Source organism: Streptomyces sp. NPDC005706 (genome assembly GCF_040631045.1).
Lineage (GTDB): Bacteria > Actinomycetota > Actinomycetes > Streptomycetales > Streptomycetaceae > Streptomyces.
Genome location: NZ_JBEXYS010000008.1, coordinates 1 through 55,663 on the forward strand (window position 1 = coordinate 1; position 55,663 = coordinate 55,663).

At 74.1% G+C, this 55,663-nt stretch carries 53 protein-coding genes (1 of these 53 cut by a window edge); 31 read left to right on the forward strand and 22 right to left on the reverse strand.

All coding sequences use genetic code 11. From position 1 onward, the window contains the following. A partial coding sequence (locus tag ABZ478_RS16310) for a cbb3-type cytochrome c oxidase subunit I (RefSeq protein ID WP_359549596.1) occupies positions 1–209 on the reverse strand: 209 nt, incomplete at its 3' end. A gap of 106 nt (positions 210–315) precedes the next feature. On the opposite strand from ABZ478_RS16310, the gene ABZ478_RS16315 reads away from it, so the two are divergent. After that, positions 316–879, forward strand: coding sequence for an RNA polymerase sigma factor (locus ABZ478_RS16315; protein ID WP_359549599.1), 564 nt, complete (start codon positions 316–318; stop codon positions 877–879). After that, the gene (locus ABZ478_RS16320; protein WP_359549602.1) at positions 872–1,894 is read left to right on the forward strand and encodes a CU044_5270 family protein; all 1,023 of its coding nucleotides are present in this window, start codon (positions 872–874) and stop codon (positions 1,892–1,894) included. The genes ABZ478_RS16315 and ABZ478_RS16320 overlap by 8 nt, the downstream gene beginning before the upstream one ends. 300 nt (positions 1,895–2,194) lie before the next feature. On the opposite strand, the gene ABZ478_RS16325 is transcribed toward ABZ478_RS16320, so the two are convergent. Next, complete coding sequence (locus ABZ478_RS16325; protein WP_359549604.1) at positions 2,195–2,560, reverse strand: nuclear transport factor 2 family protein; 366 nt, start codon at positions 2,558–2,560, stop codon at positions 2,195–2,197. Positions 2,561–2,733: 173 nt separating this feature from the next. On the opposite strand from ABZ478_RS16325, the gene ABZ478_RS16330 reads away from it, so the two are divergent. The 6 genes from ABZ478_RS16330 (at position 2,734) to ABZ478_RS16355 (ending at position 7,216) form a co-directional block, all read left to right on the forward strand. Continuing rightward, entirely contained in the window at positions 2,734–3,033 is a 300-nt protein-coding gene (locus ABZ478_RS16330; RefSeq protein WP_359549606.1) for a hypothetical protein, read from the forward strand. Between the two features lie 169 nt (positions 3,034–3,202). Then, positions 3,203–4,291: an S-(hydroxymethyl)mycothiol dehydrogenase gene (locus ABZ478_RS16335; protein WP_359549608.1), complete on the forward strand. Its 1,089-nt coding sequence runs from the start codon at positions 3,203–3,205 to the stop codon at positions 4,289–4,291. Next, entirely contained in the window at positions 4,291–4,920 is a 630-nt protein-coding gene (locus ABZ478_RS16340; RefSeq protein WP_358938689.1) for an MBL fold metallo-hydrolase, read from the forward strand. The genes ABZ478_RS16335 and ABZ478_RS16340 overlap by 1 nt, the downstream gene beginning before the upstream one ends. 100 nt (positions 4,921–5,020) lie before the next feature. Further along, the gene (locus ABZ478_RS16345) at positions 5,021–5,935 is read left to right on the forward strand and encodes an SDR family oxidoreductase (RefSeq protein WP_359549610.1); all 915 of its coding nucleotides are present in this window, start codon (positions 5,021–5,023) and stop codon (positions 5,933–5,935) included. Between the two features lie 215 nt (positions 5,936–6,150). Beyond that, positions 6,151–6,846 carry a L,D-transpeptidase gene (locus ABZ478_RS16350; protein WP_359549612.1) on the forward strand — a complete coding sequence of 232 codons (696 nt, stop codon included), beginning with the start codon at positions 6,151–6,153 and terminating at the stop codon, positions 6,844–6,846. A gap of 184 nt (positions 6,847–7,030) precedes the next feature. Beyond that, a complete protein-coding gene (locus ABZ478_RS16355) occupies positions 7,031–7,216 on the forward strand; it encodes a hypothetical protein (RefSeq protein WP_358938695.1) in 186 nt (61 codons plus the stop codon). Between the two features lie 108 nt (positions 7,217–7,324). Here the strand turns inward: ABZ478_RS16355 and ABZ478_RS16360 are convergent, their stop codons facing one another. Next, on the reverse strand, positions 7,325–8,707 hold the full coding sequence (locus ABZ478_RS16360) for a S1 family peptidase (RefSeq protein WP_359549615.1): 1,383 nt from the start codon (positions 8,705–8,707) through the stop codon (positions 7,325–7,327). A 149-nt stretch (positions 8,708–8,856) separates the two neighbouring features. Continuing rightward, complete coding sequence (locus tag ABZ478_RS16365) at positions 8,857–9,687, reverse strand: SAM-dependent methyltransferase (protein ID WP_359549617.1); 831 nt, start codon at positions 9,685–9,687, stop codon at positions 8,857–8,859. A 199-nt stretch (positions 9,688–9,886) separates the two neighbouring features. On the opposite strand from ABZ478_RS16365, the gene ABZ478_RS16370 reads away from it, so the two are divergent. Both ABZ478_RS16370 and ABZ478_RS16375 read left to right on the forward strand, forming a co-directional pair. After that, the gene (locus tag ABZ478_RS16370; RefSeq protein ID WP_359549619.1) at positions 9,887–11,113 is read left to right on the forward strand and encodes an aminotransferase class I/II-fold pyridoxal phosphate-dependent enzyme; all 1,227 of its coding nucleotides are present in this window, start codon (positions 9,887–9,889) and stop codon (positions 11,111–11,113) included. 10 nt (positions 11,114–11,123) lie between these two features. Continuing rightward, positions 11,124–11,510 carry a PPOX class F420-dependent oxidoreductase gene (locus ABZ478_RS16375; RefSeq protein WP_359549622.1) on the forward strand — a complete coding sequence of 129 codons (387 nt, stop codon included), beginning with the start codon at positions 11,124–11,126 and terminating at the stop codon, positions 11,508–11,510. Between the two features lie 61 nt (positions 11,511–11,571). On the opposite strand, the gene ABZ478_RS16380 is transcribed toward ABZ478_RS16375, so the two are convergent. Together ABZ478_RS16380 and ABZ478_RS16385 are read right to left on the reverse strand one after the other, a co-directional pair. Then, positions 11,572–11,988: a zinc ribbon domain-containing protein gene (locus ABZ478_RS16380; RefSeq protein WP_359549624.1), complete on the reverse strand. Its 417-nt coding sequence runs from the start codon at positions 11,986–11,988 to the stop codon at positions 11,572–11,574. Between the two features lie 184 nt (positions 11,989–12,172). Continuing rightward, positions 12,173–12,895, reverse strand: a complete 723-nt coding sequence (locus tag ABZ478_RS16385; protein WP_359549627.1) for a TetR family transcriptional regulator — start codon at positions 12,893–12,895, stop codon at positions 12,173–12,175. Between the two features lie 167 nt (positions 12,896–13,062). Between ABZ478_RS16385 and ABZ478_RS16390 the strand changes: the two genes are divergently transcribed. The 3 genes from ABZ478_RS16390 (at position 13,063) to ABZ478_RS16400 (ending at position 15,426) form a co-directional block, all read left to right on the forward strand. After that, complete coding sequence (locus tag ABZ478_RS16390) at positions 13,063–13,905, forward strand: hypothetical protein (protein WP_359549629.1); 843 nt, start codon at positions 13,063–13,065, stop codon at positions 13,903–13,905. A gap of 76 nt (positions 13,906–13,981) precedes the next feature. Then, on the forward strand, positions 13,982–14,803 hold the full coding sequence (locus tag ABZ478_RS16395) for a peptidoglycan-binding domain-containing protein (RefSeq protein ID WP_359549631.1): 822 nt from the start codon (positions 13,982–13,984) through the stop codon (positions 14,801–14,803). A 140-nt stretch (positions 14,804–14,943) separates the two neighbouring features. Continuing rightward, positions 14,944–15,426: a flavin reductase family protein gene (locus ABZ478_RS16400; RefSeq protein WP_359549634.1), complete on the forward strand. Its 483-nt coding sequence runs from the start codon at positions 14,944–14,946 to the stop codon at positions 15,424–15,426. Between the two features lie 40 nt (positions 15,427–15,466). Here the strand turns inward: ABZ478_RS16400 and ABZ478_RS16405 are convergent, their stop codons facing one another. The 5 genes from ABZ478_RS16405 to ABZ478_RS16425 form a co-directional block, all read right to left on the reverse strand. Further along, the gene (locus ABZ478_RS16405; protein ID WP_359549636.1) at positions 15,467–17,860 is read right to left on the reverse strand and encodes a SpoIIE family protein phosphatase; all 2,394 of its coding nucleotides are present in this window, start codon (positions 17,858–17,860) and stop codon (positions 15,467–15,469) included. 117 nt (positions 17,861–17,977) lie between these two features. Next, positions 17,978–18,352 carry a hypothetical protein gene (locus ABZ478_RS16410; RefSeq protein ID WP_359549639.1) on the reverse strand — a complete coding sequence of 125 codons (375 nt, stop codon included), beginning with the start codon at positions 18,350–18,352 and terminating at the stop codon, positions 17,978–17,980. A gap of 452 nt (positions 18,353–18,804) precedes the next feature. Further along, a complete protein-coding gene (locus ABZ478_RS16415) occupies positions 18,805–19,722 on the reverse strand; it encodes a MurR/RpiR family transcriptional regulator (protein ID WP_358938781.1) in 918 nt (305 codons plus the stop codon). An 81-nt stretch (positions 19,723–19,803) separates the two neighbouring features. Beyond that, on the reverse strand, positions 19,804–21,339 hold the full coding sequence (locus tag ABZ478_RS16420; RefSeq protein WP_359550005.1) for a phospholipid carrier-dependent glycosyltransferase: 1,536 nt from the start codon (positions 21,337–21,339) through the stop codon (positions 19,804–19,806). A 287-nt stretch (positions 21,340–21,626) separates the two neighbouring features. Next, positions 21,627–22,274, reverse strand: coding sequence for a nucleoside/nucleotide kinase family protein (locus ABZ478_RS16425; protein ID WP_359549642.1), 648 nt, complete (start codon positions 22,272–22,274; stop codon positions 21,627–21,629). A gap of 118 nt (positions 22,275–22,392) precedes the next feature. On the opposite strand from ABZ478_RS16425, the gene ABZ478_RS16430 reads away from it, so the two are divergent. Together ABZ478_RS16430 and ABZ478_RS16435 are read left to right on the forward strand one after the other, a co-directional pair. Next, entirely contained in the window at positions 22,393–23,133 is a 741-nt protein-coding gene (locus ABZ478_RS16430) for a beta-phosphoglucomutase family hydrolase (RefSeq protein WP_359549645.1), read from the forward strand. After that, a complete protein-coding gene (locus tag ABZ478_RS16435) occupies positions 23,130–25,472 on the forward strand; it encodes a glycosyl hydrolase family 65 protein (RefSeq protein WP_359549647.1) in 2,343 nt (780 codons plus the stop codon). Before ABZ478_RS16430 ends, ABZ478_RS16435 begins: the two co-directional genes overlap by 4 nt. A gap of 32 nt (positions 25,473–25,504) precedes the next feature. Here ABZ478_RS16435 and ABZ478_RS16440 read toward each other — a convergent pair whose 3' ends face one another. Continuing rightward, on the reverse strand, positions 25,505–25,888 hold the full coding sequence (locus ABZ478_RS16440; RefSeq protein WP_359549650.1) for a BlaI/MecI/CopY family transcriptional regulator: 384 nt from the start codon (positions 25,886–25,888) through the stop codon (positions 25,505–25,507). A gap of 280 nt (positions 25,889–26,168) precedes the next feature. Here ABZ478_RS16440 and ABZ478_RS16445 point away from each other — a divergent pair, with 280 nt between their 5' ends. Both ABZ478_RS16445 and ABZ478_RS16450 read left to right on the forward strand, forming a co-directional pair. Next, entirely contained in the window at positions 26,169–27,503 is a 1,335-nt protein-coding gene (locus ABZ478_RS16445; RefSeq protein WP_359550008.1) for a hypothetical protein, read from the forward strand. Positions 27,504–27,616: 113 nt separating this feature from the next. Further along, positions 27,617–28,105 (forward strand): DUF5709 domain-containing protein, encoded by a 489-nt coding sequence (locus tag ABZ478_RS16450; protein WP_359549653.1) that lies wholly within the window; start codon positions 27,617–27,619, stop codon positions 28,103–28,105. 165 nt (positions 28,106–28,270) lie between these two features. On the opposite strand, the gene ABZ478_RS16455 is transcribed toward ABZ478_RS16450, so the two are convergent. Next, the gene (locus ABZ478_RS16455; protein WP_359549655.1) at positions 28,271–28,477 is read right to left on the reverse strand and encodes a hypothetical protein; all 207 of its coding nucleotides are present in this window, start codon (positions 28,475–28,477) and stop codon (positions 28,271–28,273) included. A gap of 219 nt (positions 28,478–28,696) precedes the next feature. Between ABZ478_RS16455 and ABZ478_RS16460 the strand changes: the two genes are divergently transcribed. Then, entirely contained in the window at positions 28,697–30,538 is a 1,842-nt protein-coding gene (locus ABZ478_RS16460; protein ID WP_359549657.1) for a glycoside hydrolase family 15 protein, read from the forward strand. 120 nt (positions 30,539–30,658) lie between these two features. Beyond that, entirely contained in the window at positions 30,659–30,892 is a 234-nt protein-coding gene (locus ABZ478_RS16465) for a hypothetical protein (protein WP_358938735.1), read from the forward strand. 70 nt (positions 30,893–30,962) lie between these two features. On the opposite strand, the gene ABZ478_RS16470 is transcribed toward ABZ478_RS16465, so the two are convergent. The 6 genes from ABZ478_RS16470 to ABZ478_RS16495 all read right to left on the reverse strand — a co-directional run bounded on the left by ABZ478_RS16470 (position 30,963) and on the right by ABZ478_RS16495 (position 41,517). Beyond that, entirely contained in the window at positions 30,963–33,689 is a 2,727-nt protein-coding gene (locus ABZ478_RS16470) for a SpoIIE family protein phosphatase (RefSeq protein ID WP_359549659.1), read from the reverse strand. A 76-nt stretch (positions 33,690–33,765) separates the two neighbouring features. After that, complete coding sequence (locus ABZ478_RS16475; protein ID WP_359549662.1) at positions 33,766–36,282, reverse strand: SpoIIE family protein phosphatase; 2,517 nt, start codon at positions 36,280–36,282, stop codon at positions 33,766–33,768. Between the two features lie 188 nt (positions 36,283–36,470). Further along, positions 36,471–36,794, reverse strand: coding sequence for a YkvA family protein (locus ABZ478_RS16480; RefSeq protein WP_358938741.1), 324 nt, complete (start codon positions 36,792–36,794; stop codon positions 36,471–36,473). A gap of 112 nt (positions 36,795–36,906) precedes the next feature. Then, positions 36,907–38,145, reverse strand: coding sequence for a hypothetical protein (locus tag ABZ478_RS16485; RefSeq protein WP_359549665.1), 1,239 nt, complete (start codon positions 38,143–38,145; stop codon positions 36,907–36,909). 388 nt (positions 38,146–38,533) lie between these two features. After that, the gene (locus ABZ478_RS16490; RefSeq protein WP_359549668.1) at positions 38,534–39,898 is read right to left on the reverse strand and encodes an FAD-dependent oxidoreductase; all 1,365 of its coding nucleotides are present in this window, start codon (positions 39,896–39,898) and stop codon (positions 38,534–38,536) included. A 188-nt stretch (positions 39,899–40,086) separates the two neighbouring features. After that, complete coding sequence (locus ABZ478_RS16495) at positions 40,087–41,517, reverse strand: NlpC/P60 family protein (protein ID WP_359549670.1); 1,431 nt, start codon at positions 41,515–41,517, stop codon at positions 40,087–40,089. 463 nt (positions 41,518–41,980) lie between these two features. On the opposite strand from ABZ478_RS16495, the gene ABZ478_RS16500 reads away from it, so the two are divergent. Beyond that, positions 41,981–44,008, forward strand: coding sequence for a DUF1996 domain-containing protein (locus ABZ478_RS16500; protein ID WP_359550010.1), 2,028 nt, complete (start codon positions 41,981–41,983; stop codon positions 44,006–44,008). Between the two features lie 141 nt (positions 44,009–44,149). Next, positions 44,150–44,782, forward strand: coding sequence for a GNAT family N-acetyltransferase (locus tag ABZ478_RS16505; RefSeq protein WP_359549673.1), 633 nt, complete (start codon positions 44,150–44,152; stop codon positions 44,780–44,782). Positions 44,783–44,808: 26 nt separating this feature from the next. On the opposite strand, the gene ABZ478_RS16510 is transcribed toward ABZ478_RS16505, so the two are convergent. Then, positions 44,809–45,510, reverse strand: coding sequence for a lipoprotein (locus ABZ478_RS16510; RefSeq protein WP_359550012.1), 702 nt, complete (start codon positions 45,508–45,510; stop codon positions 44,809–44,811). 216 nt (positions 45,511–45,726) lie between these two features. Between ABZ478_RS16510 and ABZ478_RS16515 the strand changes: the two genes are divergently transcribed. Continuing rightward, positions 45,727–47,052 (forward strand): lipase family protein, encoded by a 1,326-nt coding sequence (locus ABZ478_RS16515; RefSeq protein ID WP_359549676.1) that lies wholly within the window; start codon positions 45,727–45,729, stop codon positions 47,050–47,052. A 16-nt stretch (positions 47,053–47,068) separates the two neighbouring features. Here the strand turns inward: ABZ478_RS16515 and ABZ478_RS16520 are convergent, their stop codons facing one another. Then, positions 47,069–47,710: a class I SAM-dependent methyltransferase gene (locus tag ABZ478_RS16520; protein ID WP_359549678.1), complete on the reverse strand. Its 642-nt coding sequence runs from the start codon at positions 47,708–47,710 to the stop codon at positions 47,069–47,071. A gap of 123 nt (positions 47,711–47,833) precedes the next feature. On the opposite strand from ABZ478_RS16520, the gene ABZ478_RS16525 reads away from it, so the two are divergent. The 8 genes from ABZ478_RS16525 (at position 47,834) to ABZ478_RS16560 (ending at position 53,787) form a co-directional block, all read left to right on the forward strand. Next, positions 47,834–48,292, forward strand: coding sequence for an NAD(P)H-dependent oxidoreductase (locus tag ABZ478_RS16525; protein ID WP_358938756.1), 459 nt, complete (start codon positions 47,834–47,836; stop codon positions 48,290–48,292). Between the two features lie 211 nt (positions 48,293–48,503). Further along, positions 48,504–50,630, forward strand: a complete 2,127-nt coding sequence (locus tag ABZ478_RS16530; protein WP_359549680.1) for an acetoacetate decarboxylase family protein — start codon at positions 48,504–48,506, stop codon at positions 50,628–50,630. A 34-nt stretch (positions 50,631–50,664) separates the two neighbouring features. Continuing rightward, the gene (locus ABZ478_RS16535; RefSeq protein WP_359549682.1) at positions 50,665–51,006 is read left to right on the forward strand and encodes a hypothetical protein; all 342 of its coding nucleotides are present in this window, start codon (positions 50,665–50,667) and stop codon (positions 51,004–51,006) included. After that, positions 51,003–51,305, forward strand: a complete 303-nt coding sequence (locus ABZ478_RS16540; RefSeq protein ID WP_359549685.1) for an acylphosphatase — start codon at positions 51,003–51,005, stop codon at positions 51,303–51,305. The genes ABZ478_RS16535 and ABZ478_RS16540 overlap by 4 nt, the downstream gene beginning before the upstream one ends. Before the next feature lie 105 nt (positions 51,306–51,410). Then, a complete protein-coding gene (locus tag ABZ478_RS16545; protein ID WP_359549687.1) occupies positions 51,411–51,917 on the forward strand; it encodes a hypothetical protein in 507 nt (168 codons plus the stop codon). Positions 51,918–52,079: 162 nt separating this feature from the next. Beyond that, complete coding sequence (locus tag ABZ478_RS16550) at positions 52,080–52,766, forward strand: hypothetical protein (protein ID WP_359549690.1); 687 nt, start codon at positions 52,080–52,082, stop codon at positions 52,764–52,766. Further along, entirely contained in the window at positions 52,763–53,050 is a 288-nt protein-coding gene (locus tag ABZ478_RS16555) for a BON domain-containing protein (RefSeq protein ID WP_359549692.1), read from the forward strand. The genes ABZ478_RS16550 and ABZ478_RS16555 overlap by 4 nt, the downstream gene beginning before the upstream one ends. Further along, the gene (locus ABZ478_RS16560) at positions 53,047–53,787 is read left to right on the forward strand and encodes a metallophosphoesterase (protein ID WP_359549694.1); all 741 of its coding nucleotides are present in this window, start codon (positions 53,047–53,049) and stop codon (positions 53,785–53,787) included. The genes ABZ478_RS16555 and ABZ478_RS16560 overlap by 4 nt, the downstream gene beginning before the upstream one ends. Positions 53,788–53,809: 22 nt before the next feature. On the opposite strand, the gene ABZ478_RS16565 is transcribed toward ABZ478_RS16560, so the two are convergent. Continuing rightward, on the reverse strand, positions 53,810–55,057 hold the full coding sequence (locus ABZ478_RS16565) for an MFS transporter (RefSeq protein ID WP_359550015.1): 1,248 nt from the start codon (positions 55,055–55,057) through the stop codon (positions 53,810–53,812). A gap of 410 nt (positions 55,058–55,467) precedes the next feature. Here ABZ478_RS16565 and ABZ478_RS16570 point away from each other — a divergent pair, with 410 nt between their 5' ends. Further along, on the forward strand, positions 55,468–55,663 hold the beginning of the coding sequence (locus tag ABZ478_RS16570; protein ID WP_359549697.1) for a DUF6343 family protein. It continues 206 nt past the right edge of the window; only the first 196 of its 402 coding nucleotides appear in the window; its start codon is at positions 55,468–55,470; the stop codon falls past the right edge of the window.

Consider the following 55,663-nt stretch of genomic DNA (forward strand, 5'->3'; position numbering starts at 1 on the left):
ATCGTGCCGTGCATCGTGAACGCCTGGTTGAACTGCTCGTTCGACATGATCTGCAGGCCCGGACGGGCCAGCTCGGCGCGCATCAGCAGCGCCATCACGCCACCGATCAGGAAGAACGCGAACGCGGTGACCAGGTACAGCGTCCCGATCGTCTTGTGATCGGTGGTCGTCAGCCACCGCACGGCCCTGATGTCTCTGATCCTCTTCACGTCCCGCCTGTGTCGGCACCCGGCCCGTCGGTCACACTCGGACGGCGCGAGAAGGATCACGGAAGAAGGGTGTGACGATCCGGTCGGTGCCGGACACGAACCGAACATGAGCAACGACGAGATCTTCGCCGCTGCCTATCGCGAGCACTACTGGGCGGTCAGCCGCTATGTCGCGAGGCGGCTGCGGGGACGGGCCGACGAGGTGGAGGAAGTGGTGGCGGAGGTGTTCACGGTCGCCTGGCGCCGCCGGTCCGACCTGCCCGCGACGCCGCTGCCCTGGCTGTACGGGGTGGCCCGCAACTGCCTGGCGAACGCGGTACGCGGTCAGGGGCGCCGGCGCCGGCTGGTGGACCGGCTCGGCAACGACGAGGCCGCGCACGCCCGGCACATCGCGGCCGGCCCCGGCACGGAGGCCCCCGGCGCCTGGGTGCACGAGGCCCTGGACCGGCTGTCCCCGGCGGACCAGGAGGTGCTGCGCCTGGCGGCCTGGGAGGAACTCGGCGCCGACGAGATCGCGGTCGCCCTCGGCTGCGGCGGCCGGGCCGCTGCCATGCGGCTGCACCGCGCCAGGAACCGGCTCAGGGCCGAGATCGACCGGCTGCGGCCCCCGGTCGCGGCCGCGACCGCCCCCGCCGACGCGACCCCCCGCGAGGACGACCGACATGGCTGACGAACTCGAACTCCTGCGCCGCGCCGACCCGGTGCCGGACGACGGCCCCCCTTTCGCCGACGGCCCGCTGGACGCGCGCGCGGAGCAACGGCTCCAGCGGCTGCTGAGCGAACCCCGCCCGCCGCGCCGGGCCCGGCCGTTCCCGGCGCCTCCCGGCCGTACCGGGCGCGCCCGGCTGGTCTGGGGGCTCGCCGCCTCCGCCGTCGTCCTGGTGTTCGCCGTCAACGCCGTGCTCGGCGATCCGGGCACCTCGCGGGCCGTGGCCGCACCTCGACCGCTGACGGTTCGCTCCGGCTCCGCCCCCGTACCCCTGCGGGACATGGTCGCCCTGGCCGACGCGGCCGCGGCAGCGGGCTCCCCGGGTCTGCGCAGGGGCACGCACGTGCAGTCGTGGAGCCTCGGCATGAGCGACGACAAGCCCCCGGTCACCCTCCCCGAGGAGCGGGTGGTGCGCTGGCGGGCCGACTCGAGCCACACCGAAGTGGTCGTGGCGACCGATCCGCGCCGGCCCGGCCGCCCCGTCCTCACCGACGAGGGCGGCGAGCCGCACCCGGTGGCGGACGGCCATGTGATCAGCCGGACCACGTACCCGCCGATGTGGAGCGACGCCCCGCCCGAGGCGCTCCCACCGCACACCGCGGCGCGCCTGCGCGCCTACCTCACCGAGATCGCCCGTCCCCGGGCCGACCGGGGCACGGCCGCGCTGAGCACCGCCGAACTGCTCGACGCGGTCGCGGAACTGCTGGATCACTGGACCCTCGGCACGCGGGAGTCGGCGGCCGTCGTCCGGCTGTTCGCCGGGAGCCGGGGACTCACACCGGCCGGCGAGGTGACCGACCGCCTGGGGCGCCCGGGACACGCATACGTGTTCGAGACCAAGGGCGTGCGGCACATGCTGATCCTGCAACCGCGCACCGGCGCCGTCCTCGGTATGGAGGAGACCTTCACCGAGGACGCCCCCGAATACGGCGTGAAGGCCGGGGCCGTCATGAGCTACAGCGCCTGGATGCGCTGATCACGCCCCGGCCCGGCGGGCCGGGGCCGGGGGAGTGCCCGCAGCCGGGCCCGTGTCCCGTGCGCCCCGGCGCCGGACCTCACCGGGGCCGGATCCGCCGGATCCGGGACGGGCGCGGCAGCGCGGGGCGCGGACGCGGGCGCACGGCCCGCAGGACGGACCGGACAACGGCGGCGGACAGGTGCACACCCGCTGCGGACACCGGCGCGGACCGTCGCGGGCGGGCCCGCCCCAGTCCCGCCCGGGCCGAGAAGGTCCAGGTCATTCGCGTGCTGACCTGGACCCTCGCGGTCTTCCTCCCTACTCGTCCCATGCCTGGATCAGAATCTGCTCGGCGATCTTTCCATCCCGCAGGGTGATCATCGACTCGGCGAGGACCCGGGTGCCGTCTCCGTACTCGCAGGACTCGCAGTAGGCGGCGTGGTCGCCCTGGACGACGCACCCGTCCAGCTTGTGCGTCATGTCGCGGCTGTAGACGTCGTCGAGCATCGCGGCGATCTCGCCCCGGCCGCGCAGGACCTTGGGATGGCTCGGCTGGGTGTTGCGGTCGATGATGCGGATCTGCGCGTCGTCGGCGTAGAGGGACAGCAGGGTGTTCCCCGTGGTCCCCTCTATGCCCCGGCGCAGTGTCTCGGTGTCGAAGCTGGAGCCTGTCGCGGTGCCCATGATGTGACCTCCTTCAGGCGCCCGCGGCCCGGCGGGAAAGGGCGGCGCGAGCCCCATCTCCGAGGCTCCTCCGCCCCGGCGGGCTCGGCAAGCGCAGAAGGACCGGTCCGCCTGACGGGTGAGCACCGCCCGGTGCCCGTGTCCGGCCGGGGTCCCGCGCCGTTGCTGAGGGCATGATCTCAACACGACGCATCGTCGCCGCCGTCGGTCTCGCCGCCGGGTTCGCGGGCCTCGCCGCCCCCATGGCGAGCGCGGCCGACACCGGCGCGGCGGACACCGGGCGGGTCAGCCCGATGACCGCCCTGGACTCGCTCGCCACCACCGGGCTCCCCGCCGACGAGCAGGGCCAGATCCCCAAGGTCTCCGAGCAGCTGGGCGGACTGAACCAGATCGACTCGGCCGACGGACTGGGGCACCTGAGCCAACTCACCGATCTGGTCGACCCCGCGACCGGTCTGCTTCCCGGCCTCTAGGCCTGACCTCCGCGGTCCGGGGCGTCCCCGCTCGGGGACGGCCCCCGGACCGGTCCGGCGGTCCGCCGCGCCGAAACGAAAGATCCACTTTTCCGGTCGTGGCCCGTGCCGCCACCCGTGGTTCGCGCGTAGGGTCGCACCGAACGCACTACGAGGAAAGGGCCGGACCATGGCGCAGGAAGTACGCGGCGTGATCGCACCGGGGAAGGACGAGCCCGTACGGATCGAGACGATCGTGGTCCCGGACCCCGGGCCCGGTGAAGCCGTCGTACGCGTCCAGGCCTGCGGTGTCTGCCACACCGATCTGCACTACAAACAGGGTGGCATTTCGGACGACTTCCCCTTCCTGCTCGGTCATGAGGCCGCCGGTGTCGTGGAGTCGGTCGGCGAGAGCGTCACGGACGTGGCCCCCGGCGACTTCGTGATCCTCAACTGGCGTGCCGTGTGCGGGAACTGCCGGGCCTGTCTGCGCGGCCGGCCCTGGTACTGCTTCAACACCCACAACGCCGAGCAGAAGATGACCCTGGCCGGCACCGGGCAGGAGCTGTCCCCGGCGCTGGGCATCGGCGCGTTCGCCGAGAAGACGCTGGTCGCGGCCGGACAGTGCACCAAGGTGGACCCGGCCGTCTCGCCGGCCGTCGCCGGACTGCTCGGCTGCGGTGTCATGGCCGGCATCGGCGCCGCGATCAACACCGGCAACGTGGGCCGCGGCGACTCCGTCGCCGTCATCGGCTGCGGCGGCGTCGGGGACGCGGCGATCGCCGGGGCCAACCTCGCCGGGGCGGTGAAGGTCATCGCCGTCGACATCGACGACCGCAAGCTGGAGAAGGCCCGCACGCTGGGCGCCACCCACACCGTCAACTCCAAGGAGAACGACCCGGTCGAGGCGATCCGTGAGCTGACCGGGGGCTTCGGCGCCGACGTCGTCATCGAGGCGGTCGGCCGTCCGGAGACCTACCGGCAGGCCTTCTACGCCCGTGACCTGGCCGGCACCGTCGTCCTCGTCGGCGTGCCCACCCCGGAGATGAAGCTCGAACTGCCCCTGCTGGACGTCTTCGGCCGCGGTGGCTCCCTGAAGTCCTCCTGGTACGGCGACTGCCTGCCCTCCCGGGACTTCCCCATGCTGATCGACCTGCATCTGCAGGGCCGGCTGCCGCTGGACGCGTTCGTCACCGAGACCATCCAACTCGACCAGGTGGAGCAGGCGTTCGAGCGAATGCACCACGGCGACGTGCTGCGCTCGGTGGTGGTCCTCTGATGACCGTACGCATCGAACGCCTGGTGACCTCGGGCCAGTTCAGCCTCGACGGCGGCACCTGGGACGTCGAGAACAACGTGTGGATCGTCGGCGACGAACGGGAGGTGATCGTCATCGACGCCGCCCACGACGCCGAGGCGATCGCCCGCGCCGTCGACGACCGACGCCTGACCGCCATCGTGTGCACCCACGCCCACAACGACCACATCGACGCCGCTCCCGCGCTAGCCGAGCTCACCGGCGCCACCATCTGGCTGCACGCCGACGACATGCCGCTGTGGCGGCTCACCCACCCCGACCGCGAGCCCGACCGGCACCTCGTCGACGGCCAGGTCATCGAGACCGCCGGCGCCGACCTGACCGTGCTGCACACCCCCGGCCACGCGCCCGGTGCCGTCTGCCTGTACGACCCTGGACTGGGCGCGGTGTTCACCGGCGACACCCTCTTCCAGGGCGGCCCCGGCGCCACCGGGCGCTCGTACTCCCACTTCCCGACGATCATCGACTCCATCCGGGACCGACTCCTCACTCTCCCGCCGGAGACCAAGGTCCTCACCGGACACGGCGAGTCCACCACCATCGGGGCCGAGGCACCCCACCTCGAGGAGTGGATCAAGCGCGGGCACTGACCCCGGCACCGCCGAGGGGCGGTAAAAGGTGACAGGAGATGTCCGGCTTCCCCGTGAGAGTGGGCGACGACAGCAGTCGTACACGTACAGGAGGCCGGACATGTCAGGTCCGCTGCGGGGCAGGGTCGCGCTGGTGGCAGGGGCGACCCGGGGCGCGGGGCGAGGTATCGCCAGGGAACTCGGGGCGGCCGGCGCGACCGTCTACGTCACCGGACGCAGCACCCGCGCCCGCCGCTCCGAGTACGACCGCCCCGAGACCATCGAGGACACCGCCGACCTGGTCACCGAGGCCGGCGGCCACGGTGTCGCCGTGCCCGTCGACCACCTCGACCCGGCCGCGGTACGGGACCTGGTGGACCGGGTCGCCCGCGAGCAGGGCCGCCTGGACCTGCTGGTGAACGACATCTGGGGCGGCGAGAAGCTCTTCGAGTGGGACACGCCGGTGTGGGAGCACGACCTGGACAACGGGCTCCGGCTGCTCCGCCTCGCCGTCGAGACGCACGCGATCACCAGCCACTTCGCGCTCCCGCTGTTGCTGCGCCACCCCGGCGGCCTGGTGGTCGAGGTCACCGACGGCACCGCCGACTACAACCGCGACACCTACCGCGTGAACCTCTTCTACGACCTCGCCAAGACCTCCGTACTGCGCATGGCCTTCGCCCTGGGGCACGAACTGGGTCCCCGCGGTGCGAGCGCGGTGGCGCTCACCCCCGGCTGGATGCGCTCGGAGATCATGCTGGAGGCCTTCGGCGTGCGTGAGGACAACTGGCGCGACGCGCTCGACCGCGAACCGCACTTCGCCATCTCCGAGACCCCGCGCTACACCGGCCGCGCCGTCGCCGCCCTGGCCGCCGACCCCGAGGTCTCCCGTTTCAACGGGCAGTCCCTGTCCAGCGGCGGGCTCGCCCGGGTGTACGGCTTCACCGACCTGGACGGCAGCCGCCCCGACGCCTGGCGGTACCTGGCCGAGGTACAGGACCCGGGGCGGCCGGCCGACACCACCGGATACCGCTGAGCCCGGCGTCCGCACCGCCCCGGCCGGGCACGCGGCCCCCGGATCCCCGACGCCCCTGAGCCCCGGAGCCCCCGAGTTCACCGTTTCGTCACAGCCTGGCCGGAACCACAACCCTCCGGCGCCCGGGCAGGTCTAGTAGTCCGGAACCGCGGGAATCGCGATGGGAACCACCCGGGGACACCCCGGGCGCAAGGGGACAAGGGGAAGAGGCCGACATGGGGGACATACGCAGACGCGGTGTCGTCGCACTGGGCGTCACCGGACTGGTGGCGCCGCTCACACTCGCCTTCACCGCGGCGCCGGCCCAGGCCGCGAGCTGCACCACACAGGCGGGCCCGTACCAGAAGCAGGTGGAGAAGTTCCTCGGCCGGCCGGTCGACGGCAGGCAGTCCACCACCGACTGCAAGGCCATCCAGGCCTTCCAGAACAAGCACGGCATCACGCCCAACATCGGCTACGCCGGCCCCGTCACCTGGGGCGTGATGGATCTCATGAACAAGCAGAAGGCCGTCGGGAGCAACCCGAACAGGGACGGCAAGTGCCCGGTGAACAAGGGCCGGATCGCCTGCGTGAACCTCACGCTCCAGCTCAGCTGGATCCAGGACGGCAGCAGGCTCGTCTACGGACCCGTGCCGGTGCGTACCGGCCGCAACGGCTACGAGACCCGCACCGGTCTGAAGAAGATCTACTGGCGGGACATCGACCACGTCTCCACCATCTACAACGTGGCGATGCCCTACAGCCAGTTCTTCGACGGCGGTCAGGCCTTCCACTCGGTGGGCCTGAGCATGTGGAACCCGCCCGGTTCCCACGGCTGCGTGAACATGACCACGACCACCGCCAAGAAGTACTGGTCGCTGCTGAAGAACGGCGACGACGTCTACGTGTACGGCCGCAAGCCGGGCACCTGAGCCACGAACGGCGCGGCGGTGCTGTGATCCCGGTCACGGCGCCGCCGGCTGCGGGGCCGTCGCGCCCCCGTGGTCCGAAAGGTCAACTCGCCGGTTCGCCCGGCTCGTTGACGTGATGAGCAACACGGTCCGTTATGTCCGCATCGAGTGTACTTACTCACAGCGCCTTCACGTCGACCGGCATATGCTTCACAACATGTCCACCACTGTTGCAGCCGCCTCCGAGCGATCGGCCGCGGAGGTCAACGAGGAGATCAGGGCCCTGTGGCGCCGGTCGGGCGGGACACTGACCACCGAGCAGCGCGCGGAATACCAGCGCCTCGTGCTGGAGTGGGCCCTGGCGGCCCCGCAGTCCGACCGGGCCGCCTGATCCGACCGGCGGCCTTCCCGGCCGTACCGCCAAGGGCACCCGTGAGCGCACGGGTGCCCTTCTCGTCGTACCTCCCGGAGCCGGCCGGCTCCCGTCCACCGCCTCCGCTCAGCCCCACGTCGCCGAGTAGTGCCGCTGGTACGCCCTGCGGTCCTGCTCGGACCGGATGTACCGGGTCGCGACGAGGGCGATCAGGCTGCCCGCGAAGACCAGCAGCCCGGGGCCCACGTTCCGGGTGTCCGTCAGCCGCGCCAGCAGCGTCCGGCCCGCGGCGCCGGTGACCGGCGCCGCGGAACCGGGCGAGGCGGCGCTCGGCGCGACGGCGCCCCGCGAGGCCGGGGCGGACGGCGCGGGGGAGGACGCCGCGCCCTGTCCGCCGGCGGCGTTGCCCGCCGCGACCAGGAGCTTGACGTTCAGCGCGGTCAGCGCCTTGGTCACCGGCTGGAAGAACGTCGTACCGCCCGTGGTGCAGTCGCCGCTGCCGCCCGAGGTGACGCCCAGCGCGACACCCTCGGAGAACATCGGGCCGCCGCTGTCGCCGGGCTCGGCGCACACATTGGTCTCGATGAGCCCGGTGACGGTGCCCTCCGGGTAGTTCACGGTCGCGTTCAGGGCGGTCACCTGGCCGTCGTGCAGCCCGCTGGTACTGCCGCTGCGGAACACCCGCTGGCCCACCGACGGATCGGCGGCCCCGGTGATCCGCACGCCCTTACCGCCGCCGACCGCGACCACGTCGGCGCCGGGACCGGCCCGGCCCGAGTCGTACTGCACGAGCGAGAAGTCGCTGCCGGGGAAGTCGCTGCTCACCGTGCTGCCCAGCTGCCGGTCGCCCTGGTTGTCGGCGAACCAGGTGGACCCGGAGGGACCGCAGTGACCGGCGGTCAGGATGAAGTCGCGCTGCCCGTCGGTGACGTTGAACCCCGCCGAGCAGCGGCCCCCCGTGGACAGGATCGGCTGCGCCCCGTTCAGCCGCGCCGTGAAGGCGCCCTTCGCGCGCTCCATGTGCACGAAGCCCCCGATCCCGGAGGCCACCCGGCTCATCCGGGACCAGTCACCCGCCGACACCGTACGGTCGGCCCGCACCACGACCCGGTTGGTGCGGTAGTCCACCGCCCACGCGGTGCCGCTGACCCGGGGCGCCGAACGCAGCGTGCCGGTCGCCGACTTGAGCTCGTCCATGCTGTGCGGCACGACCTTCGCCTCGATCCCCGCCCGGCGTACCGTCCGCGCCGCCTCCGGGTCGGTCACCGCCACGACCGGACGGCCGTCGGCGCCGATCCAGTTCCCCGCCGTCCGCGCCGTACCGAGCCGGGCCACGAGCGCGGCACCGGGGTCACCGGCCGTGCCCGCCGAACCGAGCGGCCGGGCGGACGCGGGGGGTGTCTCGCTCGCCATGGCGGCCTGTCCGACCATCGCTCCTCCCACCAGGAGTCCGCCGACCGCCGCCAGCCGTGTCACCCGCCTCACGACCCGTCGTCGTGCGTGCCTCATGCATGGCTCCCGAACACCGGACGCGCGATGCCCGTACCGGCACCGCGGGGGCCCCGACCGGCGTCGGGCGCCCGGCGTTCAGTACGTGTCCGGGCCCGGCGGCGTTCACCGGCGGCGGCGATCCACCCGGCCGGGGGCCGCGCGCCCGCTCAGCCCTTGCGCGCCACCCCGCCGAACATGGCGACCTCCTCCGGCTCCGGGCCGGCGTCCGCGTCCGGGCGCCAGCGCGAGCAGGACACCACGCCCGGCTCCAGCAGCTCCAGACCGTCGAAGAACCGGACCACGTCCTGCGGCCTGCGCTGGGTCAGCTTCGGAGTGCCGTGCTCGTTCCAGAACTTGACGGCCTCGTCCACGTCCGGCATCGCCGGGCTGGTGATGGTGTGCGACAGCACCAGATGGCTGCCGGCCGGCAGCCGGTCGGTCAACTGCCGTACCAGGCCGTACGGGTCCTCCTCGTCGCCGATGAAGATGACCACGCCGAGCAGGATCAGCGCCACCGGCTGGCTGAAGTCCAGTGTCTTGGAGGCGTGCTCGAGGATCGCGTCGACGTTGCGCAGATCCTCGTCCAGGTAGTCGGTACGCCCCTCCGGCGTGCTGGTGAGCAGCGCCCGGGCGTGCGCGAGCACGAGCGGGTCGTTGTCGACGTACACGATCCGCGCGTCCGGTGCGACCCGCTGGGCGACCTCGTGCGTGTTGTCGGCGGTGGGCAGCCCGGTGCCGATGTCGAGGAACTGCCGGATGCCCACCTCGCCGGCCAGGTACCGCACCGCCCGGCCCAGGAACAGCCGGTCGGCGCGCGCGTAGTCCCCGATGCCGGGGTGGAGCCCGCGGATCTGGTCGCCGGCCGCGCGGTCGACCTCGTAGTTGTCCTTGCCGCCGAGCCAGTAGTTCCATATCCGGGCCGTGTGCGGCTGGCCCGTGTTGATACGGGCGCGCAGCGACACGGCCACGTCGTTGGTGGCTGCCGGGTTGTCGGTCACGTGGGGCTCCTGGTCGCCTGATGAGGGGGGTGCACCGGTCAAGACGCAATCTAGACGCCCGAGTTGACGCACGCGGCATGACCCGGGTATTCCGGGGCGTCCCGTGCCGGGCCCGGCCCCCCGACTCCTCGGCACCACGCGCCCCACCTGTCCGGCCTGCCCCGTTTCCGCACGGACCCCGGCCGCCTATCTTGAGCCCATGACCAGCACCTCGCACGGCACACCAGGCGACCCCGACCCGCTGCGCGCCCTCGGTCTCGAGCGGTTGCGCCGTCGTACGAGCATGAAGTGGCGCACCTACCCGGAGGACGTGCTGCCGCTGTGGGTGGCCGAGATGGACGTCCCCCTCGCCGGGTCCGTCGTCGGCGCCCTCACCGACGCGCTCGCCCTGGGCGACACCGGCTATCCCGCCGGCACCGCGTACGCCGAGGCGCTGGCCCGCTTCGCCGCCGAGCGCTGGAACTGGGACGGGATCGACATCGGGCGCACCGCGATCGTCCCGGACGTGATGCTCGGCGTGGTCGAGATGCTGAAGCTGGTCACCGGGCCCGGCGATCCGGTCGTCGTCAACTCGCCGGTGTACCCGCCGTTCTACCAGTTCGTCACCCACCTGGACCGCCGTGTGGTGGAGTCCCCGCTGGGCCCGGGCGGGCGCATCGACCTCGACCTGCTGGCCCGGACCTTCCGGGAGACGGCCGCGGACGGCGGCAGGGCGGCCTTCCTGCTGTGCAGCCCGCACAACCCCACCGGCACGGTGCACACCGCCGCCGAACTCACCGCCGTCGCGGACCTCGCCGAGCACTACGGCGTCCGGGTCGTAGCGGACGAGATCCACGCGCCGCTCGTCGCGCCCGGCGTCCCCTTCGTGCCGTACCTGAGCGTGCCCGGCGCCGAGCGCGGGCTGTCGCTGATGTCCGCCTCCAAGGGCTGGAACCTGGCCGGCCTGAAGGCCGCGCTCGCCCTCGCCGGACCCGGCGCCGCCGGGGACCTGGCGAAGATGCCCGAGGAGGTGAGCCATGGCCCCAGCCATCTCGGGGTGATCGCCCACACGGCCGCCCTGAACGACGGCACCGGCTGGCTGGACGCCCTGCTCACCGGGCTCGGCACCAACCGCCGCCTGCTCGCCGGGCTGCTGGCCGAGCACCTCCCGGCGATCCGCTACGACCCGGCCGAGGCCACGTATCTGGCCTGGCTCGACTGCCGCGCGCTCGGTCTCGGCGACGACCCCGCCGCGGTGTTCCTGGAGCGCGGCCGGGTCGCGCTCAGCTCCGGCCTGCCGTTCGGCACGGGCGGCGCGGGGCACGCCCGCCTCAACCTGGCGACCTCGCCGGAGATCCTCACCGAGGGGGTGCGCCGGATGGCCGCCGCCTCGGCCTGGCCTCCCCGGCCGTCCGCACGTGTGCCCGGACCGCCCGCGGGCTCCTAGACTGCCGGGCATGGACGACACTCGGCCGGACCGGCTCGCCGCCGGCAAGTACCTGCTGGTCACCAGCTACCGCAAGGACGGCACCCCGGTCGCTACGCCCGTCTGGGTGGTCCAGGACGGGGACGGACTCGGTGTGTGGACGACCGCCGACAGCTGGAAGGTCAAGCGGATCCGCCGGCGCGCCGATGTCCTCGTCGGACCCTGCGACGTGCGGGGCCGACCCACCGGCGGCCAGGTCCCGGCCACCGCCGAGATCACCGACGCGGCCACCACTGCCCGCTACCGCACCCTCATCGCCCGCAAGTACGGCATCGTCGGCCGGCTCACCCTGCTTGGCAGCCGGCTGCGGCGCGGCACGGACGGCACGGTCGGGATCCGGGTGACCTTCGGGCCCTGAGCGGTCCGCCGCCCCGGCGGGCCAGGGCGATCGGTGCGCGGGCGGGGGAGCCGCCGGGGCGTCAGCTCCAGGCGCGGTAGGGCTCGTCGACCAACTGGAAGACCGGCTCACCGCGCACCGGGTCCTTGGCCGTGGAGAGCCGCACTCGGTCCCCGCTGTGTATGCCGATCGGCGGGCCCATGACCCGGCCCCGTACGACGAACCCCTCGCTCATCTCGATCAGCGACACGTTGCGCGCCGCGGGGGTGTTGCGGTGCACCACGGTGGAGTGGCGCACCGTCCCGGTGCCCTCGCTGCGCTCGGTGCGCAGTTCACTGCCCTGGCACACCGGACACAGCAGCCGGTGGTACATGGCGGTGCCGCACCAGGTGCAGCGCTGGAAGGTGATGGCGTCCTTGGAGTCAGCGGCGACGGGTTCGAGGAGGCCCGTCGCGGAGCCGGCCGCCGGAATGGAGGCGCTTGCTGAGTGGTGGTACACGCTGGACAACTCCCTGCGCTCGGCCGGAATCCCGCATGCCCGGCCTGAGCCGCGCACGTCTGCGCACGGCCGCGGTGCCACCGTGCACGCCCACAGATTATGGCACTGGGTGCCACTCGTAAAGGCACTCCGTACCCCAAATCTGTGGAGGTCCGGTGCGCGGGACCGGTGTGCGCGGGGAGGGTCAGGCGCGGCCGGTCAGCGCTTCGAACTCCTGCACCACGCGCCACAGCGGGGCGGACCGGCGGGCCACCAGCACGACGACGTCGCCGCGCTCATCGTCCCCCGGCCGTCCCGGGGTGCTCACCCGCACCGGCCGGTCGAACGCGGCCTGCACATGCCCGAGGGCGTGGTCCACCTCGGCGCCCGCGTCGCCCCTGCCGTCCGAACGCAGCCAGGAGCGCAGGGCGTTGTTGTGCGCGGCGACCACGGCGGCCGCCACCACGTCGGCGCGCAGCGTTCCGTCGGGCAACCCGGCGAAACGGCGCCGCAGGTACTCGGCGAGCGCCCGCTCGTAGCGCCACACCACCGACAGCTCGTACGCGCGCAGCCCCGGCACCTGCTTGGTGAGCCGGTAGCGCTGCACGGAGAAGGTCGGGTTCTCCGCGTACATCCCCAGCACCAGCCGGGCCGCGTCGCACACCCGCCGCACCGGCTCGGCGTCCGCCGCGCTCGCGGCGAGGAACGCGGTCATGTCGGCGAGGCAGCGCTCGTGGTCGGGGAAGACCACGTCCTCCTTGGAGGGGAAGTAGCGGAAGAACGAGCGCCGGCCGACCCCGGCCAGCGCCACGATGTCGTCCACGGTGGTCTGTTCGTACCCGCGTTCCAGGAAGAGCTGGAAGGCCGCCGCGACCAGGGCGTCCCGCATCGGCGGCTTCGCGGCCGGCGCCGCGCTGCTGGAGCTCATGAACGGGAACGTAGCACCAGAACCGGATCGGTGACACTCAGTGCAGCTAGCGGGCGCGAATGAGGGAACTGAGTGCTGTGCAGGGCCGGTAAAGGCGAGGCGTAACCTTTCCGCAGCCGCCGCCGGCCCCCACCCCCGTTCCCCGTTCAGTGCCGCCAGGAGACCTCATGCCCACCGCCCGCCCCCGCATTCTCTACGTCACCGACCTGGCGTACCCAGCCCGCGGACGCCGCTACTGCGACGAGGACGTCCTGCTCACCTCCCGGCTGCGCGAGCACTTCGACCTCGCCCTGTGCCACCCGCTGGACGCGGCGGCGCTCATGGACGGCTACGACGCCGTGGTCGTCCGCAACAGCGGGCCCGTCCTCGGCTACCAGAAGGAGTACGAGGCCTTCCGTGAGCGGGCCCTCGTCGCCGGGGCCCGGGTGTACAACCCGCTCACCGGCAAGGCGGACATGGTGGGCAAGCAGTACCTGCTCGACCTGAGCGCCGCCGGCTTCCCGGTCATACCGACCGTCGACCGCGTCGCGGACCTGCACCGGCTGCCCGCCGCCGAACGCTACGTCGTCAAGCCCAAGCTCGGCGCGGACTCCCTGGGCCTGCGGATCCTGCCCGCCGGCCGGCTCACCGGGCTCGCCGACGGCACGGTCCTCGTCCAGCCGTGCGTCGACTTCGCGTACGAGGTGTCCTTCTACTTCGTGGACGACGACTTCCAGTACGCCCTCTACGCCCCCGACCCGGAGCGACGCTGGGAGCTCGTGCCGTACCCGGCCACCGCCGCCGACCTGGAGTTCGCCCGGCGCTTCATCGACTGGAACGCTCTCGGGCAGGGCATCCAGCGCGTCGACGCCTGCCGCGCCCCGGACGGCGAACTGCTGCTGGTCGAACTGGAGGACCTCAACCCCTACCTGTCCCTGGACGCGCTCCCGGAAGAGGCGCGGGACGCCTTCGTCGGCGCGCTGACCTCGTCCCTGGGCCGGTTCGTCCAGCAGGCGCCCGTCCCGGCCTGAACGGGGCCGCCGTCCCCGCCGTATCTCACGCCGGGGACCGCGGACGTGCGTACGCACGGGACGGAAGGAGAGCAGGGTGCCGACACCGCCCGACCCTGAACAGCCGCACCCCGGGCCGCCCCTGGAGCCGGTCCGCGTCCTGCGCCCGCGCCGCTTCGACGCCCTCGCCGAGCTGATGCGGGAGATGCACCCGGAACCGGGACCGGAGACGCGCCCGGGACCGGACGGACGGCGGCCGCCCGGACCGCGGCCGGACGTGCCGGGGCCGCGCTCACCGGCACCGTCCGGGCACGCGGCGTACGAGTCCTTCGGGACGGCACCCGGGCCGGGCCGCGCCGCGTCCGAGGTGCCCCGCTCCGCCGAGGACGAGACCCAGGAACTGCCGCCCGTCCCGGCCGCACCGCGACCCGTTGCCCCCGGCGCCGGACGACGCCGTGCCGCCGCGGCCCTGGCGGTCGGCGCGGCCGCGCTCGCCGGCTTCGGCTGCGCCCTGCTGCTCCCCGCCCGGCAGGGCGCCACCGCGGCCCCGCGGCCCTCCCACCCCGTCGCATCGGCTCCGGCCTCCCCGGCTCCGGCCTCCCCGGCTCCGGCCTCCCCGGCTCCGGCCTCCCCGGCTCCGGCCTCCCCGGCGGGCACCCCCTCCACCGACCCGGACGGTCCCGGCACCCTCCGGCAGGGTGACACCGGCCCCGAGGTCACCGAACTGCAGCAGCGTCTGCTGGGCGTCCCCGACGTCTACCGCGACGGCTCCACCAGCGGCACCTACGACGCCGTGCTCACCGAGGCCGTGGCCCGCTTCCAGCTCTGGTACGGCATCACGGGCGACGAGACCGGCGTCTACGGCGACGACACCCGCCGGGCGCTGGAGTCCCGGACGGCCGCCGGCACCGGCGGCTGACCCGGTGACGCGGGCACCCGCTCGTACCCGCCCGTGGTTCGGCTCCGCGCGCCCGGGGCACTCTCACCACACCCGAGGCCTCCGGCGGGCGTCCGCGACGGAGGGGGGAGGGACGACGGCACGGAGGAGAGCTGGGCGGCATGACGGACGTGAAGGGCTTCTTCCGGCGACTGGATCCGGACCTGTGCGTGGTGACGGCCGCGGCGGGCGGCGAGCGGGCCGGGTGTCTGGTGGGCTTCGCCTCGCAGTGCTCCATGCGGCCGCCGCGGTTCGCGGTGTGGCTGTCCAAGGCCAACCGCACCTATGAGGTCGCCCGGGCCGCACGCTGCCTCGCCGTGCATCTGCTCACCGGCGACCAGCGGGAACTCCTGGAGATCTTCGGCGGCGAGACCGGCGACGAGGTCGACAAGTTCGCGCGGGTGTCCTGGCGGGAGGGGCCCGACGGCACCGTCGTGCTCCGGGACGCGGCGGCCTGGTTCACCGGCACCATCCTGCACCGCACCGACGGCGGCGACCACGTCGGCTTCGTCCTCGATCCCCTGCAGGGGGGCGAGGGACCCGGCGGGCCGCTGCTCCGGCTCTCCGACGCGAAACGCATCGAACCCGGGCACCCGACGGGCTGAACCGGCGGCACGCGGGGACGGCCGGGAACGGCGGACTCCGCTACTCCTCCTCCAGCGGCATCCGGATGTCCAGCACGCACACGTCGTCCCGCCGCTCGCCCGGCAGCATCGCCGCGAGCAGCGCCTCAAGCGACCCGGCGGCGCCGCACTCGTGCGCGAGCACCGCCTCGGCCATCCGGGCGAGGCCCGCGTCGATCCCCTCACCGGGGCGTTCCACCAGGCCGTCGGTGTACAGCAGCAGCCGGTCCCCGGGCTCCAGGCGGATCTCGGCCGACTCGTAGACGGGGGTCGTGCTCGCGCCGAGCAGCATGCCGCGGGGGCGGTCGAGGTAGCGGATCTCGCCGTCGCGCACGAGCAGCGGCGGCGGATGGCCGGCCTGGGTCCAGGAGAGAACCCGGGCCGCGTGGTCGTAGCGGGCGAGCACCATGGTGGCCGTGGACCGGGCGTCCCGGGACTGCAGCAGGAGCTGGTTCAGCCGCGCGAGCGCGCCGGTCAGCGAGGAGCCCGTGCTGACCATGCCCTTGGCGGTGAACCGGAGCTGGGCCATCGTGGCCACCGCGCCGACACCGTGACCGGCCACGTCACCGACCACGAACAGCGCGGAGTCCTCGGGCAGTTCTATGGCGCTGAACCAGTCACCGCCGACATGGACGCCGGACTGGGCGGGCAGATAGGCGACCTCTATGCGCAGTCCGGCCAGTTGGACCGGCTTGCTGGGCAGCGGCAGCAGCGCGTGCTGCAGCCGGGTGGCCAGCGCCCGTTCGGCCTGCAGCACACCGTGCTGCAGCAGCATCGCGCGTTCGCTCTCGGCGAGGGCCAGTTCGACGCTGCGCTGCGCGGAGACGTCCTGGACGAAGCCGTGCACCTCGGCGACGGTGCCGTCCGGTTCCGTCACGGCCTCCGCGACCATCCTGAGGTGCCGCACGCCCAGCGGGCCCTGGATCCGGAACGGCACGTCGAACGGCTTGGCGCGTCCGCAGAGTTGGGTGATCGCGCGACGCAGGGCGGGCGCGTCCTCGGGCACCGCGAGGCCGGGCAGCCCCGCCAGGGCGACCGGTCCGCGCGTGCGGTCCCGGCCGAGTACGGCGAACGCCTGCGCGGACCAGGCGGTCTCCTCGGTGACCAGGTTCCAGTTGGCCCAGCCGAGATTGCCGAGCCGCTGGACGTCCGACAGCCGCTGCTCCTGGAGCTCCGCCGGGTCGTGCCGCAGCCAGGACACCAGGAGCCCGTCGCCGAAGGGCGCCGCCCGCACCGAGTAGGTGCCGCTCACGGGCACCGCGTCGGTGATGTCCTGGTAGGCGAACGGCTCGCTCTCGAACGCCGCCCCGGTGGTGAGCGCGTCCAGGTAGCCGTGCCACAACGGCTCGCCCGCGACGGACGGATAGCTCTCCAGGATGTGGCTGCCGACCAGGTCCCGGCCGGTCCGGCCGAACACGTCGACCGCCTCGGGGGTGGCCGCGTCGATGCGGTAGTCCTCCACCTCGCCGGAGGCGGCGCGCAGCGGGGTCAGGAGGATCGCCGCCCCGGGCAGGGCGTCGAGCACCGACTGCACGGTCCGGGTGACGGTTTCGTCGGGACGTTCCGGCGGGGCGTCGAAGGCCCGCAGCCGGCCCGCGCACAGCCGGGCCACGGCCCGCAGCAGTTCCCGCTCCCGTGCCTCGAAGGGGCCGTCCTGCCGGCGCAGCACGCCGAGGGCGACGCCGGCCGTGCCCCCGGCCGGCACCGGCAGCCAGGCCCGCGACGGCCAGCGCTCGGGCGGTTCGCCGATCAGCAGGTACTGCTCCCGGTCCGCGGCCGGATCCTCCAGCCAGCGAGGCTCGCCGGCCCGCAGGGCGTCGAGCGGGGCGACACCTGACACGGGCGGTACGTGGCGCCACTGCGTGGCGAGGGTCGGATCGATCCCCGCGTGCCCGAGCAGTTCGAGCCCGCCTCCCCGCAGCCGTTCGTAGAGCATCACGGCGTCGGCGCCCACCTCCGGCGCCAGGTGCTCCAGCAGGCATCCGGCCAGCTCCTGCGGCGAGCCGACCCGGATCAGGGCCCGGCCGACGCGGCCCAGCACGTCGGCGAAGTCGCCGGTGCCGGCGAGCGGGGGGTCCCAGCGGCCGGCGGCCGGGGGCTGGCCGGCGCCCGTGGCGGGCCGCTCGGCCGGCAGCAGGGCGCCCAGGGTGAGCCAGCACTCCTCGAGGAGCGTACGGTTGCCGGTCTTGGCGCCCCGCAGCAGTTCGTCGTGGGCGGCGTCGGGGGAGCAGCCGGTCGATGCCATCAGGGCGCCCGTGGCCCGCTCCAGCAGGGCCGACGTCGCGGCCTGGTCCCGCAGCCGCTCCAGTTCCGCGCGCTGCCGGGCCACGACTCTGGCCAGCGCCGCCACATCGGCGCGCGTGCCGGGGTCCACGGGGGGCACGGGCTCGCTCGTCACGCGACGAGCATCGCACATCCGGGCCCCTTCGATCACTCGTCTGCCGCATCCGTTTCTCCCGGTCGGCGGCGTGGACGCACCGGCCGGCAGAGGGCGGTGCGGCGGGGGCCGGCCGGGGTGCCGGGCCGGCCTCGGTCAGCGGCCGGTACCGCGTCCGGCCAGTGCCTCGCTGACCGCGCGGACACTGCGCGCGATGTGCTGGAGCTGCATGACCTCGGCGGCGTACAGCTTGATCGTGTGTTCGATGACCGACTCCGGCAGGCCGAGGACGGGCAGTTCGGCCCGGGCCGTCTGCAGCGCGGTCCGCGCCACCCGGACCTCCTGCTGCACCTGGATCTGCGCGTGCCGGGCGAGCAGGACGGGATGCCGGATCATCGCCGGGTAGCTGCCGTAGCGCGCCGGGATCAGCTCGCGCAGCCACTTGGCCGCCGAGCGTTCCCAGTCGTAGGTGCCCGGCATCTTGACCTGACAGGGCCAGTCGGGGCTGATGCGCGTGGTGGTCAGGGGCATGGGTCTTCGCTTCCGGTGTGCGGCGTCATGAGGGTGGTCCGCCGGTTGGGGCGGCCCCGGCCTAGGGGATGACCGGGGCCGCCACGGGCGCGCCGCCTGGGCGGTGCGCCACCGGACATCCCTGGCGCCGACGTGGGTAGGGAACGGCGGCTTGGGATGTCCGAGCGGGAGCCCCGGACGACGGGAACCGGCGCGTCGGGCGGGCTTGCATGCGCATGCGGTACGTCGTCCTTCTCGGGGCGGTGTCGCGGGCGGGGCCCGCGGGGCCGGACCGCCCCGGAGGGTACCGGGTGCGATCCGTGAGCAGTATTTATATATGCCGTCGGCTTGGCAAGACGTATGAAAACATTCATGCGCGGTATGCGGTGAATGATCCCCGTACGGCGAAGGATTTCCGTGCCGGTGGCGCGTGGCGAGAAGATCTGGCGCGGACCCGGCCACCCGCGAAAGGTTCAGTCCTTCAGGAAGAAGTGGTGCTGATCGGCGCCCTGTTCGTACTTCTCCAGCCGGGCCTGGGTGCGCTCGGGATCGGCGTCGGTCATGGCCTGCAAAATCGCCGCGGCCAGCACGCCGGGCGCGGCGTAGGAGTCGAACACCAGCCGGGAGCCGGTGCCGGTGGCGAAGACGATGTCCGCCTCCTCGGCCAGCGGGCCGAGCGCCAGGTCGGTGATCAGGGCGACCTTCAGCCCCGCCTCCCGCGCCACCCGGAGCGCGGTGAGCGTCTCCTGGGCGTGCCGCGGCATGGAGAACGCCAGCACCCAGGTGCCGCCCGCCTCGCGGGCCTGCAGCAGGGTGTCGTAGGCCACGCTGCCGCCACGCGTCACCAGCCGCACGTCGGGATGGATGCGCCGGGCGGCGTAGCCGAAGTACTCGGCCAGCGACACGGAGATGCGCAGGCCCAGAACGGTCAGCGGGGTGGAGCGGGACAGTTCCCGGCCGACGCGGATCACCCGGTCGGGGTCGGCGACGTCGCGGCGCAGGTTCTCCAGGTTCTGGATCTCGGCGTCCACCGCGGCCTGCAGTTCGTTGGCCCGGTTCTCCTCGCCGGGTCCGCCGGCCAGGCTGCTGAGCGCGATCGACTGGAGCTTCTCCCGCAGCGCCGGGTAGCCGCTGAAGCCGACGGCGGCCGCGAAACGGGTGACGGAGGGCTGGCTGACGCCCACGCGGTCCGCCAGCTCGGTGATCGACAGGAACGCGGCCTCGGTGATGTGCTCGATCAGGTACTGGGCGACCCGGCGCTGCCCCGGCGACAGCTGCGGGCCGTCGAAGAGTTCCCTGAGCTGGGAGGTCGGTGCCGCCTCGGCCTCCGGCACGGTCTTGCCCGAGGTGATCGCTGATGCCTGGGCGCGTGCCTGCTGCGGCGAGGGCACCGGTCCGTCTCCATTGTCTCCCACGACCACTCAACATAGCTCACCGGCCGTCATGAGCAGGGGGTTTACGGGGTGGCGGGCTCACCGCCGGTACAGGGTGATGGAATGCCCGACCTCGCCGACCGGACGGCTGGAACCGATCAGTTCCGCCAGGTCGCCGCGCGCCTTGGCGGCCGCCGAGTCGGACACGGCCAGCAGCCCGTGCACCCGCTCCGGCGCCACCCCGCGCGGATCGTGGGCGGTGATCCCGTAGTACGACGGCACCCCGCTGCCCTTGTAGACCAGCCACACCCGCTCGCCCGGGTACCGCTGCCGCAGCCGGTCGGCGAGCCGGCCCAGGTCCTGGCCCCAGTCCACGTTGGAGTCGTGCAGCAGCCGGTGGGTGTGCGCCGTACCGCCGAACGCCTCGTTGGCGTACGGCAGGTAGTACGGGAAGGTCCGCAGCGAACTCACCGCCACCAGCAGCACCAGCAGCCCCACCGGCACCTCGGTCCGGTGCCGGCGCACCGTGAGCACGCAGGCCCCGGCCACCGCGAGGAACACCGGCACGAACACCGCGTACCGGGTGCCCAGGTCGCGGGAGCCCGTCATCGCCGCCGCCAGCAGGACCGCGGGCGGCAGCAGCAGATACGGCGCCACCGGACGCAGCCGCCGCACCGCCACGGCCAGCACGGCACCGGCCGCGCCCAGCGCCAGCAGCCCGAGCGGCGTCTTCACCAGCAGCGCGGCCGGCAGGTAGTACCAGCGCGAGCCCGTGTACAGGTGCCCGAACAGAAAGCCCTGCCAGTGCTGGTCCTCGAAACCGAACTGCACCCGCATCCCGGCCCGGTACGCGGGCGGCAGCGGCAGCAGGTCCGTGACCCGCCCGCGCAGCCCGTGCACGGCCGGCACCGGCTCGGCGGGGTCGAACCGCAGCCGCGGATCGACCACCAGATACGCCGCCCAGACCACGGCGACCGCCGCCACCAGCACGCCCGCGGCGGCCGCGGCCGCCCGCCGCACCCTCCCGCGGCGGCCCGTACCCGCCACCGACAGCACCGCCAGCAGCACCACCACCGGGACGGCCGGCAGCGCGCTCATCTTCGTCGCCACCGCCGCCCCCAGCGCCACACCGGACAACGGCAGGCACAGCCGGGGCCGGCGCCGCGCCCGCCACACCAGCCACGCCGACGTCAGCACGAAACCCGCCGCCGGCACGTCCAGCGTGGCCAGCGAGCCGTGCGCGATCACATCGGGGGAGAAGGCGTACAGCGCCAGGCCCGCCAGACCGCCCCCGGTGCCCGCCACGTCCCGCGCGAACGCGAACACCACCGCACCGAACAGCAGGGTCAGCGCGATCACCGGCAGCCGCGCCCACCACATCAGCCGCCAGGGGTCGTTGCCCGACTCGTACAGCAGATGCCGGCCCACCTCGCCCTGGGTGCCGGAGTACGCCGGGTCGTAGCGCGGATCCGCCACCGCCACCCCGGCCGCGATCAGCAGCTTGCCGAGCGGCGGATGCTCGGGGTTGTACCGCACCCGGTGCTCGCGCAGGTAGTCGGTGGCCGTCGCCACGTACACCGGCTCGTCGATGGTGGGCGTCTGCCGGACGGCCGTGGTGACCATCGCGGCCGCCATCTGGGCCAGCAGCAGCGCCGCCAGCAGCGGCACCAGCCACCGCCGGTGGCGCGAGAGCCCGGCGAGCCCGCCCGGCCGTGCCGGGGCCCGCTCGGGGCCGCCGTCGCCGGGCACCCCCGGTGCCAGGACGGCACCGCCCGTGCCGGTCCCGTGCTGCTCGCGCGCCGTCATCCGCACCGCTCCCGCCACCGGGACGTCACCGCTGCCCGGGCCGCACCGGCCGACCCTCCGCCCCGCCCACCGGTACGGCCGGCGGCCCGCGGGAGTTCAACCGCCACGGCCGCCGCCTACGGCGTCGGCAGCGCGCCCGCCGGCACCATCAGGTCCGCCCGGTCCCGCGTCGTCGCGATCAGGTCGGCGTTGCGCTGGTCCGTGCCCAGCACCCAGGCCATCGCCGCCCCGTGCTCCTTGCCGAACTCCACGTGCCGGGCGACCAGCCGCCGGATCCGCTCCTCCTCGTCGATCTCGCAGAACCACACCTCGTCCAGGCACGGCCGCACCCGCGCCCACGAACCCTCGCTCAGCAGCAGGTAGTTGCCCTCGGTCACCACCAGTCGCGCGCTCGGCGGCACCGGGATCGAGCCGGCGACCGGCTGCTCCAGCACCCGCTCGAACCCGGGCGCGTACACCACCTCGCCGGTCTCCTCGCGCAGCCGCCGCAGCAGGGCCGCGTACCCGGCCGCGTCGAACGTGTCCGGCGCGCCCTTGCGGTCCCGGCGGCCCAGCTGGTCCAGTTCGGCGTCGGCCAGATGGAAGCCGTCCATCGGCACGTGCGCCACCCAGGGCGGCCCGCCCGCGTTCAGGGCCCGCACCAGGTGCTCGGCCAGCGTCGTCTTGCCGGAGCCCGGGCCACCCGTGACACCGAGGACGGCGCGCCGCCCGTCCCGGGTGAGGGCGCGGGCGCGGTCGAGGAGGTCGTCGAAGGTCAGCGGCACACCGCAGAGTCTGTCACCCGGGCTCGAACGGTGAGGCCCCGGTGAGAAGGTGCGGAAGTATCGCTCGTGTGGCGCTCGCCACCCACTGGACGGCGCCTCTCGGGGAACAGTGCTGAGTATGACTCAGCTCGGTCTGCCCGACACCATCCAGGCCTGCCTCTTCGACCTCGACGGGGTCGTCACCAGGACCGCCGTCGTGCACGCGGCCGCCTGGAAGGAGACCTTCGACGCCTTCCTCAGCGCCTACGAGGGCGAGCGGGGACGGCCGTTCGACGAGGTCGCCGACTACGACGAGTACGTCGACGGACGCCCGCGCGCCGACGGGGTCCGCGCCTTCCTCGACTCGCGCGGCATCCACCTGCCCGAGGGCGGTCCCGACGACCCGCCGGACGCCGGGACCGTGAACGGTCTCGGCAACCGCAAGAACGTGCTGCTGCTGGAGAAGATCCGCACCGGGGGCGTGGAGGCGTACGAGGGCACTCTGCGCTACCTGGAGGCGGTCCGTGCCGCGGGCCTGCGCACCGCGATCGTCTCCTCCAGCGCCAACTGCCGTGATGTGCTGCGGGCCGTCGGCGCCGAGCACTTCTTCGACGTACGCATCGACGGCGTCGTCGCCGCCGAGCGGAGACTGCCGGGCAAGCCCAGCCCCGACACGTTCCTCGCCGCCGCCCGCGACCTGGGTGTCGAGCCGGCCGGGGCGGCCGTCTTCGAGGACGCGCTGGCCGGCATGGACGCGGGCCGGGCGGGCGGCTTCGGATACGTCGTCGGCGTCGACCGGACCGGACAGGGCGACGCGCTGTACGCGCACGGCGCGAGCGTCGTCGTCAAGGACCTCGCCGAGCTGGGAGGCAAGCGGTGATCACCCACCGGTCGTACACGGTCGAGCCGTGGGCGGTGCGCGAGACCGACCTGAACCTCGACGTCCTCGCGCAGAGCGAGTCGGTGTTCGCACTGTCCAACGGGCACGTCGGCTGGCGCGGAAATCTGGACGAGGGCGAACCGCACGGCCTGCCCGGCAGCTACCTCAACGGGGTCCACGAACTGCACCCGCTGCCCTACGCCGAGGCCGGGTACGGCTACCCGGAGTCCGGGCAGACGGTCATCAACGTCACCAATGGCAAGGTCATCAGGCTGCTGGTCGACGACGAGCCGTTCGACCTGCGCTACGGCCGGCTCGTCCGGCACGAGCGGGTGCTTGACCTGCGCCGCGGGGTGCTGGAGCGCGCCTGCGAGTGGACGTCCCCGGCCGGCTCCACGGTCCGGGTGCGCTCGACCCGGCTGGTGTCGCTGACCCAGCGGGCGGTCGCCGCGGTGGCGTACGAGGTGGAGGCGGTCGGCAGCCGCAGCCGGGTGGTGATCCAGTCGGAGCTGGTCGCCAACGAGCAGCTGCCCGGGGCGAACGGCGACCCGCGCGCGGCGATGGCCCTGCAGTCACCGCTGGAGCAGGAGGACGGCTTCGCTTCCGGCGACCGGCTGCGGCTGGTGCACCGCACCCGGCGCAGCGGCCTGCGGGTGGCGGTGGCCGCCGACCACGTGGTCACCGGCCCCGACCGCACCACGACCCGCAGCGAGGCCGACATCGACGTGGCCCGGCTGACCGTCACCTCCGTCCTGGAGCCCGGCCAGAGCCTGCGCGTGGAGAAGCTGGTCGCCCACGGCTGGTCCGGCACCCGCTCGCTGCCCGCGATGGCCGACCAGGTCGACGCGGCCCTCGCGGCCGCCGCGCACGACGGCTGGCAGGGGCTGCTGGACGACCAGCGGGCCCACCTGGACGACTTCTGGGACCGCGCGGACGTCGAGGTGGAAGGCGACGAGGAGATCCAGCAGGCCGTACGGTTCGCGCTCTTCCACGTGCTGCAGGCCGGGTCCCGCGCCGAGGGGCGGGCGATACCCGCCAAGGGGCTCACCGGCTCCGGCTACGACGGGCACGCCTTCTGGGACACCGAGATGTTCGTGCTGCCCGTCCTCACCCACACCGCCCCCGACGCCGTCGCCGAAGCGCTGCGCTGGCGGCACAACACCCTGGACGAGGCACGCGAGCGCGCCGCGCAACTCGGGCTCGGCGGCGCCGCGTTCCCCTGGCGCACCATCCAGGGCGCGGAGGGCTCGGCCTACTGGCCGGCCGGCACCGCGGCCTTCCATGTGAACGCCGGGATAGCCGACGCCGTCCTGCGCTACGTCGAGGCCACCGGCGACCTCGACTTCGAGCGCGAGACGGGCGTGGAGCTGCTGGTGGAGACGGCCCGGCTGTGGCGCTCGCTGGGCCACCACGACCACCACGGCGTCTTCCACATCGACGGCGTCACCGGCCCCGACGAGTACAGCGCGGTCGCCGACGACAACACGTACACCAACCTGATGGCGCGTCAGAACCTGCTCGCGGCGGCGGACTTCGCCGAGCGGCACGCGCGGGAGGCGCAGCGCCTCGGCGTGGACGAGGAGGAGAGCGCCGCCTGGCGGGACGCCGCCGAGGCCATCCACATCCCCTACAACGACGAACTCGGTGTGCACGAGCAGCACGCCGGCTTCACCCGCTACCAGCGCTGGGACTTCGCCGGCACCCGCCCCGAGCAGTACCCGCTGCTGCTGAACTTCCCCTACTTCGACCTCTACCGCAAACAGGTCGTCAAACAGGCCGACCTGGTGCTGGCGATGTACACCTGCGGCGCCTCCTTCGACGACGAGCAGGTCGCCCGCAACTTCGCCTACTACGAGCCGCTGACCGTGCGCGACTCCTCCCTGTCCGCCTGCGTCCAGGCCGTCATCGCCGCCCAGGCCGGCCATCTGCGGCTCGCCTACGAATACACGGCCGAGGCCGCCCTGATGGATCTCGCGGACCTGGAGCACAACACCCGGGACGGGCTGCACATCGCCTCGCTGGCCGGTACGTGGATGGCCCTGGTCGCGGGCTTCGGCGGGATGCGGCGCGACGGCGAGGGCCTGCGATTCGCGCCCCGCCTCCCGGAGCGGCTGCGCCGGGTGGCCTTCCACCTGCAGTACCGCACCCGCCGCCTGCGCGTGGAGATCGGCGCCGACAAGGCCACCTACACGCTCCTCGCCGGGCCCCCGCTCAGGCTCCACCACCACGGTGAGGCGCTGACGGTCAGCGCCGACGAGCCGGCCGTCCGCGCGGTGCCGCCGGTCGGCCCGCGCTCCGCCCCGGGGCAGCCCGCGCACCGGGCGCCGCACGCCCGCTGAAGCCCGGCCCGGCGGGCCGGGCCCGCCGGGCCTCAGGTGCCGTCCGCGCTGAGCAGTTCGCGCAGCGCCCGCTCCTGTTCGGCGCTCAGACCGGTCACGAACCGCCGGAGCGCGCCGATCGGGTCGGGCCCCCGGTCCAGCGCCTCGTGCATCGCCTCGGCGGTCAGCTGAGCGGCGTCCTTCGCGGGCCGGTAAGCGCCGCGCCGGCCGTCGGCGTCCCGCAGCACCAGCCCCTTGTCGTACAGGCGTTTGAGGATGGTGTGCACCGTGTTGTAGGCGAGCGCCCCGTCGATCCCGGCCTGCACCTCCGCCGGGGTCAGCGGCCGGTCGGTGGCCCACAGCACGGCCAGCGCCGCGTGCTCCAGCTCCCCGGCGCCGCGCCGCTCCGCCCGGTCACGGGACCCTCTGCCAGCCATGCCCCAACCTTACAGCGCGTAGGGCCGTCGGCCGGACGGTCCCGCCTGCCGGGCATGTCCGGGTGGTTCGCGTTACTTTGGCCGTGTTTTGCCCGAGGGAGAGGTGACCATGGCCGACAGCGCACACGCGACACGCGAGGCGGCCCGGCGTGCGCGCACGCGCCGCGAGTCCGCCCGGCCCCGAGGGGCCCGCCCCGCCCGGCGCGCCGGCCTCGCCCCGCCGCTCGCCGCCGTCGCCGTGGCCTTCACCCTGGCCCAACTGCTGCTCGTCCGGCCCGGCATGGGCCTCGGCTGGGACGAGACGGTGTACGTCAGCCAGGTCGCCGGACACGCTCCCGCGGCCTTCTTCAGCGCGCCCCGCGCACGCGGCGTCTCCCTGCTCGTCGCGCCCGTGGCGGCCTGGTCCTCGTCCACGGTCCTGCTGCGGATCCACCTCGCCCTGCTGTCCGGCCTCGCCCTGTACCTGGCCCTGCGGGCCTGGCGCGGTCTGTTCCCGGACCGCGTCCTCGCCCTGGCCGGGGCCCTGTTCGCCTCCCTGTGGGTGACCCTGTTCTACGGCCCGCAGGCCATGCCCAACTACTGGGTGGCCGTCGGCGCCCTGGCCGCCGTCGCCTGCTTCCTGCGGGCCCGCGCGGACCACCGGGACCGGGCCGCGCTGTGGGGCCTGGCCGCGAGCGGCGCGCTGATGGCCTGGATGCGGCCGATGGACGCGGTCTGGGCCGCCCTGCCGCTGCTCGCCCTCGGCCTGCCGCGCCGCCACTGGCGGCCCCTCCTGGCCCTCCTCGCCGGGCTCGCCGCCGGCGCCCTCGAATGGGTGATCGAGGCGTACGCCGGCTACGGCGGTCTCACCCGGCGCCTGGCCGACGCGTCGGCGATCCAGGGCGGACTGGGCCTGCGCGTGGCCGTCGTCGACCAGCTCCGCAGCCTCGGCGGGCGGGCACTGTGCCGGCCCTGCACGGGGGCGCTGCCCCACCCGCTGGTCACCGCCTGGTGGTTCACGCTGCCCCTGGCCGCCGGGCTCGGCCTGGCGATCGCGGTCCGGGCCCGGCGGACCGCGCCCACCCTGCTGCCGCTCGCCTGCGGGGCGACGGCGGCCTTCCCCTACCTGTTCATGATCGGTTACGCGGCGCCCCGCTTCCTGCTCCCGGCGTACGCCCTGCTCGCGATCCCCGTCGCCGAGGCGCTGCTCCATCCGCTGACCACGCGGCCGGGGGCCCGGCGGACGATGGCCGTGACCCTCGTGGCGCTGGGTCTCGCCACCCACCTCGCCGTTCAGCTGGCCGTCCTGACCGCCGTCGTCAGCCGCACGACCGCCGCCCACCGCGAGTGGACCCGCACCGCCGCCACCCTGCACCGGCTCGGCGTCCGCCCGCCCTGTCTGCTCACCGGGGACGAGGCCATCCCGGTCGCCTACTACGCCGGCTGCGCCTCGGCGGCGACGTCCGGGCACAACGCCAACACCACGGCCTCGGCGATCGCCCGCACCGCCCGCCACACGCCCGTGGCCGCGCTGGTGCCCACGGGCTCCCGCCCACCCGGGTACGCCCGCACCTGGCCCTCCGTGCCGCTCACCGGGCAGCGCCTCTACTACGCCCTGCCGAGGACCGGCCCCTAGGGCGACGGGATCGACGGGATCGACGGGATCGACGGGATTGACGGGCGAGGTTAGGTACGCGACCTGCGGGAAACGCGGACCGGGACCGAGCGTGTGCCGAGACGGAGGCGATGATGAGCGATCAGCAGGCAGGCGGAAGCCCGATGGCGGACGACGCCTACCAGCCCACCGGGACCAATGAGGAACAGGAGGACGCCGGTCCCCTGGATCTTCAGGACGCGGTGGACGAGCGCGGCTACGACGACGTCCTCGACGAGGGCTACTCCCCGCCCGAGCGGCCCCTGGGTGTCACCAAGTACGGCACCACCGCCGCCGAGCAGCACGAGGGCGAGACGCTCGACGAGCGGCTCCGCCAGGAGGTGCCGGACGTGGAGGCACCGGTGGGCGACGCGACGGGCGACCTCCCCGGCGGCGAGGGCGAACCGGTCGACCCCGAGGCGGGCGACGCCAGAGCGGGCCGCCTGGTCGCCCCCGACGAGGGCGCCCACACCGACACCACGAAGGAGGAGGTCGCCTCCGACGTGGGGATCGACGGGGGAGCGGCCGGCGCGGAGGAGGCGGCCATGCACGTCACCGAGGAACCCGGACGCGGAGCGCCCTAGCGGGACTTGATCCCGGGCCGGCCGCGTCCGCGGCCGGCCCACGGCCGTCCGCGCCGGCTCGGCGACGCGGACACGACCCGGCGCCGGGCGGGCGCGCCCCCTCACGAGGGCGTGCCCGCCCGGCGCCTCCCCGTTGGTGTCCTGCCTGCTTCCCGGACCGCCCTGTCAGGGCAGCAGCTTCTCGATGGCCGACGGACCCTCGGTCTCCAGCTTGCGGCGCGCCCAGTCGAGGGTCGCCGGGGTGACGTCCCTGCCCGTCGCCATCACCAGGTCCTCCGGGGTCAGACCCCGGGAAGGAGCGGAGTGGAGCAGGGCGTCCGGGGTGCAGTGGTCGTCGGACGACCGGGACCCTTCGGGTGTGGATGTCGACATGATGCCTCCTCCTCGGTCCGGATGACCGCATCCGTGCCGGTGCCGCCGAACGGGGCACCCTCTCACCATTCACCGCCGCGGCGGACCCTGCATCCGGAAGGGGCCGCAGAGCGGGGTGAGGACCGCCTGCCCAGCCCGCGCCGGAGCACTCGCCCGTAAGCTGGAAATCCGCCCATACCCTGGAAAACCGCAGCGTCCCGCACCGGGGAGGCCTCAACGATGGCCGACATGCCCTTCCAGCAGGAGTCGTCCCGAAGCCCCCGCTACCTGCCGATCGCCGAGCACGGTCTCATCGGCGACCTGCGCAGTGTCGCGCTGGTCGGCACCAACGGCACGATCGACTGGTACTGCTCACCGTCCTTCGACGCCCCCAGTGTCTTCGCGTCGATCCTGGACGCCGAGCGCGGCGGCAGCTTCGAGCTGGCCGCCGCCGTACCGGGCCGCACCAAGCAGTTCTACTTCCCCGACACCAACGTCCTGATCACCCGCTTCTTCACCGAGGACGGCGTCGGCGAGGTGCAGGACTTCATGCCGGTCACCGGGGACGGGCGCGCCGCCGAGTCGGCCCGGCACCGGCTGATCCGGCGCGTGGTGTGCGTGCGCGGCACCGTCCCCTTCCGGGCCAGGGTCGCGCCCCGCTTCAACTACGGCGCCGACCCGCACACCGTGCGCAAGCTGAACGGCCTGCTGTTCTTCGAGTCCCCCGAACGCTCCCTGGCGCTCACCTCCACCGTCGTCATGGAGTGCGACGGACAGGACGCGTGGGCCGACTTCAAACTCGGCGAGGGCGAGACCGCGGTGTTCGCCCTGGACCTGGCCGGCGAGGAGGTGCCACCGCGCGGCTGCCCCCACATGGAGGCCGAGCACGAGTTCAACGCCACCGTCACCTACTGGCGGCGCTGGCTCCACCAGTCCCGCTACCGGGGCCGCTGGCGCGAGATGGTCCACCGCTCCGCGCTCACCCTCAAGCTGCTCACCTACGCCCCCACCGGCGCCATCGTCGCCGCCCCCACCACCAGCCTGCCCGAGCAGCTCGGCGGCGAGCGCAACTGGGACTACCGCTACGTATGGGTGCGCGACGCCGCCTTCGCCGTCTACGCGCTGCTGCGGCTCGGCTTCACCGGCGAGGCCGAGGCGTTCATGCGGTTCCTGACCACGCACATCAGCCCCGGCTGCGGCGACCACTCCGGGCCACTGCAGATCATGTACGGCATCGACGGCCGCACCGAGCTGCCCGAACGCGAACTCACCCACCTGGAGGGCCATCTCGGCTCCGCCCCGGTCCGGGTCGGCAACGCCGCCGCCGACCAGCTCCAGCTCGACATCTACGGCGCCCTGATCGACTCCATCTACCTCTACGACAAGTGGGCGCAGCCCATCTCCAGCGGGCAGTGGGACGACGTGTGCCACCTCGTGGCGTGGGTGTGCGACCACTGGGACCAGCCCGACGAGGGCGTGTGGGAGACCCGGGGCGGCCCCCGCAACTTCCTGTACTCGCGGCTGATGTGCTGGGTCGCCGTGGAGCGGGCCATCCGCCTGGCCAACCGGCGCGGCCTCCCCGCCGACCTGCCCCGCTGGCGCCAGTCCCGCGACACCATCTACCGGTGGATCATGGACCGCGGCTGGTCCGAGCGGCGCGGCGCCTTCGTCCAGCACGAGGACAGCGAGGTGCTCGACGCGGCCGTGCTCATGATGCCGCTCGCCAAGTTCATCGCCCCCACCGACCCCAAGTGGCTGTCCACCCTGGACGCCCTCACCGACGACCTGGTCTCCGACTCCCTCGTCTACCGCTACGACCCGCAGGCCAGCCCCGACGGGCTCCGCGGCGACGAGGGCACCTTCTCGATCTGCTCGTTCTGGTACGTCGAGGCCATGGTCCGGGCCGGACGGGTCGACGAGGCCCGGCTGGCCTTCGAGAAGATGCTCACCTACGCCAACCACCTCGGCCTGTACGCCGAGGAGATCGGCCGCACCGGCGAGCAGCAGGGCAACTTCCCGCAGGCCTTCACCCATCTGTCCCTCATCAGCGCCGCCTTCAACCTCGACCGCGTCCTCGGCTGACCCGCCCCGGCGGCACACGCGCACAGGCGGCGGATGCCGTGTGCCCGCGGACCGCACGGGTACCCGGGGGCCCTGCGAAGGGCAAGGGACTCAAGGGTCCGTCGAAGGAGGAGACCCCGCATGACCAGCACCAGTGAGACCGGCGACGTCACCGGAACCCGCGACAAGGACTACAACCTCATCTGGTACGTCGAGGCGTGCCTGAGCAACGCCCTGCGTCTGGAGCAGTACATCCAGGACGCCGACCGGGAGAAGGACAACGAGGTCGTGGAGCTGTTCCGCAAGGCCCAGTCGGACAGCCGCAAGGGCGCCGAACTGGGCAAGCAGCTGCTGCGCTCGCGGCTCGGCGGCTGACCCGGCCCCCCGCCGGGCGCGCGCCGTGCTTCGCTCGCGTGCCCGGCGGCCGCGCCGGCCGCCCCGGCCGTCAGGGCAGTGGCTGCTCCGCCCAGATGATCTTCCCGTTGGGGGTGTACCGGGTACCCCAGCGCTCGGCGAGCTGCGCGACCAGGAAGAGGCCCCGGCCGCCCTCGTCGGTGCTCGCCGCGTACCGCAGATGCGGAGAGGTGGTGCTGCCGTCGGAGACCTCGCAGATCAGCGTCCGCTCGCGCAGCAGCCGTACCCCGATAGGGGCGCGCCCGTAGCGGATGGCGTTGGTCACCAGCTCGCTGAGGATCAGCTCCGTGGTGAACGACAGCTCCTCCAGACCCCAGGATTCGAGCCGCCGGGCCACCGACGCCCGCACCTCGGCCACGGCCGCCGGATCGGACGGCACCTGCCACTCGGCGACCCGGTCCGCGCCGAGGACCCGGGTGCGCGCCACGATCAGCGCCACGTCGTCGCTGGGCCGGGCCGGGAGGACGTCCAGCACGCTCCGGCAGGTCTCCTCGGGCGCCGCGCCGGGCGCCCGGCGCAGCGCGTCGCGCAGCAGATCGAGGCCGACGTCGATGTCCCGGTCCCGGTCCTCCACCAGACCGTCGGTGTAGAGCACCAGACTGCTGCCCTCCGCCAGCTCCAGATCGACCGTCTCGAACGGCAGCCCGCCCAGGCCCAGCGGAGGACCCGCGGGCACCTCCGGGAACTCCACCTCGCCGTCCGGGCGCACGAGCACCGGCGGCGGATGCCCGGCCCGGGCGACGGTGCAGCGCCGGGACACCGGGTCGTACACCGCGTACAGACAGGTCGCGCCGGTGACCGCGGCACCGTCGGCCGGGGTCTCGTCCTGGTCGATGCGGCCCACCAGCTCGTCGAGCAGGCCGAGCAGTTCGTCGGGCGGCAGATCGAGGGCGGAGAAGTTGTGCACCGCCGTGCGCAGCCGGCCCATCGTCGCCGCCGCGTGCAGCCCGTGCCCCACGACGTCGCCCACCACCAGGGCCACCCGGGCGCCGGACAGCGGCAGTACGTCGAACCAGTCGCCGCCCACCCCGGCCTGCGCCGGCAGATAGCGGTAGGCGATCTCCAGGGCGCCCTGCTCCGGCAGGGAGCGCGGCAGCAGGCTGCGCTGCAGGGCCACCGCCATGCTGTGCTCACGGGTGTAGCGGCGGGCGTTGTCGATGGACACGGCGGCCCGCGCCACCAGCTCCTCGGCGAGGGCCAGCTCCTCGGCGTCGAACGGCTGCGGCTTCTCCGAACGCCAGAAGTTGGCCAGGCCCAGGACCAGGCTGCCCGCCCGCAGCGGCACGGTGATCAGCGAGTGGATCCCGTACGCCACGACCTGGCCGGTGCGCCGCGCGTCCTGCGCCAGCCAGCCCGGCGCCTCACGGAGCACCGGCTCCACGACGGACTGCCCCGTCGTCAGACTCCGGGCCTGCGGCGACGTCGACACGAACCGGATGCGCTCACCCAGCGGATACAGCGGGGCGTCCTCACGGATGCCGCTGAACGCCGCCCGGCGCAGCGCGGTGCCCGGCTTCGGCTCCTCGCCCTTCAGCACCGCGTCGAACAGGTCCACGGTGACGAAGTCCGCGAACCGGGGCACGGCCAGCCCGGCCAGTTCCTCCGCCGTACGGGCCACGTCCAGGCTGGTGCCGATGCCCACGCCGGCGTCGTACAGCATGTTCAGCCGCTCGCGCGCCACCTCCGCGCGGCCGGACAGGGCACGCAGCTCGGTGGAGTCGCGCAGCGTGGTGACGCTGCCCGGCGGGCCGCCGCGCAGGTCGGTGGGACGCTGGTTGATCGCCAGCAGCCGGTCCTTGACCAGATGAACCTCGTCCGTGGCGACCCGGCCGGAGGCGAGCAGCCCGGCCGTCTCGTCGTCCAGCCCCAGTTCCAGCACGTGCCGCTGCTCGGCGTCGTCCGGCAGGTCCAGCAGCCGCTGCGCCTCGTCGTTGGCGAGCAGCAGCCGGCCACCACCGCCGACGATGAGGACGCCCTCCCGGACGGAGTGCAGCACCGCGTCGTGGTGTTCGTACATCCGGGTCATCTCGTACGGTCCCAGGCCGTGCGTCTGGCGCAGCAGCCGTCTGCTGACCAGGGCCGTGCCCGCGGTGGCCAGCATCATCGCCGCCGCGGCCGCCGCGAGCAGCAGGGGAAGCTGCTGGTCGGCCGTGCCGCCCACGTGCGCGGTGGTGATGCCGGACGACACCAGGCCCACCACCTTGCCGGACCTGTCCTTGACCGGTACCACGACCTGCACCAGCGGGCCGATCGTCCCGTTGACCTCCTCGACGACCGTGCCGCCGGCGACGGCCGGCGCGATCGTCCCGACGAACTTCTTGCCGATCCGGTCCGGCTTGGGATGGGTGTACCGGGTGCCGTCGGTCGACATCACGACGACGAAGTCCACGCCGGTCGCCTTGCGGGTGGCCTCGGCACGCGGCTGCAGGACCGCGGTCGGGTCCGGGGCGCGCAGCGCGGCGGCCGTGCCGGGCGCGTTGGCGAACGACTCGGCGACGGCGAGCGAGCGGTTGCGGGCCTCCTGGTCGCTGTCGTGCCGTACCTGGAGCACCTGGGCCACCACGGCCGACACGACCAGCAGCAGCACGATCACCACTTGCAGCAGGAACACCTGCCCGGCGACGCTGCGTCCGGTCACCGCCGACCGCAGCACGCCCGGCGGTGCGCCGTTGACGCCGGGTGCCCGCTGCCTCGGTGCGCGCGGATGCCCGAAGGAACGGGGCGGCCGAGTCTCGGGCCGGCCGGGCAGTCGGACCATGAGCCCATGTCTACACTGCGCGGCCCCTGGTGGCGAGGGCGTCGGCCGAGGCGGCCGCCGCGGCGCCGCGCCGCGGTCACCGCCCCTGCGCCGGGCGCCGGGTGGCGAGCAGCAGGGCCACGTCGTCGGGCCGGGCGGAGGCGGTCCGGGCGGTGGCGGTGAGCCGGTCGGCTACCCCGGCGAGGGAGCCGCCCCGCCGTCCGACGGCCGTCCCGGCCCGTGACAGCGCCAGGGCCAGCGCGGCGATGCCGTCGTCGATGTCGGTGCCGGGCCGCTCCACCAGCCCGTCGGTGTACAGGGCGAGGACCGCCCGCGGCTCCAGCCGCAGGCCGGTCACCGGATACTGGGCCCGCGGATCCACCCCTAGGACGACACCGCCGGGAATGTCCAGCACGGTGGTCCGTCCGTCGGGGCGGCGCAGCAGCGGCGGCGGATGCCCCGCCCGGGCCGCCCGGGCCCGTCCGGTGGCCGGGTCCAGCCGGACGTAGCAGCAGCTCGCGAACTGGCCGGGGTCGAGGTCGATCAGCAGCCGGTTGGTGCCGCTCATCACCTCGTCGGGCGGCCGGTCCCCGAGCGCGAAGGCCCGCACCGCGCTGCGCAGCTGACCCATGGTGGCCGCCGCCTGCACACCGTGTCCCTGCACATCGCCGATCACCAGCGCCAGCCCGCTGCCCGCCTCCACCACGTCGTACCAGTCGCCGCCCACGTCCATGCCCTGGGTGCCGGGCAGATAGCGGCCGGCCGTCTCCACCCGGGGATGCGCCGACAGCCGCCGGGGCAGCAGGGCCTGCTGGAGCCCCCGGGCGAGCGCGGCCTCGCTGTCGTAGCGCTGGGCCCGCTCCATCGCCTGCGCGATCAGTCCGGCGAGCGCGGTGAGCACGGAACGCTCCTGCGTGTTGAAGCGGCGCGGGCGGTCGAACCCGAGGATGCAGGAGCCGACGGGCCGGCCGGAGGCGATCAGCGGAAGGAAGGCACGGGCTCCCTCTTCGGCGTCCAGGGCGAGCCCCGGGTACGTGTCCGCCAGCAGCCGCATGGACTCGAAGAACAACGGGCGCCCGGTGGTGAGGGTCTCCACGCCGGGTATGTGCTCGTCCAGGCCGACGCCGTCGAACGGGGCGAGGAAGCCCTGCGGGAAACCGGTCTCCCAGGCCAGGAACAGATGGCGGTCCTGAAGCAGGTAGATGGCCAGGCGGCGGCCGCCGAACGCGGGCAGCAGCTCCCGCATCACCACCGCTGACACCTGCCGGGCGGTGACCGCGTCGGTCAGGGCGATCGCCAGCGCGATGGGCCGGTACAGCGGGGCCAGCGAGTGATCGCCGAGCGCTGTGTCCTCCGGGGGGTGCGGCTCGCCCGGCGGTGGTCCGCCGGCCTCCGGCTCCGCCGCCGCGTCCACGTGGCTCGCCGGGACGAGCGTGCAGGTGAGGATGTCCGGGCCGGGATGGACCGTCAGCGCGAGCCAGTCACCGCCGGGGGGCCCGGCGGCAGCCCGCGGCGGGCGCCGGACGTGCACGTGCACCGGTTCGTGCGACAGCAGCACACCGCGCAGGTGGTCGTCGTACGGCGGCCCCGTCAGCCACGGCATCGCCTCCCACAGCGGACGGCCGAGGAGCGCCCGCCGCTCCCGGCCCGCCAGCCGGGCCGCGGCCGGGTTGACGTACACGACCAGCCCCATCCGGTCCAGGCAGAACACCCCCTGGGGAAGCAGATCGGCCGCGCCGTCCGCCGCCGCGGCGGGCCCCGGCTCGAAGACGATGCCGCCCACCAGCACCTTCGCGCCCGTGTCCGCCTTCGGCCACAGGTCCAGGAGCCGGAGGACACCGGCCACCGATCTGACGCTCAGCGGCTCGGGCGGCGGCTTCCCGGTGGCGGTCCCGCGCAGCGCGGCCAGGATCCGTTCCGCCTCGTCCCGCGACAGCGCGTCCGCGAGCGCCGGGCCGGTGCCCGGGGACTCGCCCGGCCGCAGCCCGAGCAGCGCGCTCAGCCGGTCGTCGGCGTCCACCGCGGAGGAGGCCGGGTCCCAGGTGAAGCGGCCCACCCGGGTCTGCGCGGGACGCGTGACGGGCGGCCGCGCGCACAGCGGGTCCCCGTCCCAGGCGAGTGCCGCCTCCTCCCCGTCCGCGAGACCGAGCAGCTCGGCGCCCAGTCCTTCGGCCAGCCGTCCGAGCAGCTCCTGGTCCAGCAGTTCGTCCACCGCGTCCGGCACCGCCGGACGCAGCACCGTGAGCACCCCGAGCGGCTCCGCCCCGCCCGGCACGGGCACGTGCACCGAGCCGAACGGGAACGGCAGCCCCGCCGCGAACTGCGGATACCGGCGCACCGTCTCCGTGGCGTCGGGCAGGACCACCGGGACGCCGAGACGGTAGGCGTCGGCCACCGGGAAGGGCCGGCCCACGTGCAGCCGCCACCAGGGCCGGAACAGCGGCCCGGGCAGTCCCACCAGCACGGCGAGGCGCAGCAGCCCCGGGGTGCTGGAGCGCAGGTAGACACCGGCCACGCGGCCGCCGGCCGCGTCGAGCGCGGCGGTCGAGGCGTCGACCAGCAGTGTGGCCAGCCGGGCCCGCGTACCGGCCGTGCGCTCGCCGCTCACCGCCATGGGTGCCTGCCTCCCGTACCGCCGCCGGGTGGATGACACAGCAAGAATGCGCCCCCCGGGCGGCGGACCGCACCTGGGCGGAGCGGAACGGGCGGGCGGGGGAGCGGCCCGCACACCCGACAGGACGCCGGCGGACACGGGCCGGTCCGCGACGGGACGCGGCGGACCGGCGTGGGACGCGCGGCCGGTCAGGACTCCTTGGTCTTCGGCGGCAGGACCCGGCCGGCCCTCGGCCCGGTACCCTCCGGCAGGACGCGGCCGGCCCGCAGGCTGCGCAGAGCGAGGAGCAGGACGGCGATGTCGTCCAGGTAGACCGGGTCCGGCAGCAGATCGGTGGGCAGCACCAGGTACACGACCGCACCCCAGAACACCCACCGCGGTCCGGTCGGCAGCCCGGCGCGCCGCAGGGTGCGCCGGGCGCGGACCAGGCGCACCAGCAGGCCGACGGCGACGGCGAGCAGCACCGCCGCGACGACGGCGCCGATCACCAGCCAGGTCGCGGTGGAATCCATGCGGCCTCCAGTCCCTCGTGACGGACGGGGCGGGCCGGTGCGGCCCCCTTCACTTCCCCTTCTCCTCCCTCTGCCCGGTCCCGGCCGCCGTATCGCGTCGCGTGCGGGTCCACTACCGCCGCTCCACCGCGCCGGCGCTGTCGGCGTGCTCGATGCCGGGGACTTCGGGAACCTCCGGGACCTCGGGGAGGCCAGGCACTCCTGGGGCTTCGGAGGGGCCCGCGGCCGGTGCCGGGCGCGGGCCCCTGGCGGTGAACCGCAGCCGTTCGAAGGTCCGCGTCAGCTGCTGGAGCGCGGCGGGCGGCCGGGCGCCGGACCGCTGCTGCTGCGGCAGTTCGGCGGGGGCGGGCGCGTCGCGGAGGGCGGCCAGCGCCTGGTGGGCCTGCTCGGCGGCCTCCCGGTACAGGTCCCGGGACTTCGTCATCGCCTCCAGCGCGTCGGCGTACATGGCGACCAGTTCCCGCTGCCGCTCCAGTTCCTCCTGGAGCGTCGTCAGGGACCAGTTCTCGCGCAGGTCCGTCAGCGCCTCCTGGGCGCCGCCCGGCAGGGGCCGGGGGAGGGCCACGAAGTGGCGCAGCGCGGCCACGAGCCCGGCCGGCTCCGAGCCGTCCAGGAAGACGGTGCGGATGCTGTGCTCCCGGCTGTCGTAGTCCTCGGGCGCCGGGTCCGGCGGCAGCAGTACGGCACCGCCTCGGGGCACCTCGACGCCGAGGTCCTTCAGCGCCCAGTTGACGGCGCGAAGCTGCTGCGGCGCGGCCCGGTGCTCCATCACGCGGTGCCGGAGCCCGGGCGGCAGCAGCCGGGCCAGGGGCAGCCTGCCCTGCTCGTCGGGGGTCATCGCCTCGTGCACGACGACATGGGCGCACCAGGAGTCACGGGCCGCTTCCTTCAGCCGGCGCCGGGTCTCCTTGTCGTCGTCGGGCAGCGGGTTGACCTGGCGGAAGCGCAGGCCCGCGACGGTGGGGTGGTGGTCCCAGTCGCCGTCGGCGCCCTCCGCCGGTCCGGCCTCTGGCCAGAACAGGCTCGCGGGGGAGGGCCACGCCTCGTCCCACGGGCGCTCCGCCTCGGCGACGAGCGTCCACTCCTGCCCCTCGGGGCGGGCGGCCCGCGGTACGAGGGTGAGCCGGGCCCGTACGGTCACGGTGCCGCCGGCCCGCCAGCGGGCTTCGAAGATCCGTTCGGGGGAGTCGCCGGGCACGGGCGGCTCGGCGAAGTCGTCGATGTCCCCGCTCTCCTTGTGCCGTCCCAGGGTGCGGCGGACGACGTCCTCAGCGGCGGGGCCGGGGTGGCGGCCCCGAGCCGCCCAGAGGGTCTGCGGGATGGTGGCGTGGTCGGTGGCGGAGTTCGACATGGGCCAATCTGCTGATGGGGGCAGGTGAGCTACCCAGTATCACCGCCGGGGGGCGGATCGCGTCGACGGGGCCCCGGGCGGCGCGCCGCGCAACCGGTGGCACGGGCGCGGAGCGCGTCACGGACGGGCCGGCGGTGGTGCGCCCGCGCGCCCGGCGTACGCCCGACGCTCCCACGCCCAGGGCACGCGCCGGTCAGCCGCGACGCACGCCGCTCACCCCAGGCGCGCGCCGATCACCCGGGGCGCGCGCCGCACGCGTCACGCGACCGCCGTTCACACGTCCCGGCGCCGTGACCGGACGCACACAATGGTGCGTCGGACGGGGCCCGCCCACCCATCCGCCAGGCCGTGTCCGGCCTAGGGGGCGGGCCCCGTCCGCCGGCGAGAGTTACGCGCCGCTCTCCCGCAGCATGTCCTCACGCTCGACGAGCTTCACGCGCGCACGGCCCTGCGGCTCGCCCAGCGCGCGCTCGGCGGCGTCCAGCTTGTACCAGCCCTCCCAGGTGGTGAAGCGGACCTCGCGCTCGGCGAGGAAGGCGTCCACGGCCTCCGGCGCCGGTGAGGCGGGGGTGTGCAGGCGGCCGTTGGCGTGGTCGTCCAGCAGGTTGGCCACGGTCTCGTTGGCGTCGCCCTTGGTGTGGCCGATGAGGCCGATGGGGCCGCGCCGGATCCAGCCGGTGACGTACGTCGACTGCAGGTGGCCGCCGCTCTCCTCGAGGACCCGGCCGCCCTGGTCCGGGACCGTGCCGGAATCCAGGTCCCAGGGCAGCTTGGGCAGCTTGTCGGAGAGGTAGCCCACCGCGCGGTACACGGCGCTGACGTCCCAGTCCTTGAACTCGCCGGTGCCCTTGACGTTCCCCGTGCCGTCGAGGGCGGTGCGCTCGGTGCGCAGCCCGACGACCCTGCCGTCCTCGCCGAGGATCTCCGCCGGGGACTCGAAGAAGTGCAGGAACAGCTTGTGCGGCCGGTCGCCCACGTCGCGGATGGCCCAGTTCTCCAGGGTCTTGGCGACCATGTCGGCCTGCTTGTTGCCGCGCCGCGTCTCGATGGAGCCCGCGTCGTAGTCGATGTCCTCGGGGTCGACGATGACCTCGATGTTGGGGGAGTGGTCCAGCTCGCGCAGCTCCATCGGGCTGAACTTCGCCTGCGCCGGGCCACGCCGGCCGAAGACGTGGATCTCCTTGGCCCGGTTCGCCTTCAGGCCGTCGTACACGTTCGGCGGGATCTCGGTGGGCAGCAGCTCGTCGGCCGTCTTGGCGAGGACGCGGGCCACGTCGAGCGCCACGTTGCCGACGCCGAGCACGGCGACCTTCTCGGCCTCCAGCGGCCAGGTGCGCGGCACGTCCGGGTGGCCGTCGTACCAGGAGACGAAGTCCGCGGCGCCGTAGGAGCCGTCCAGTTCGACGCCGGGTATGGACAGGTCGCGGTCGGCCGTGGCGCCGGTCGAGAAGATCACCGCGTCGTAGAACGCCCGGAGGTCGTCCAGGCTGATGTCGGTGGGGTAGTCGACGTTGCCGAAGAGGCGGATCTGCGGCTTGTCGAGCACCTGGTGCAGGGCGGTGATGATGCCCTTGATACGCGGGTGGTCGGGCGCCACGCCGTAGCGGATCAGGCCGAACGGGGCGGGCATCCGCTCGAAGAGGTCGATGGAGACACCGGGCTCGGCGGCCACCTCGGACTTGAGCAGGGCGTCGGCGGCGTAGATCCCGGCCGGGCCGGCTCCGACGATGGCTACCCGCAGGGGGCGCGGCATGATCAATTCCCTTCGAGCGTGAACATTCGAGCCTGAACAGGAGACTCGCTCGATCGGGAAGCCTAAGCTAAGGCAGCCCTAAGTTAGTACGCGGGTCCCGTCTATGACCTCATAAGTTGATCTTATGAGGCTTCAAGGAGCCGCTTATGTCCCTGCCCGGGCCGGGGCCGGGGTGCCCGCGAAACGGGTCAGGCGGGCCGGATCACCCGGTGGATCGCGGACTCCCCGGCGCCGTAGACCGACTCCTCGCGGATGGTGGAGCCCGGTCCCGGCGCATGGATCATCATGCCGCCGCCGATGTGCAGGCCCACGTGCCGGTCGTCGTCGAAGAACAGGACTAGGTCGCCCGGTTCGAGTCCGGCGAGGGTGACCGGTGTGCCGGCCAGGGCCTGCTCGTGCGCGGCACGCGGCAGCGTGACCCCGGCGGCCTGCCACGCGGCCCGGGTGAGGCTGGAGCAGTCGTAGGACTCCGGCCCGGTGGCCCCCCAGACACAGGGCTTGCCGATCTGCGCCCGGGCGAACGCGATGGCCCTGGCGGCGCGTGTCGTGTCGGTGGTGACGGGGGCGGGGAACGGGGTGAAGGAGCCGGTGCCGGCGGGGGCGGCCTGCTGGAACGCGCCCGTGTCCATGAGGGCGTCGGGGGTGGGCCGCATGAAGGAGCCCGTGCCGCCGAGCGGGTCGGCGAGGTCGGGTGTCACTGCCGGAGTGGGCGTGTCCGGTGTCGCCGTAGTGCCGGACGCCGCCCACCGGGGCTGCTCCCACTGATCGGTGAGCGGCTGGAACGCCGGTGCGGAGAAGGTGAGTCGGGCGGCGTGCCGGGTCAGCAGATCGCGGGCCGCGGTCAGCTTGCGGCGGTGGCTCGCCTTGGACTCGGCGGGGGAGGGGTGCCGGGGTGCCGTCCCGGAGGCGGGCAGTTCCCTCGGCATCGGCGCCGGGGCCGTCCGCGGCACGGGAAGAGTGGCGACGGGCAGTACGGCCGTCTCCGCCGGGCCGGGGCCGCTCGCGTCCGGGACGCCGGGGAGGGCCGGTTCCGCCGTACCCCATGCGGTCGGCCCGAGCGGCATCGGAGCGGACAACTCGGTCGGTATCGAGGCAAGTTCGGCGGGGCGCGCGGCCGGGAGCTCGGCGGGGCGCGCAGCCGGGAGTTCCGGACGGGCGCCCGGCACGGCGGACGTGCCCGCTTCCAGGGCGGCCCGGGGGCGGCCGTTCAGCGCCGTCGAGGGCCCGCCCGTCAGCTCGGCCACCGCCCGGTCGGAAGCCCGACCGGCTGAGCCGGGGGCCAGTTCGGGCAGCGCGACGCTCAGGGCGTCCCGGTCACCGCCGTTCGCGCGGTCCCGGGAACGGGCCGGGCCGGCCGGGGGCTCGGGCAGGCGGTCGGCGGGGAGCGCGGCCGGAACCGTGGGGCCGAGCTTGGCGCGCGCCACGTCGAACCACTGCCGGGCCACCGCGTCGAGATCCGGATCCTGACGGGGTCCGGACCTCTTGGACAGCGCGACCCCCCGGTTCCTGCCGGCCGCCGACATCGCCCGGGTGGCGTTGTAGTTCCCGGTCGCGTTCTCGGCCTGTTCGTAGAGGAAGTCGATCCGCTGCCGAACCTCGTCTCGGCCCTCCGGCACCATGGAAGACGTGCTCCTTCCTTGCCCTGCGGGGCAGTTGGGCCGATCCCGGGGTCGGTCGAGCCCCGGCCCCGGACGCCATGGCGAGTTCGCTGGGGGCGGCCGGGCGGCCTGGCGGTCAACCTAGCCAACTTGTGTGCTCGGTGTGAAGGTTGCAGGGTGGAATGTCCGATACGTATTTGTGATGTTCGCGGCGCCGCCCGCATGGGAATCCTCTTCGGCCCTTTTGCGTGGCCCTGCCACCCGATCGGTGTTGCCGTACGCTGCCGCCGCCGGTGGGACCACGGTTTCCTGTGAGATCCCGGTGAATCACCGATTCGGTTGAACGCTTCGGGGCCGCCCTGCGTATGGGACGCGGGAACTCCATGCCCGACCGACCGCTCCACACAAGGGGACCACCGTGGTACGCAACAGGCGCAGACGCCCGACCGGCGCACGACGCGCGACCTTCGCAGCAGTCGCCCTGATGCTGGGCGGGGGCGGCCTCGTCGCCGCGAACGTCTACGCCTCGGCCACGGAAGGCGGTTGGGGCGGCGGCTCCGGCCAGGACGCCACCGGACAGGTCAAGTCCGCCGGTATGGCCACGATCGACTGCCCGGACGTGGGCAGCCGGCTGACATCGGTCCCGGACGGTGCCCGCGCCGACGTCGACCGCGAACTCGCCCAGCTCGACCAGCAGACCACCGGCGCCTACCGCCAACTCCAGGCGTCGGCACAGGAGATCCGCCAGGATCCGGACGCCGCCGACGACTCGATCATGAACCCGCTGAAGGAGAAGCGGGCGGCGACGATCGAGCGCATCGCGGTCGCCATCGACCGGGCCGGGGACCGGCCGGAGGGGCTGGAGGCCCTGGCGGCCTGCACTCTGCGCCCCGGCCAGGACGGCACGGGCGGCGGCTCGGACGGCACCGGCCAGGCCACCGCCTCACCGAGCGCCGGCGGTCAGGGGCAGAACGGCGCCGGGCAGGCGGGCACCGGCCAGGGCGGCAACGGGCCCGTCGCCTCGGACTACGCGGACATCACCGCCGTGCAGCCCAACGCGCCGAAGCCGCCCCAGGGCGACGGCGCCTCGCGCGGCACCTTCACCACCGAGTGCGGCGTCAACGCCAACGGCCTGTTCAACTCCGACAACGTCATCGTGGCCCCCGGCGTCTCCAACGGCGCCCACCACTTCCACGACTACGTCGGCAACCAGTCCAACACCGCCTTCGCCAGCGACGACGACCTGGCCAAGGCCGACACGAGCTGCGTGGACAAGGGCGACAGGTCGACGTACTACTGGCCGGTGGTGCGCCTGCAGAACGGCACGCAGGAACGGGACGCCGGGGCGCCCGGCGGCGGTACGGAGGGCAACGCGGGCCAGATCGTCACGCCCAAGGACGTCACGCTGACCTTCGTCGGCAGCCCTCAGGGCGAGGTGACCGCCATGCCGCGACTGCTGCGCATCATCACCGGTGACGCCAAGGCCTTCGTCAACGGCCCCACCAACGCCAACGCCTCCTGGAGCTGCACCGGGTTCGAGGACCGGCAGCTCAAGGACAAGTACCCGCTGTGCCCGTCCGGCAGCGACGTCGTGCGCACCTTCCACTTCCAGAGCTGCTGGGACGGCCGCAACATCGACAGCGCCAACCACCGTACGCACGTGGCGTTCGCGTCACCCGACGGCGCGTGCCCCGCGGGCTTCCAGGCGATCCCGCAACTGGTGCAGCGCATCGTCTACGACGTCAAGGCGCCCAGCCTGAACGACGGCGGGCGGACGGTGCCGCTGTTCGCCGTGGACTCCTTCCCGGAGCAGCTGCACAAGCCGGTCACCGACCACGGCGACTTCATCAACGTCTTCGACGAGGACCTGATGCGCGAGATGGTCGACTGCATCAACTCCGGCCGCACCTGCGGTCCGGGTGGCGGCGACGACTCCGGTGCCACCGCGGCCCCGAGCCAGAGCGCGGGCACGGGGGCGACGGAGGCCCCGGGCGGCGGTGCCTCGGAGGACCCCGGCACGGGTGCCACGGCCCCGGCCGAACCGACCTCCTCCGCCCCGGCCGAGGAGCCCAGGACCGACGCGACGACCGCACCGGCGAACACCACCAAGCACAGCAAGCCGGCCAAGGACGGCAAGCGGACCGAGCCCGCCGAGGACGGCAAGCGGACCGGGTCGGCCGGTGACGGCGGGAAGACCGCCCCGGCCGGTGACGGCACCAAGGCCGAGGACGACCCGGCGACGACGGCCGGCTCGGACGGCGCCGACGAGGCCGGCAAGGCCACCCGGACCGCACCCGCGCCCGCGGCCGACGGCGGCAGCGGCGCCCAGTCCCCGGCCGCCCAGGCCCAGGACGCGCAGTCCCAGGCGCCGGTCGCCCAGACCGAACCGCAGGCCGCAGCGCAGGGCGGACTCGCAGAGACGGGGGCCAACCTGTGGCCCGCGGGCATCGGCATCCTGCTGGCACTGGGCGGCCTGTTCATGCTGGTCAAGGCCAAGCGCCTGACCCACTGAGCGTCCCGCCCGACTCCGACTCCGACACCGACACCGATCCACGGACGGCGGCCCACCCCCTGCGGGTGCGGCCGCCGTTCCGTCGCTCCAGCCCGGTCAAACCAGTTGTGGGAGCGCTCCCAAGAAGTTGAGAATAGCTCCATGCCGACCAACGCCCCGAGCCCGTTCGTCCGCCCCTATCGCCCCGCCGACCGGGACGCGGTCGCCGACGTCTGCGTCCGCACCGCGCACAACGGCGGCGATTCCCGGCATCTGTATCCCGATCCGCACCTCATGCCGGCGCTCTTCGCCGAGCCCTACTGTCACTTCGACCCGGACCTCGCCCTCGTCCTGGACGACGGCACGGGCCGGGCCGTGGGTTATGTGGTCGGTACGGCGGACACCGGGCGCTTCGTCCAGGACTTCCGGCGGACCTGGATCCCCCGCCTGACCGACCGCTACCCGGCCCCTGCCGCGCCGCCGCGCACGCCCAGCGAGGAGATGATCGGCCTCCTGTACCACCCCGAGCGCATGCTCGTCCCCGAACTGGCGCCGTACCCGGCTCACTTGCACATCGACCTGCTGCCGGCGTGGCAGCGGCGCGGACACGGGCGCCGGTTGATGGGCGCGCTGCTCAACGCCCTGCGTCAGCAGGGGGTTCCGGCCGTCCATCTGGGCATGGTCACCGTCAACACGGCCGCCCGTGCCTTCTACGACCGCCTCGGCTTCCACGAGATCCCGGTCCCCGACCCCGGCCCGCTCACCTATCTGGGCCGGGCCACGGCGGAAGGCTGAACGAGGCCGCCGGCCGGACCGGTCCGTCAGTGAACCCGCAGGGTCCGCTTGGCGAGTTCGTAGGCGGGCCGCATCTCCTCGTGCTCCGCGGTGTCCATGCCGCCGAGGTGCAGCACGACCGGCCCGTCGGGCGTGCCGACCGCCAGAGCGGTCTCCTTCTTGGTCTCCTCGAGGAGCTTGCTGGTGTAGAGGTACTCGACCTCCACGCCGGCCACCCCTGCGGCCGTTCTGAAGGAGTGGTACTTCTCCTCGCTGACGTTGTCCTCGGCCGCGACGAACTCCCGCAGTACGGTGCGTGCGTCCGCGTCGCCCGGCTTGCCGGTCCACACGCGCAGGAAGCCGATGTTGCCGGCCGGCTTGGCGTCGATCTCGCAGGCGGTGGTGACCGGCCCCTGGCGCAGGAACGCTTCGGCGAGGTCGCCGGACAGGTCGCTGTCCGAGCCCTTGGACGCCTTCGACATCTCCGCCCCGGCGTCGATGCCCTTGGCCTTCCAGTGCTTGGCGATGTCGAAGCTGACGGGCAGTTCGCAGGCCGAACCGGCGGCGCCGATCGCGCCTGCGCTCGCCGCGGTCCCGGCCGCCGCCCCAGTCGTCGCCTCCGCCTTCGCCGACGAATCCGAACGGCCCTCGCCGTCCGCTCCGGACGACCCGGCGCACCCGCTCAGTACCGCCGCCAGAAGCGCCGTTCCGGCCGTCAGGCCCACTGCTCCACCGCGCACAATCCCCACCTTGACCTGCACCGTCCACTCCCCGTCGGTCCGGCCGGACACTGTATCCGAGGGGTCCGCGGTGCCGTGGGGAATATCGGCGCGAGTCCTTTGCTGACGAGGTGTCTCATTATCCAACCGTGACCTTCCGTGGGCTACCGCCAGTAACTTACTCGAAAGTAAGGTCCGTGCCACCCACTTCGGCTACCCCCTGCCCCACCACTCGGGAGGTCCGCCATGCCCGCACACACCCGTCTTCCGGTGCTCGCCGTCGCCGTCGCCGCCTGCCTGGGCGCACAGACCGCCGCCGCGCTCCCCGCCATGGCCTCGGACACCGTCGTGTCCCGGGGCGTCACCATCCCCGCCTTCTACGACCCGCCCGCCGGCCTGCCCGCCGCCGACGGCACCCTCGTCCGCAGCGAGCACCTCCCGCTCGCGCTGAGCCTGCCCGGCCTCGACGGCCCCCTGCCGGGCCGGGCCACCCGGCTGATGTACAAGTCGACCGACTCGGGCGGGAATCCGGTCGCCGTGACCGGCGCCTACATCGAGCCGGCCGCCGCCTGGAAACACGGCGGACCACGCCCCCTCGTCGTCGTGGCACCCGGCACCATGGGGCAGGGCGACCAGTGCGCCGCCTCACTCGGCCTGGAACACCCGCTCAGCGTCAACGGCCAGACGCTGTCGGTCGGTTACGAGGACCTCGCGATCTACCGGATGCTCGCCAAGGGCATCGCCGTCGTGGTCACCGACTACGCGGGCCTGGGCGCCACCGACCGGCTGCACACCTACGTCAACCGCCTCGACGGCGGACACGCCGTGCTGGACGCCGTACGCGCCGCCCGGAACCTGGCGGGCACCTCCGTGACGGCCGCCTCGCCCGTGGGCCTTTACGGCTACAGCCAGGGCGGCGGCGCCACGGCCTCCGCCGCCGAGCTCCAGCCGGCCTACGCCCCCGACATCACCCTGGCCGGCACCTACTCGGGCGCGCCGCCCGCCGATCTGACCGCCGTCACCAAGGCCATCGACGGCAGCGACCTGGCCGGTGCCCTCGGCTGGGCCGTCAACGGCTTCCTGCAGGCCGACCCCGCCCTGCGGCCGATCGCCGACAAGCGCCTCGACGCGGCGGGCAAGGCCGCGCTGGCCGACCTGTCGACGATGTGCGTCGCAGACGCGATCCTCTCCTACAACTCCGCCCACAGCACGGCCTGGACGGCCGACGGCTCCTCCCTCAGCGACGTCATCAAGGCCGAGCCGGCCCTCCAGGACTTCCTCGACCGGCAGCGCATCGGCCGGACGAAGCCGGCGAGCCCGGTCCGGGTGGCGACCGGCGTCAACGACGACCTCGTGCCGCACGCGCAGGCCCGCACGCTCGCCGTCGACTGGTGCCGCAAGGGTGCCGACGTCACCTATGTCCCGGTCACGGTGCCCCCGTTGGGCCGCTCCCTGCTCAACCACTTCACCCCGCTGATGACCGATCAGGGCGACGCCATCGACTGGCTGACCGACCGGCTCTCCGGCAGGCCGGCGGGCTCCACCTGCTGGTCGCTGCCCGTCCGGCCCTGACCGCTGACCGGCGCGCTCAGCCAGACGCGCGCCGGCAGTGCAGGAACAGGTGCGGCTCGGGTGCGGCGCCGGGATGGGCCGGGGCGAACACGGCGTGCTCCTCCGCCAGGACCGTCAGGCCCGCCCCGGTCACCAGCGCAGTGAAGTCCCCGGCCGCGAAACTGGTCACCCGGGCCGGCTGCCCCATGAACAGCCCCTCGACGGCCTCCAGGTCGAGGGGCACGGTGGCCAGCACGGCGTACCCGCCCGGCCGCAACGCCCGCACCAGCCGAGCCACCACGGCCGACTGCTCGGCGCGGGACATCTGCAGCAGCGAGAAGTACACGCACACCGCGTCGAACGACTCCTCGTCGAGCGGCAGTTCACGGATGTCGCCGAGCCGGAAGTCGGCCTCGGGCACCTGCCGGGAGGCGACGCCGACCATGACCGGGGAGACATCGACGCCGAGCACCTCGTGCCCCGCGTCGCTGAGTGTCCGCGCGGTGGGCCGTCCGGTGCCGCTGCCCACGTCCAGCACCCTGCTGCCCGGATCCAGCCGGTCCAGCAGCCACCGCAGGGAGTCGCGGTGCACCTCGGAGGCGGCGAACGCCTTCTCGTAGTCGAGACCCAGCGCGTCGAACAGCACGGCTGCCGGTGCCCGGTGATCGTCCTCGGCCAAGACGGCCCCTTCCGTCGTCCCCTGCGGGTGCCGGGCATCGTCGCACCCCGGGCCCGTGCCCCACAACGCCGCGCGCCGGGCGCGGTTTGCGGGGCACGGCACGGGCAGGGCAGGGTTCGGGGCGTGCCCACCTTGCTGATCGTGCATCACACCCCCTCGCCCAACTGCCAGGCGCTGTTCGAGGCCGTCGTCTCCGGCGCGACCACACCGGAGATCGAGGGCGTGCGCGTCGTGCGGCGGGCGGCGCTGTCCGCCACCGCCACCGACGTCCTCGAGGCCGACGGCTACCTCCTCGGCACCCCGGCCAACCTCGGCTACATGTCCGGAGCCCTGAAGCATTTCTTCGACCAGATCTACTACCCGTGCCTGGACGCGACCCGGGGCCGGCCCTTCGGCTACTACGTGCACGGCGGCAACGACGTCACGGGCGCCGTCCGCGCCGTCGAGTCGGTCACCACCGGCCTCGGCTGGCGCCGTTCGGCCGATGCGGTGACCGTCACCGGCGCACCCGGCAAGGCCGACGTCGAGGCCTGCTGGGAACTGGGCGCCACGGTCGCCGCCGGGCTCATGGGCGACGCCTGACGGCGCCACCGTACCGGTGCGGCCGCCCCCGCCCGCCGATGGGCCGTTCGGGTGTCCCGGTGACCGGGCCGGATTCCGTTCCGCCCGGTCAGGAGGGGGGCCGCCCGGCAGGTGAAGGTGCGGGCGTGGGGTCCCTCGCCCACGATGGGACCGCGGCCGGCCTTCGCGGATCCGGTCGCGCACGCATGTCGTCGAGCCGAGGGAGCGTCGTATGCGAGCGGACGGCCACGCCCCCGGACTGCCGGACGAGCAGGACACCGGGGAACCGCTGCGCCGGTGCGCACAGGAGGTCCTGGACGTCGCCGAGGGCATCCGCGCGGTGTCCGCGCGGACCGGCGCCGCGCTGCTCGACCCGCGGCTCACCGGCTCCGCGGACCGCCGGCCCCGGACCGCCCTCGCCGCCCGCTGGGCGCTGCTGCGCGCCCTGACCGGCGGGCAGGGCCTCGGCCGCCCGGCGGTCCCGCTCCCGAAGGGCCCGGCACGGCTGCCCGGCCGTGCGGGCCTGCCCGCGTGGGTGGCGGTCGGCGCGCTGCGGCTGAGGGTCGCCGCCGTGCTGGCCGGCCACCCGGAGTTCGCCCGTGACCCGGGCATGCGGCGGCTGACGGACGCCCTCGCGACCGGCCGCGACCCGGCGGCCGTACGCTCCCTGCGCGCCCTGTTCCGGGACCCGGGGGCGCAGCGCGCCCTGTCCGGCCTCATCCCCCTGATGGCCGAACTCACAGCCGTACGGCGGCTGCTGGATGAAGACGCCCTGGCTGCCGGCGGAACCGGCTGGGCGCTCGCACCCGGACCACCGGACGGGCCGCCGTCCGCCGGCTCCGTGCCCCCGATCGAGGCCAGGGACGGGGGCGAGGCCGACGCCGAAGCCGCCGACCTCACCGAGCGGGAGCGGCAGACCATCGCCACCGAGGGGTCCTTCCTGGGCTTCCTGCGCAACATCCGGGCGCTGTCCACCGACGGGCGGATCCTGGTGCAGAACGTGCGCGGCCCCGACGGTGTCGTCCGCTACGTCGTCCAGGCCCCCGGCACCTCACCCGGCCGGCCCCGCGACGACGGCCCGCGTGACTTCGCCGACGCCTGGCACGACCTCTTCGCGGCCGACTCGCCCCACACCCGCTCGATCCGGCTCGCCCTCGCCGACTACGGCATACCGCGCGGCGCCGACCTCGCCCTGATCGGGCACGGCGAGGGCGGCACCGCGCTGCTCAACCTCGCCCGGGACCCGGACTTCTGCCGGGCCTACCGGGTCACCCACGTCATAACCGTCGGCTCCCCGGCCGCCGGGCGGCGGACCGCCGACCCGCGCACCTGGGTCGCCGCCATCACCGACCAGCACGACATGGTGCCCGCCCCCGACGCCCCGGACGCCGGCCCGCACCCCAACCGGTACGAGCTCCGCTACCCCGGGCCCGCCGGCCCCTACCCGCTGCGCCACACGGTCCGTGACTACATCGAACATCTGCGGTCCGTCGTCCCGCAGGCCCGCGAGATCGTCGACGACGCGCTCACGCCCTACCGGGGCCCGGTCGTGCGCACCCGGGCCTACCGGCTCCGCGACCGCGCCCACCCGCCCGAGGGTCACCCCTTCCTCACCCTGCCGACCGCCTCCGTCCCCACCGCGACCGGCCCGGTGGACGTGCCGGTGCGCTACTACGACTCCTCCGCCGTCCACCTGTGCTACCTCGTCGACGCCGACGCGGCGCACGGCCTGCTGCCCGCCGGCACCCGGACGGTGCCCAGCCGGCTGGGCGGCCGGGCGCTGGCGGTGCTGTCGCTGTACGAGCACCGCTGCTCGACCATCGGCCCCTACACCGAGGTCGCCCTGACGTTACCGGTGGCCGACCTGTGGCGGCCGCGCCCGTACGACATCGCCGCCGACCTGCTGCGCCGCGCCGACCTGCGCCGGACCGGCCGGCACGTCCTCTCGCTCGCCGTCAGCAGTGAGGAGGCACGGTCCGTCGCCCGGGAGATCTGGGGCCAGCCCGCCACCCGCAGCTCGGCCGTGGCGGACCTGATGGGCCGTCATATCCGGTTCGCCACCATGGAGATCGGGCTCGTCGTGGCCGGCCGCCTCGGCCCCGGTGTCCGCTGCCCGGAGGCGGACTGGGTGCTGTACGGCCGGCGCGACGAGAGCACGGTCCGCACCCTGGTCCGCGCGCACGGTGCGCCACGGCTGCACGCCGGAGCCCGGGTACGGCTGCGCCTGGACACCGCGGCGGCCGAACCCATGGCCGGACAGCTGCGCCGGCTCGGTATCGACGCGGCCCGGCCGCTCTTCGTACTGCACAACCCGCGGTTCACGGCCCACCGCAGCGCCGGCGCCGTCCTGCCGCGCTGAACCGAACGCACCTATCCATGAGTTGGGAGCCTTCGTGGTCACCGAGCTGCTGCCCCGCACGATGCCGTCACCCGCCGGACTCCTCGACCGGGCGATCGCGCTGCGCACCGACGCCGACCTGCTGGACGGCTACGCCCGGCGACTGCTCGCCACCGCCGAGGCACTGACCGGCACAGCGGCACCCGAGCCGAGCCGCCCCGCCCTGGAACGGCAGGCGGCCGCCTGCCGCGCGTCCGCACGGCACCTGCGCGCCGCCGCGGCGGCGCTGCTCGCACACCGGCGGGCCACCGGAGCCGGCCGGAGCGGATCACCGGCCCGCACCGGCCGGGACGTGACGTGGACGGAATCCGGCGAGGACAGGGGTGCGCGCGGATGACGGTCCGGCAGCACGTGCGCGTCAGCGGCCGTGTCCAGGGGGTCTTCTACCGCGACACCTGCCGTCGGCTCGCGCAGGAGCGGGGCGTGGCCGGATGGGTGCGCAACCTGCACGACGGAGACGTGGAGGCCGTGTTCGAGGGGCCTGCCGACGATGTCGCCCACCTCGCGCGCTGGGCGGCGCAGGGCCCGCCGACGGCCACGGTGACGCACTGCACGGGCACCGCCGAGGAGCCCGAGGGGCTGTCCGGCTTCCGGGTACTGCCCGACGCCGCGCCCGGCGACGGCCCCCCTGGATAGGCCGGCGGGAAAGAGAGGGAGAGGAAAGGGAACCGGCGGAAGGCAATCGGGGTCTTACGGTCCGTCGGCGCCCGGGATCGGCCCGGTCACGAATAAAACGGGGGAATGAGAAAGATGCCCGTCCGCAGCCGCAGGACTCTTCTGACCGCCGTCACCGTCACGGCCGGCCTCTCCCTGGCCGCCGTCACGCCCGCCCTCGCCGGCACCGGCGCGAGCCACGCCCGCCCCGCCGCCGTGTCCACCGCCCAGGGCGACCCGCGCAACGCCACCCAGCGCGTGGCCGACTTCTACGGCGCCTACATCGACTCCGTCTGGGCCGCCGACGACCCGGCGGCCGCCGCCAACGCCAAGGCGCTGCGCGCCTTCTACCTGTCGGCCGCCGCCCGGAAGAAGGCCGGAGCCTACGAGAAGAAGAACCATGCCGACGGCATCCTCTTCGCGCAGAACGTGCCGGTCAGGTGGAAGGTCCACTACACCGGCTCCGGCATGGGCCACTCCACCAGCAGGGTCACGCTGACCTGGAGCGACGGCGGCGACGCCCAGGTGACCAGGATCGACGTCCAGTCCGATCTGCGGACCCTGAAGATCACCGCGCTGAAGCCGGCGGACTGACCCCGCGAGCGGGCCCGCGGTCCCGCCCCGCCCCACCCGGGGCGGGCCCGCGCGGTCGTCCTCGGCGGCCAGGACTGAGCGGCACCGGCCCGGGTACCCGGTGTGCCCCCCGGGGGCCGTCCCGGCCGCCCGGGAGCGCAGGGCGCCGCGAATGGAGAGGCCATGACGCAGAACGGGGAGGGAACCACCCCCGCCCGGCGGACGGAGGTCACCGGGCTCCGCCTCGCCGGTGACGGACCGGAGCGGCCGGTACCGGCCGCACCGGTCACGGAACCCCTGCCGCACGACCGCAGCCAGGCGATCCTGGAGGCCGCCAAGCAGATCGGCGCCCTGCTGAAGAAGAAGGGCCACCCCTTCGCCCTCGCGGGCAGCGTGGCGGTCTACGCCCACGGCGGGAGCCGCGACCTCCAGCACGACGCCGACTTCGCCGTGCTGCCCGAGGACTCCGACGCGGTGGCCGCGAGTCTGCGCGAGGCCGGCCTCCCCGTGCGCACCCCGCCGGAGGACTGGCTGCTGAAGACGGCCTGCCGGGGGCAGGACATCGACATCATCTTCCAGCTGGCGCACGAGCCCGTCACCGAGGGCATGCTGGCCCGGGCGACCTGCCTGCCGGTCGACTCCGTGCTGATGCCCGTCCTGTCCCCGACCGATCTGATCCGCAGCCTGATCAGTGCCTTCTCGGAGCACTACTGCGACTTCGGGGCGGTTCTGCCGGTGGCCCGCGCCGTGCGCGAGAAGGTCGACTGGGACGAGGTGCGGCAGACCTGCGGGGACCAGCCGATGCCCGCCGCCTTCCTCTTCCTGCTGGAACGGCTGAACGTGATCGCACCCCGGAAGGGGCAGCCATGACCGACCGAGACGCACACCGGCCGCCGGACCCCCCGGCCGCCGAGAACCTGGACTACCGCGTCGCCCACCTCGCCGAACGGATCGCCGCCGGACCGCTCGGCGAACTGGGCGTACGGCTGGTCCCGCACGGCGACTCCGTACTGCTGACGGGCACCGTGCCCTCCACCGAGTGCCGGGACCAGATCCTCGGCATGGCCCGCGAGGTGCTGGCGGGGCACCCCGTCCACTGCGACATCCTCGTCGCCGGGACCTCCTCGCCCGACCACGGGGAGGACCTCACATGATCCGCGTCGCCGCCGTGGGGGACATCCACATGGGGCCGGACAGCCAGGGCACGCTGCGCCCCGCCTTCGAGACCCTGCCCGAGTGCGCCGACGTCCTGCTGCTCGCCGGGGACCTCACCCGGCACGGCACGCCGGAGGAGGCGCGGGTCGTCGCCCGGGAGATCAAGGACCTCGCCGTCCCCGTCGTCGCCGTGCTCGGCAACCACGACCACCACGACGACCACCCCGAGGAGGTCACCGCGATCCTCCGGGACGCCGGCGCACATGTCCTCGAGGGCCAGGCAGTCGTCGTCACCCGCGACGGGGCACGCATCGGGGTGGCCGGGACGAAGGGCTTCGGCGGGGGGTTCGTGGGACGCTGCGCCGGGGAGTTCGGCGAGCCGATCATGAAGGAGTTCGTCCGCTACAGCCGCCGGCGCGCCGACGGGCTGCTGGCCGCCCTGAAGCAGCTCGACGAGTGGAACTGCGACGTACGGATCGCCCTGACCCACTTCTCACCCGTGCCGGACACCCTGGCCGGGGAGCCGCCCGAGATCCACCCGTTCCTCGGCAGCTATCTCCTCGCCGAGGCCATCGACACGACCTGCCCCGACCTCGCCGTGCACGGGCACGCCCACGCGGGCACCGAGCACGGGATGACCAGCGGGGGCGTCCGGGTCCGCAACGTGGCGCAGCCGGTGATCGGCCAGGCGTTCCACGTCTACAACCTGCCGGGGCGCGAGCCGGCGGCGGCCTGACCGGGCGGCGGCCGGCGCGGCCTCAGGCCGCCGTGCCCAGGGCCTCGCGGCCCGTGACGTCGCCGTCCTTCGCGGGCAGCTTGAGCGCGGCGGGGACCGCGACCCGGCGGCGCAGCAGGCCCGCGCCGATCGCGCCGGCGATCAGCAGCCCGCCCGCGACCAGGGCGCCCCGTGCTCCCGCCCACTCCATCAGCAGACCCAGGGCGGGCGGCCCGCCGAGGCCCCAGACGGTGCCGATACTGCTCCACACGCCGAGCACCCGGCCCCGCATATGGGCCGGCGGATCGGTCTGCAGCACCGCGGTGCCGGCGGTGTCGGAGACCGACTCGACCACGGCCATCGGCAGCACCAGCACCAGCAGGACGGCCAGTGACGGCGAGAGGCCCGCCGCGACCTGGAGCAGCCCGCCGGCCGCCGCGAGCACGCCCACGGTCCGCACCGAGGGGCTGCGCAGCCGCGCGCCGAGGACCGCGCCGAGGATGCCGCCGACGGCCAGCACCGTGGACACCGTGCCGAACGCCCCGGCGCCGCCCGCGAGCGGCCCGGTGACGAGGACGGCGAGGGTGAGGCCGTAGTTGCGGCCGAAGACCGAGCTGAGACCGGTGACCGCGGCGAGCGCGACCAGCCGGGGACGGCGGACGAAGAAGGCCAGGCCCTGCCTGATGCCCATCTCCGCCTTGTCCGGTACGGCGCGCTCGGTGGCCGCCGGCTCCCGGACCGATCCGTGCGCGGGGCGCAGGAACGGCACGACCGCCGCGACGAACAGGAACGACAGCGCGTTGGCGGCGTACGCGGCGGAGGTGCCGAGGAAACCGACGGTCACTCCCGCCAGCCCCGTACCGGCCAGCCGGCCCGCGCTGTGCACGAGGGCGCCCACGCCGATCGCGGAGGGCACGTCCTCCACCGGCACGAGATCGTTGCCGAGCAGCGCGCAGGCGGGTCCGTCGACGGTGGCGATGACACCGGTCACCCCGGCCAGCACCAGCAGCGACGTCATGTCGATCCGGTCCAGCGCCACGAGCAGGGCGGTGGTGAGGGCGACGGCGCCGAGCAGGGCCTGGCTGACCGCGACCGTCAGCTTCCGGGGCCAGCGGTCGACGGCGGCGCCGCCCAGCAGGCTCACGAACAGCGCGGGCGCAGCCTGTACCGACATCGACAGACCGGTCGCCGCGGCGGACCCCGTGATCTGCAGCACCAGCAGGTTCTGCACGGTGAGCTGCATCCAGGTGCCGGCGTTGGAGACGAGGTTCGCGGCCGACCACCAGCGCATGCCGCGGTGACGCAGCGACCGCCACGGCGAACGCGAGGCGTTCGGGCGCGCGGCGGGAGTGGTTCCGGGCGTGGGCAGGGCAGAGGGAGAGGGCAAGGCGGCTACTCGACATCCGGGGGAGTCGGAAGAGCGACCGGCGGTACGGCTGAACCGGCTGCGCTGCACGGCTGGTCCGCCCGGTCGGGAGGGCGCCGACCATGGTGGCAGACGGGACGGGCGAGTCGCCGCCGCTCTGCCTCCCGGAGCGGCACTGGGAGCCCCAAAGTGCGGCACCCGCAACGGACTTGGACCCCGGGTGGGCTTCCTCACAGGCCCGCGTCATGCCCCCGTGCTGCGGGCGTTTGCCGGGCGCCCGCGCGGGCTGCGCGGAGGACGGCCGGACGGCGCGGTCCGGCCGCCGGAGGTGTGACATGCGTGACAACGACCAGCCCGGGGGCGGCCGTCCCGGGCGCGCGGCGGCGCCGGAGCCCCGCTCGGGCTTCGCCGCGCCCGGCGGCGGCTCGCCCCGTACCGGCACCGAACCGGTCACCGCCCGCAGCCCCCTCCGGCTGCGGCTGCTGCTCTCCGCGGTCTTCCTGCCGCTCTTCGCCGCGGCGACCGCCGTCC

Excerpts from the sequence above, each read along its gene's own strand:
- ABZ478_RS16410 (WP_359549639.1), bottom strand. The coding sequence starts at position 18,352 with ATGCCCCTGACCACCACGCGCATCAGCCCCGACTGGCCCTGTCAGGTC.
- ABZ478_RS16495 (WP_359549670.1), bottom strand. The coding sequence starts at position 41,517 with ATGGTGCCGGAGGGCCGAGACGAGGTTCGGCAGCGGATCGACTTCCTC.
- ABZ478_RS16475 (WP_359549662.1), bottom strand. The coding sequence starts at position 36,282 with ATGGCGGTGAGCGGCGAGCGCACGGCCGGTACGCGGGCCCGGCTGGCC.
- ABZ478_RS16460 (WP_359549657.1), top strand. The coding sequence starts at position 28,697 with ATGGCCGACATGCCCTTCCAGCAGGAGTCGTCCCGAAGCCCCCGCTAC.
- ABZ478_RS16465 (WP_358938735.1), top strand. The coding sequence starts at position 30,659 with ATGACCAGCACCAGTGAGACCGGCGACGTCACCGGAACCCGCGACAAG.
- ABZ478_RS16500 (WP_359550010.1), top strand. The coding sequence starts at position 41,981 with ATGCTGGGCGGGGGCGGCCTCGTCGCCGCGAACGTCTACGCCTCGGCC.
- ABZ478_RS16545 (WP_359549687.1), top strand. The coding sequence starts at position 51,411 with ATGAGAAAGATGCCCGTCCGCAGCCGCAGGACTCTTCTGACCGCCGTC.
- ABZ478_RS16490 (WP_359549668.1), bottom strand. The coding sequence starts at position 39,898 with ATGCCGCGCCCCCTGCGGGTAGCCATCGTCGGAGCCGGCCCGGCCGGG.
- ABZ478_RS16360 (WP_359549615.1), bottom strand. The coding sequence starts at position 8,707 with ATGAGGCACGCACGACGACGGGTCGTGAGGCGGGTGACACGGCTGGCG.
- ABZ478_RS16355 (WP_358938695.1), top strand. The coding sequence starts at position 7,031 with ATGCTTCACAACATGTCCACCACTGTTGCAGCCGCCTCCGAGCGATCG.
- ABZ478_RS16330 (WP_359549606.1), top strand. The coding sequence starts at position 2,734 with ATGATCTCAACACGACGCATCGTCGCCGCCGTCGGTCTCGCCGCCGGG.
- ABZ478_RS16560 (WP_359549694.1), top strand. The coding sequence starts at position 53,047 with ATGATCCGCGTCGCCGCCGTGGGGGACATCCACATGGGGCCGGACAGC.
- ABZ478_RS16550 (WP_359549690.1), top strand. The coding sequence starts at position 52,080 with ATGACGCAGAACGGGGAGGGAACCACCCCCGCCCGGCGGACGGAGGTC.
- ABZ478_RS16540 (WP_359549685.1), top strand. The coding sequence starts at position 51,003 with ATGACGGTCCGGCAGCACGTGCGCGTCAGCGGCCGTGTCCAGGGGGTC.
- ABZ478_RS16555 (WP_359549692.1), top strand. The coding sequence starts at position 52,763 with ATGACCGACCGAGACGCACACCGGCCGCCGGACCCCCCGGCCGCCGAG.
- ABZ478_RS16515 (WP_359549676.1), top strand. The coding sequence starts at position 45,727 with ATGCCCGCACACACCCGTCTTCCGGTGCTCGCCGTCGCCGTCGCCGCC.
- ABZ478_RS16440 (WP_359549650.1), bottom strand. The coding sequence starts at position 25,888 with ATGGCTGGCAGAGGGTCCCGTGACCGGGCGGAGCGGCGCGGCGCCGGG.
- ABZ478_RS16390 (WP_359549629.1), top strand. The coding sequence starts at position 13,063 with ATGCCCACCGCCCGCCCCCGCATTCTCTACGTCACCGACCTGGCGTAC.
- ABZ478_RS16480 (WP_358938741.1), bottom strand. The coding sequence starts at position 36,794 with ATGGATTCCACCGCGACCTGGCTGGTGATCGGCGCCGTCGTCGCGGCG.
- ABZ478_RS16320 (WP_359549602.1), top strand. The coding sequence starts at position 872 with ATGGCTGACGAACTCGAACTCCTGCGCCGCGCCGACCCGGTGCCGGAC.
- ABZ478_RS16325 (WP_359549604.1), bottom strand. The coding sequence starts at position 2,560 with ATGGGCACCGCGACAGGCTCCAGCTTCGACACCGAGACACTGCGCCGG.
- ABZ478_RS16385 (WP_359549627.1), bottom strand. The coding sequence starts at position 12,895 with ATGAGCTCCAGCAGCGCGGCGCCGGCCGCGAAGCCGCCGATGCGGGAC.
- ABZ478_RS16370 (WP_359549619.1), top strand. The coding sequence starts at position 9,887 with ATGACCAGCACCTCGCACGGCACACCAGGCGACCCCGACCCGCTGCGC.
- ABZ478_RS16470 (WP_359549659.1), bottom strand. The coding sequence starts at position 33,689 with ATGGTCCGACTGCCCGGCCGGCCCGAGACTCGGCCGCCCCGTTCCTTC.
- ABZ478_RS16375 (WP_359549622.1), top strand. The coding sequence starts at position 11,124 with ATGGACGACACTCGGCCGGACCGGCTCGCCGCCGGCAAGTACCTGCTG.
- ABZ478_RS16530 (WP_359549680.1), top strand. The coding sequence starts at position 48,504 with ATGCGAGCGGACGGCCACGCCCCCGGACTGCCGGACGAGCAGGACACC.
- ABZ478_RS16405 (WP_359549636.1), bottom strand. The coding sequence starts at position 17,860 with ATGTGCGATGCTCGTCGCGTGACGAGCGAGCCCGTGCCCCCCGTGGAC.
- ABZ478_RS16315 (WP_359549599.1), top strand. The coding sequence starts at position 316 with ATGAGCAACGACGAGATCTTCGCCGCTGCCTATCGCGAGCACTACTGG.
- ABZ478_RS16455 (WP_359549655.1), bottom strand. The coding sequence starts at position 28,477 with ATGTCGACATCCACACCCGAAGGGTCCCGGTCGTCCGACGACCACTGC.
- ABZ478_RS16345 (WP_359549610.1), top strand. The coding sequence starts at position 5,021 with ATGTCAGGTCCGCTGCGGGGCAGGGTCGCGCTGGTGGCAGGGGCGACC.
- ABZ478_RS16505 (WP_359549673.1), top strand. The coding sequence starts at position 44,150 with ATGCCGACCAACGCCCCGAGCCCGTTCGTCCGCCCCTATCGCCCCGCC.
- ABZ478_RS16485 (WP_359549665.1), bottom strand. The coding sequence starts at position 38,145 with ATGTCGAACTCCGCCACCGACCACGCCACCATCCCGCAGACCCTCTGG.
- ABZ478_RS16335 (WP_359549608.1), top strand. The coding sequence starts at position 3,203 with ATGGCGCAGGAAGTACGCGGCGTGATCGCACCGGGGAAGGACGAGCCC.
- ABZ478_RS16445 (WP_359550008.1), top strand. The coding sequence starts at position 26,169 with ATGGGCCTCGGCTGGGACGAGACGGTGTACGTCAGCCAGGTCGCCGGA.
- ABZ478_RS16565 (WP_359550015.1), bottom strand. The coding sequence starts at position 55,057 with ATGCGCTGGTGGTCGGCCGCGAACCTCGTCTCCAACGCCGGCACCTGG.
- ABZ478_RS16420 (WP_359550005.1), bottom strand. The coding sequence starts at position 21,339 with ATGGCGGCCGCGATGGTCACCACGGCCGTCCGGCAGACGCCCACCATC.
- ABZ478_RS16340 (WP_358938689.1), top strand. The coding sequence starts at position 4,291 with ATGACCGTACGCATCGAACGCCTGGTGACCTCGGGCCAGTTCAGCCTC.
- ABZ478_RS16400 (WP_359549634.1), top strand. The coding sequence starts at position 14,944 with ATGACGGACGTGAAGGGCTTCTTCCGGCGACTGGATCCGGACCTGTGC.
- ABZ478_RS16450 (WP_359549653.1), top strand. The coding sequence starts at position 27,617 with ATGAGCGATCAGCAGGCAGGCGGAAGCCCGATGGCGGACGACGCCTAC.
- ABZ478_RS16430 (WP_359549645.1), top strand. The coding sequence starts at position 22,393 with ATGACTCAGCTCGGTCTGCCCGACACCATCCAGGCCTGCCTCTTCGAC.
- ABZ478_RS16350 (WP_359549612.1), top strand. The coding sequence starts at position 6,151 with ATGGGGGACATACGCAGACGCGGTGTCGTCGCACTGGGCGTCACCGGA.